Below are 54,082 nucleotides of genomic sequence, written 5' to 3' on the forward strand. Positions count from 1 at the left end.
CACCAGCAACACCGAACGTGCCGCCGCACTTGCCCCTTGGCTCGAGCACTACAACACTGAACGATGCCACAGCGCACTCGGAGGCAAACCACCGATCAGCCGGCTACCAACCTGATGGCCGGGTACAGCTAGCGCCCGTTTGATCGAGGCGTCGTCGGCATAGGTGGTCAGCACCAGGATCCGGGTCGTCGGATGCCGCTGCAGGATCTGCTGGGTGGCGGCCACTCCGTCCACCCGGGGCATCCGCAGATCCATCAGCACCACGTCGGGGGTCGTCTGGTGCACCAGGCGTACCGCCTCCGCACCGTCGCCGGCCTGGCCGACCACCTCGATCCCGGGGGTCAGCGAGAGCACCGCCACGATGCCCTCCCGCACCAACGCCTGGTCGTCGGCCACCACAACACGCATCATGCCTCCAGCGGTAGGGAGCAGGTCACCGTGAACTCATCATCGGGGGTACGCCCGGCACTCAGCCGCCCGCCCAGGGCCCGGCAGCGCTCGCCGATCCCGCGCAGCCCCTGGCCCAGGCCCCCGGCATAACCGCGCTCGGGACCGAGCGGGTTGGTCGCCGAGATGGTCAGCGAACCGGTGGACCAGGACACCTCCAGGTCCACCGGCTGATCCGGGGCGTGCTTGCGGGCGTTGGTGAGCAGTTCCTGCACCACCCGGCGGGCTGCCTGGTCGGCCTGCTCGGGCAGGGATCGCGGCGCGCCCGTGACCTCCAACTGCACGGTCCCGCCGGAGTCCCGGTGCACCCGGACCAGCTCGGCCATTGACTCGCCGAATCCGGTCGGCGCGCGCAACGCCGCCACGGCCCTCCGCGACTCGGCCAGCCCGTCGGCGGTCAGCCTGCGAGCACTGGAGATCTTGTCCTCGGCCTGCTCCCAGCGGCCGCTGCGCGACGACCAGCGCGGCGGTCGCCCGATTCATCGCCACCATGACCAGGATCAACCCGAACAGGGAGGTCAACTGGTCGCCGACCAGTTGGTGGGCGAGCAGCGTTTCGCCCGCACGGACGGCGATCAGGCCGACCCACAGGCCGCGCCGCCACGGGATTCGGTGACCCCATCCGGCCTGGTCCGGATCGCGGTCAGCCGACCCATCACCACCCCGAAGGCGACCCCGGTGGCGAGTTCGACGCCGATCCCGGCCCAGGCAAGCAGGGGGAGCGTTCCAACGGCCAGCATGCCCTGGGCGGTCGCCGCGATCCCCAACCCGGCGAGGATCATCGGGAGCCGGAACTGACCGAATCCGGTACGCCGCCAGGTGAGCTGGCGGTAACAGATCAGGGCGACCACGGCCAGGATCAGAAGCAGGTAGTACAGCGAGGTGACGGTGAGCATTTCGAGTCCTTTCTCGGTTCGACACCATCAGCCTCCCGCCGCGACCCGGACACCCTGAACCGCCCGCGGGTGGAGTTCTGGGTGGAGATCGGGCCGACGCTGCTCGGTCAGGGGTGGGTCGGGCTTCCCCAGGACCCGAGGCCGTCCGCCGCTTGTCGGGCAACCCTCGTAGAGTGGTCGGCAGGACAGCAGCGAGGGGGTAGGCGGTGAGTCGGTGGAGGAAACTCCGGGGTGCAGACGATCGGTCGTCACGGGGCTCGGCTGGGCGGGCTGAGTCGGTGCCGCCGTCCTTCGAGCTCTTCGAGACGTGGCTGGAGGACATGGACGCCAAACTGACGGGGTTCAGGATGGCCGGTCTGCCGCAGGAGTGGTCGGCGAAGCACTACACGCGCGACGCGTTGGTGGAGTTGCAGGACGTGGTGCGCGACTGGTTGACGAGCCCCGAACAGGTGACCGATGGCAGCGAGGTCGGCTTCGTCGACGGGGCGATCCGATATGTGGGCGAGACGTTGATCCGGCAGATCGGGGGGCGATGGATCTTCCGGGGTCGTCCGTACCTGGTGCTCGACGTGCCGGGGGTGTCGGAGGATGACCCGATCGACGTGCGGGGGGTGCTGGAGAACGTGGTGCGGCACCCCGACTCGGACGCCCTGGTGACGTTGCACGACATGCATCGAGCGGCGGTGCCGGGGGCGGGTGCGCAGATTTCCGCGGCCTCGACCCGGCGGCGACGCGAGGTGGATCCCGCCTCGCGTCTTGGGCAGTGGCTGGCGACGATGGAGGCGGGGATCGAGGCGTGGCGGTCCGGCCCGGCCGCTCCGGCTGAGCGGTGGGATGGGAGCGTGGCATCCTTGGAGCTGTTGGGCCCATGGGTGCTGGAGGCGTTCGGGACCACCGACCCGGACACGCTCCACGACGGCATACCGCCGGACGAGGCGTTCCTCGGGGCCTGCCGCTACCTCGGTGAGACCCTGAGGCGGCACGGGGGCGGGGAGTGGGTCTACCCCGAGGGTGCCGCCGACCGCTACGACCCCTATGCCGGCCGCCCCTACCTCATGCGGGACGACCCCGAGAACGGCGAGTTGGACGGCGAGGTGTCGGTAACGGTGACCGTGGGCGGGGTGGTGCGAAAGCAGGACCCCACGCCCGTGGTCCGTCAGGTGCAGCGGTACCTGCGCAACGCACGCCCCGGGCAGTGATCCGCGGGGCGGCGGTCGCGCGCGTCCGTCACGGCCTCTCCGCCGCCTGACGATTTCGTTTCCTCGAGGCCGATGGGGTACGCTTGCACGGTTGTTCAGGACTGAGCCCTTGGATCAACACCGCCAGCGAAGCTGGACCGGTGCCGTAGGGGACCTTTCCTGAGCGATCGACACATGTCCGTCCCACCAGGCCCGGATGTCGTTCAACGCTCTTCAGGCAATCCGGCTTGTCGTGCGCTGTGCGCCGACCGGGAACCGGTGCGACAAACAGGAGAAATAGATGATCCAGCAGGAGTCGCGACTCAAGGTCGCCGACAACACGGGTGCCAAGGAGATCCTCTGCATCCGCGTTCTCGGTGGCTCGGGTCGACGTTACGCCGGCATTGGGGACACCATCGTCGCCACTGTCAAGGACGCGATCCCCGGCGGCAACGTCAAGAAGGGTGACGTCGTCAAGGCGGTCGTCGTCCGCACCGTGAAGGAGCGCCGTCGCGCCGACGGTTCCTACATCAAGTTCGACGAGAACGCCGCCGTCATCCTCAGGGCCGACGGCGAGCCGCGCGGAACCCGCATCTTCGGCCCGGTCGGCCGTGAGCTGCGCGAGAAGAAGTTCATGCGCATCGTCTCGCTGGCCCCGGAGGTGATCTGAGATGGCAGGGAATCTGCACGTGAAGAAGGGTGACCGCGTCAAGGTCATCACCGGCAAGGACAAGGGCACCGTCGGCGAGATCATCGCCGTCGACGTCGAGCGCAACCGCGTCATCGTCCAGGGCGTGAACATCGTCAAGCGCCACGTCCGCGAGACCCCGACCGCCACCGGCAAGACCGAGGGCGGGATCATCAGCCGCGAGGCCCCGATCCACGCCTCCAACGTCCAGCTGGTGGTCAAGGACGGCGGCAAGGAGGTCGTCACCCGTGTCGGCTTCAAGCGCGAGGAAGTGACCAAGCGCCGTCCCGACGGCACCGAGTACAAGGCCTTCCGCAGCGTTCGCATCGCGCGGCGCACGGGGGAGGAGATCTGAGATGACTGAGACCGCAACCGCTACCCGCGAGATGCCGCGGCTGCAGCAGCGCTACCGCAGCGAGATCAAGCCGGCGCTGCTCGAGCAGTTCAAGTATGCCAACGTGATGCAGGTCCCCGGCCTGGTCAAGATCGTGGTGAACATGGGTGTCGGCGACGCCGCCCGTGACTCCAAGGTCATCGACGGGGCGATCAAGGACCTCACCGCGATCACCGGCCAGAAGCCGTCGGTCACCAAGGCCCGCAAGTCCATCGCCCAGTTCAAGCTGCGCGAGGGTCAGGCCATTGGCTGCCACGTCACCCTGCGGGGCGACCGGATGTGGGAGTTCGCCGACCGGCTGCTCAGCCTGGCGCTGCCGCGGATCCGCGACTTCCGCGGCCTGAACCAGTGGCAGTTCGACGGCCAGGGCAACTACACCTTCGGCCTCACCGAGCAGGTCATGTTCCACGAGATCGACCAGGACCGGATCGACCGCGTCCGGGGCATGGACATCACCTTCGTGACCACCGCCACCAACGACGACGAGGGGCGGGCCCTGCTGAAGCAGCTCGGGTTCCCGTTCAACGACAACCCGAAGCCGGCCAGGGCCAAGGCCAAGGGCCCGGCCTACCAGCGCAGGAAGAAGTGAGTGACCCATGGCCAAGACAGCACTGAAGGTCAAGCAGTCCCGCAAGCCCAAGTTCGGCGTCCGGGCGTACACCCGTTGCCAGCGTTGCGGCCGGCCCAAGGCCGTGTTCCGCAAGTTCGGCCTCTGCCGTGTGTGCCTGCGTGAGCTCGCCCACCGCGGTGAGCTGCCCGGCGTGACCAAGTCGTCCTGGTGACCGACCCGACCTACTCCTGAATCAACTCGACCCGCAGCAGGTCCCCAGCGGAAACCGTTGCGAGAAAGAGGCCGCAAGCCATGACCATGACTGACCCGATCGCAGACATGCTGACGCGTCTGCGCAACGCCAACCAGGCGTACCACGACGAGACCTCGATGCCGCACTCCAAGATCAAGGTGGGCATCGCCGAAATCCTCAAGTCCGAGGGCTACATCTCCGACTTCGAGGTCGCCGACCCCAACGAGGGCGAAGTGGGCCGCACCCTGAAGATCACCCTGAAGTACGGGCAGAACCGTGAGCGCTCGATCGCCGGCGTACGCCGCATCAGCAAGCCGGGTCTGCGCGTGTACGCCAAGTCGAACGCCCTGCCCAAGGTCCTCGGTGGCCTGGGCATCGCGATCATTTCGACCTCGCAGGGTCTGCTGACCGACCGAGATGCCAATTCCAAGAGCGTGGGTGGGGAAGTCCTCGCCTACGTCTGGTGACGACTGAAGACGAGAGGAGAGACACATGTCCCGCATTGGCAGGCTGCCGATCGCGATCCCGTCCGGTGTCGATGTCACCCTTGACGGTCAGCTGGTGGAGGTGAAGGGTCCCAAGGGCACCCTGAACCACACCGTCCCGCAGCCCATCACCATCACCCGCAACGACGACGGCCAGATCGAGGTCGCTCGCCCCAACGACGAGCGCGAGTCGCGTTCGCTGCACGGCCTGACCCGGACCCTGGTGTCCAACATGGTCACCGGCGTGACCCAGGGCTACGAGAAGAAGCTCGAGATCGTCGGCGTCGGTTACCGCGTGATCAGCAAGGGCCCACAGCAGCTCGAGTTCAACCTCGGCTTTTCCCACCCGGTCGTGGTGAACGCTCCCGAGGGGATCTCGTTCACCGTCGAGGGCCCGACCAAGTTCACCGTCCTGGGGATCGACAAGCAGGCCGTGGGCGAGGTCGCCGCAAACATCCGCAAGATCCGCAAGCCCGAGCCCTACAAGGGCAAGGGTGTGCGTTACGCCGGCGAGCAGGTACGCCGCAAGGTCGGAAAGGCTGGTAAGTGACCATGGGCATCTCGTTGTCCAACAACAAGGGCATGTCGGCCAAGGCTGCCTCGCGGACCCGTCGCCAGGTGCGCGGCCGCAAGAAGGTCTTCGGCGCCACCGAGCGTCCCCGACTGGTCGTGTCCCGTTCGGCGAAGCACGTCTTCGCGCAGGTGATCGACGACACCGTCGGCAAGACCCTGGTCTCCGCCTCCACCATGGAGGCCGACCTGCGTGGGGCCGAGTCCGACAAGTCGGAGAAGGCCAAGAAGGTCGGCGGGCTGCTCGCGGAGCGGGCCAGGGCCGCCGGCATCGAACGCGTGGTCTTCGACCGCGCTGGCAACAAGTATCACGGTCGCATCGCGGCGCTGGCTGACGGCGCTCGCGAAGGCGGCCTGGACTTCTGAGAACGACGGAAGACAAGGAGAAAGCGATGAGCCAGACTGCTACCCAGTCCTCCCAGCGCGGGGGACAGCGGGGCGAGCGTCGCGGCCGTGACGACCGTCGTGGTGGCCAGCAGCGCGAAGAGAAGAGCATGTACCTGGAGCGCGTGGTTGCGATCAACCGCGTCGCCAAGGTCGTGAAGGGTGGTCGACGCTTCAGCTTCACCGCCCTGGTCGTCGTCGGTGACGGCGAAGGCATGGTCGGTGTGGGCTACGGCAAGGCCAAGGAGGTGCCCGCGGCGATCGCCAAGGGTGTCGAGGAGGCAAAGAAGCACTTCTTCACCGTGCCGCGGATCCAGGGCACCATCCCGCACCCGGTCCAGGGTGAGAAGGCGGCCGGCGTGGTCATGCTGCGCCCGGCCTCCCCGGGTACCGGTGTGATCGCCGGCGGCTCCTGCCGCGCGGTGCTGGAGTGCGCGGGCATCCACGACGTGCTGGCCAAGTCCCTGGGCTCGGCCAACGCGATCAACGTGGTGCACGCCACGGTGGCCGCCCTGCAGATGCTGGAGCAGCCCGAGGAGGTGGCCCGTCGGCGCAGCAAGCCGGTCGAGGACGTCGCCCCGGCCGCCCTGCTGAAGGCCGCCAAGGCCAAGCCCGAGGCCGAGGGGGGTGCGCACTGATGGCACGTCTCAAGGTCACCCAGACCCGCTCCGAGATCGGCTGCAAGCAGAACCAGCGCGACACCCTGCGTACCATCGGGTTGAAGCGCATCGGGGACGTCGCCGTCAAGGAGGACCGTCCCGAGATCCGTGGGATGCTGAACACCGTGACCCACCTGATCCGTGTCGAGGAGGTCGACTGACATGGCACTGAAGGTCCATCACCTTCGCCCCGCCCCGGGCGCCAAGACCGCCAAGACCCGCGTGGGTCGCGGCGAGGGCTCCAAGGGCAAGACCGCCGGCCGTGGCACCAAGGGCACCGGCGCACGCAAGAACACCCCCGAGAACTTCGAGGGTGGTCAGATGCCGCTGCACATGCGGGTGCCGAAGCTGCGCGGCTTCAAGAACCCGTTCCGGGTCGAGTACCAGACCGTCAACGTCGCCAAGCTCGGGGACCTGTTCCCCGAGGGCGGCACCGTCGAGGTCGCTGACCTGGTCGCCAAGGGCGCGGTGCGCGCCGGCCACCCGGTCAAGGTGCTCGGCAACGGCGAGCTCTCCGTCGCGGTCAAGGTGACCGCCGACAAGTTCTCGGCCAGCGCCAAGGAGAAGATCGAGAAGGCGGGCGGCTCGGCCACCGAGCTCTGAGCCCGACCTGACCTGTACGCCGCGAGGGCGGCCCCGGACTCTCCGGGGCCGCCCTCGCGGCGTTTGATCTGCCACGTAGTCGGACCGGCAGTGTCGGATTCCCGGCCTCGCGGAACCCAGTCCCACTGGGCTTGCGAAGCGCGGTTTTCGGAGACTGCCGGTCCGGTCACGAGCGGCCGACGTCAGCGGGCGTTCATCGCGCGCCCCCCGGAGCCGGTGGTGCTCGCGCCTGTGGGCGAGGTGGCTGTGGGGCTGGAGGACATCGTCTTCGAGGAAGTGGGGAGTTGGAAGTCCACGAAGGCCGGCACGTGGTCGGAGGCCGTGGCGCTGCTGATGATGGACCCAGACGTCGGGGTTGCGCCGCGGGCGAAGAGGTGATCGATCTGCGCCGTGCCGCAGGTACCGCGGTTCTCGCCCAGCGCCGGCAGCGAGTCGGTGAAACCTGCCTTCTTCAGTGGGGACATCGTGCCCTTCTCGCTGGCTGTGGCGTTGAAATCTCCGGCCGCGATGGCCGGGCCGTTCGTGCTGCCCAGCATCAAGGCCAGGGAGGTCGCCTGACGCCCGCGGAGCGCGGCGTGCTCATCGCCGACCGTCAGGTGGGTGGAAGCGACAGTGACGCTCTGTCCGCCGGGTGTGGTGATGGTGGCCACCGCGGCGCCGCGCGGCTCCTCATCCGCGGGCACCGGGAGCGCACGGTTCTGGCAACTGGTGATCGGGTGGGCCGAGATCACCGCGTTGCCCATCCTGCCGCCCTGGTGCGGGGTTGCCGGTCCCTTGCAGGCGTAGGACCACCCCAGACGCGCGAGCAGTTCGTCGGTCTGGACGTGATCGCAGCTGCGGTCGACCCCATAGTCGACCTCCTGCAGCGCGGCGACCCGGGCGTCGGTCGACTTGATCACCTTGGCGATCTGCGACATCGCCCCCGCACACCCCTTGCCGGCCTCACGCCCGATCTGGCCCTGTTTGATGTTGTAGGTGAGTACCCGCAATGAGGCGTCGGAGCCGCTCCCTGGCGACTGGGTCGGCGTGGCCTGCGGGCTGGATGTGGTGCCCGCCGATGCCGCCGCTGCTCCTTTGGTGCTGGCCAGCCGGACTCCGGCCTGGGCGTCGAGACTCGCTCCGCCGACGGCGACGGTGGCCAGGACGCCGGTGACGACAAGGGTTCGTTTCGTGGACTTCCTCATGCCCGGCGACGTTAGGTCGGCGGGGGAGCGTACGCCGAACCTCGGCCGGTGGAAGGTTCCCCGATCGGAGTGAAGTTTTCAGGTATCGCCACTCTGCTTGGTAGGCTGCCACGGTTGCCAGCAGGTGATCGTGCCTCGGCATGCCCACGATCGATCAACAGGAAGAGGGCTCGGTGCTTTCCGCCTTCGCCAACGCGTTCAAGACGCCGGATCTTCGCCGGAAGATGCTGTTCACGCTGCTGATTCTGGTGGTCTTCCGGATCGGCTCCACAGTCCCGGTGCCGTACGTGAACGTGCAGCAGGTCGACGTCTGCCGCAAGGCGGCCGAGACCGGCGCCCAGGCCGGGTTGTACTCGCTGATCAACCTGTTCTCCGGTGGTGCGCTGCTGCAGCTGGCCATCTTCGCGCTGGGCATCATGCCCTACATCACCGCCAGCATCATCCTGCAGCTGCTCACCGTCGTGGTGCCCCGGCTCGAGGCGTTGAAGAAGGAGGGCGCCTCGGGACAGAACAAGATCACCCAGTACACCCGCTATCTCACCTTGGTCCTGGCGATCCTCAACTCCACCGCCTTCGTCACCCTGGCCGCCAACGACCGGCTGTTCCCCGGCTGTTCCGGAGTGGTACGCCTTAGCCCGGACTTCTCGATGTCCCCGGTCGCCGAGGACTACGTGATCCTGGCCATGATGGTGCTCATCATGACCGCCGGCACCGGGCTGGTGATGTGGCTCGGCGAGCTGATCACCGAGCGCGGCATCGGCAACGGCATGTCGCTGCTGATCTTCACCCAGATCGCCGCCACCTTCCCGACCGCCATGTGGGGGATCAAGCAGGCCAAGGGCTGGGTGCCGTTCATCCTGGTCATGGTGGTCGGCCTGCTGGTGATGGCCGGCGTCATCTTCATGGAGCTCGGCCAGCGCCGGATCCCGGTGCAGTACGCCAAACGGATGGTCGGGCGCCGGATGTTCGGCGGCACCACCACCTACATCCCGTTGAAGGTCAACCAGGCTGGCGTGATCCCGGTCATCTTCGCCTCCTCCATGCTCTACATCCCGACGCTCTATTCGCAGTTCCGGCCCGAGGATCCGGCCTCGCAGTGGATCGCCGCCAACTTCGTCAAGGGCGATCACCCGATCTACATGGCGGTCTTCTTCCTGCTGATCGTCGGCTTCACCTACTTCTACGTCGCGATCACCTTCGACCCGGTCGAGGTCGCCGACAACATGAAGAAGTACGGCGGCTTCATCCCCGGCATCCGCGCCGGCAAACCCACCGAGAAATACCTGGGCTTCGTGCTGTCGCGGCTGACCCTGCCCGGCTCGCTCTATCTGGGCCTGATCTCGCTGCTGCCGTCGATCGCGTTCATCCTGTTCCAGGCCAACCAGAACTTCCCCTTCGGCGGAACCTCGCTGCTGATCATCGTCGGGGTCGGCCTCGACACCGTGAAGCAGATCGAGTCGAAGCTCCAGCAGCGCAACTACGAGGGATTCCTCAGGTAAGGAAGGACCGTCAATGAGACTGCTCATCATGGGCCCGCCCGGTGCGGGCAAGGGCACCCAGGCCAGGGGGGTCGCCGAGGCGTACTCCATCCCGGCCATCTCCACCGGCGACATCTTCCGGGGGATCTCGAAGGCCGATGAGGCGACCGCCTCCGAGCTGGCGCTGCAGGTCAAGGAGATCATGAGCTCCGGCGGCTACGTGTCGGATGAGATCACCAACAGGATCGTCGCCGAGCGGCTGGCCGAGCCGGACGCCGCAAACGGCTTCCTGCTCGACGGCTACCCGCGTACCCAGGGCCAGGTGACCGCGCTGGACGAGATCCTCGCCAAGGATGGGCACAGCCTGGACGCGGTGATCTCGCTGGAGGCCGACCAGGAGCAGCTCGTCGAGCGCCTGCTGAAGCGCGCCAAGGTCGACGGGCGTGACGACGACAACGAGGAGACCATCCGCAAGCGTCAGCAGGTCTACGTCGAGCAGACCGCCGACCTGCTGCAGACCTATGCCGAGCGGGGACTGCTGGTCACCGTCGACGGGCTGGGCAGCATCGACGAGGTGTCCGAACGGATCACCGACGCGCTCGAGGCGCACCTCAACAGCGAGTGATCTTCGCCAGCCGCGGAATCGAGCTGAAGACCCCGGAGCAGCTGAAGCTGATGCGCCGGGCCGGGCTGGTCGTCGCCCGCGCGCTGTCGGCGACCTGTTCCGAGGTACGCCCCGGCATCACCACCGGTGAGCTGGACGCCCTCGCCGCCGGGGTGATCGAGTCCGCCGGCGCGATCCCCTCCTTCCTCGGCTATGGCGCCGACGCCGACGGCTCGGGCGGCTTTCCCGGGGTGGTCTGCATCTCGGTGAACGAGGAGGTCGTGCACGGCATCCCCGGCCAGCGGGTGCTGCACCCCGGCGACGTGGTCTCGATCGACTGCGGAGCCATCGTCGACGGCTGGCACGGCGACTCGGCCCGCACGATCCTCGTCGGCGAGGCGAACCCGGAGCACCAGCGGCTCAGCGAGGTCACCCGGCAGGCGCTGTGGCGGGGGATCGCGGCCGCCCGGCTGGGGGGCCGGGTCAGCGACATCGGTGCCGCGATCGACGACCACGTCGAGGACCAGCCCGAGGGCTTCGGCATCGTCACCGAATATGTCGGCCACGGCATCGGCTCGGCCATGCACCAGCCGCCGGACGTCCCCAACTATCGCCACCACGGCCGCAGCCCCCGGATCGTCCCGGGGATGGCGCTGGCCATCGAGCCCATGCTCACCCTCGGTGACCCGGACAGCGACACGCTCGGCGACGGGTGGACCGTGGTCACCCGCGACGGTCAGGTCGCCGCGCACTGGGAGCACACCATCACCGTCACCCGGCAGGGGTTGTGGGTGCTCACCGCCGAGGACGGCGGCGAGCAGCTGCTGGGTGAGCTCGGTGTGCCGTTCGGCCCCCTCTCCGACTGATTTTCCGTACGCCCCAGCGGGCGCCCTCGGCGCCCGTCGGCGGCGTACCTTAATCCCGTCGTCACTGGCGAACACCCTGGGTCAGGACTGGGCACTTGCCCGGGGCGCCCAAGGGTGCCGAAATGCCTTGTGACGCCCTGAAGACGATCGAGCCAGAACCGTTATACAAGTTCCATTGACGGGGGGTGGCCCGAACGTGTCGACTCGGATGACGGCCCTCGACGTGGAGGGTCTGGGACCGGGGAGGGACTCCAACATGAAGACTTTTGCTGCTCGATTGCGCCGAGGACTGGCCGTGCCGGTGATGGCCGGCGTCCTGTTGCTCAGCGCGTGCGGCGGAGGCAGCCTCGGCGGCGGCACCAGCGGCGGCGGCAGCTCCTCAGGCCCGGTGAAGATCGGCCTGTCGGTGCCGAAGTCGGGTGTGTACGCCTCGCTGGGCAAGGACATGGAGCAGGGCTTCAAGCTCTATCTGAAGCAGCACGGCAACAAGCTCGGCGGCAAGGACGTCCAGCTCATCGAGACCGACGAGGGCTCCGGCCCGCAGACCGGCGTACCCGCGACCGAGAAGCTGATCACCCAGGACCAGGTCTCGGCCGTGGTCGGCATCGTGAACTCCGCGACCGCCGCCGGCCTGAAGAAGACCTTCGTCGAGTCCAAGGTGCCGCTCGTGGTCGCCAACGCCGGCTCGGACAGCCTGACCACCCCCGTCTCCGACTACATCTGGCGGGCCAGCTTCACCAACGGTGACACCGCCCGGGCGTACGGCAAGAAGGCCAAGCAGGATCTGGGCGACGGCTCGGTCTATCTGATGGCCGCCGACTATGCCGCCGGCAAGGAGCACCTGGCCGGCTTCAAGGAGGTGTTCACCAAGGAGGGCGGCAAGATCGCCGGTGAGGACTACACCCCCTTCGGCACCACGACCGACTGGCAGCCCTACCTGAACAAGGTGCGCGCCTCCGGCGCCAAGGCCGTGTTCGTTTTCTACGCCGGTGCCGAGGCCGTGAACTTCGTCAAGCAGTACAAGCAGTTCATGGGCAACGACGGCATCAAGCTGATCTCCACCGGTGACCTCACGGAGGGTTCGGTGTTGGAGGCCCAGGGTGCCGCGGCCGACGGGCTGGAGACCTCGCTCCACTACTCCGACCAGATCGATACCCCCAAGAACAAGGAGTTCGTCAAGGCCTACGGCGAGGCCTACGGGGGCGCCGTCCCGACCTCCTACTCGGTCCAGGCCTACGACTCCGCGGCCGCGCTGGACAAGGCGCTGGCCAAGGCCGAGGGCACCTCGGGCGAGGCGATCGGCAAGGCGCTCGGCGGGATCGGCGAGATCGACAGCCCACGCGGCAGCTGGAAGTTCGACTCCAAGCACGATCCGGACCAGACGTACTACCTGCGCAAGGTGGTCATGAAGGACGGCAAGTACGTCAACTCCGTGACCGGCTCGGTCAAGCTCTCCTGACGGCGATGGACCTGATCTCCGGCTATGCCGTGACCGCGGTGAACGGCCTCGCGCTCGGCGCGGTGCTGTTCATCGTGGCCATCGGCCTGTCCCTGGTGTTCGGCACCATGGACGTGCTCAACCTCGCGCACGGCTCGGTGTCGCTGATCGGCGCCTACGTCGGCGTGGCGCTGCTGTCCGGACGCCCCAGCGGGCCGATGTCGCTCGTGGCCATCCTGGTCGCGGCGGTGATCGGCCTGCTGGCCGGCATCCTGCTGGCGGTGCTCACCCAGTCGCTCACCGACCACCTCAGGCAGGCGATGCTCACCCTGGGCGTGTCGATGATCGTCGCCGACGTGCTGCACATCGTCTTCGGAGCCGACGTGAAGTCGGTCCCGCCGCCGCCCTTCCTGGACGGCGAGGTGACCATCCTCGGGGCGCCCTACCCGGTCTATCGGCTGGTGATGGTGCTGATCGGCCTGGGCGTCGGCGTGGTGCTGTGGGTGCTGCTGGAGAAGACCCGGATCGGTGCGGTGATCCGCGCGACCGTGGCCGACCGGGCCATGGTCGAGGCGATCGGCATCCGCACCCGGCTGGTGCTGGCCGGGGTGTTCGGCGGCGGCGCGGCACTGGCGGCGGTCGGCGGCCTGATCGCCGCCCCGCTGCTGGGCGCCCAGCCCGGCAACGACGACCTGGTGCTGTTGTACGCCCTGGTGATCGTCGTGATCGGCGGCCTCGGTTCCTTCAAGGGGGCCGCGGTCGGTGCGCTGCTGGTCGGTCAGGTGCAGACCGTGGGCGTGTCGCTGCTGGCCAGCTATGCCTCCTTCCTGATGTTCGCGGTGATGGCGCTGGTGCTGCTGCTCAAGCCGGCCGGTCTGCTGCCCAACAAGCACGGAGGAGGACACTGATGGCCACCGCAACCACGGCCCCCGACACGCAACGTCGGCGGCGACCGGTGTGGCTCGGACCAGTGCTCCTGCTGGTCGGCCTCATCGTGCTGATCTCGGTGCCGTTCTGGCTGGCCCCCTATCCGGTGCAGGTGCTCTCCAAGATCCTCTGCTTCGCGCTGGTCGTGGTCAGTGTGGACCTGCTCACCGGCTACACCGGGCTGCCCACCCTGGGGCAGGTCGCCTACTTCGGGGCCGGGGCGTACACCGCCGGATTGGTCGGCATCCACCTCACCACCAACGTGTTCATCCAGCTGATCGCCGGCACTCTGGTGGCGGCGGTGATGGCCCTGGTCACCGGGGCGGTGGCCGTGCGCACCACCGGCTTCGTGTTCCTGATGGTCACCCTGGCCATCACCGAACTGGCGCACAAGCAGGCGGACGCCGCCAAGGACCTGACCGGCGGCTCCAACGGCCTCTCGGGAATCCCAGCGTTCACCTTCCTCCCCGGCGGCGACCCGATCCGGCTGCCCGGTCTGGTCTATTTCTGGGTGCTGGTCGTGTTCCTGATCGGGATCGGCCTGTCGGTGCTGCTGGTGCGTTCCCCGATGGGTCGCTCGATGCGCGGTGTACGCGACGGTGAGGGCCGGATGCGGGCGATCGGTCGGCGCACCTATGTGGTGAAGCTGGTCGCGTTCACCTTCGCCGGGTCGCTGGCCGGGATGGCCGGCACCGCCTGGACCGCACAGACCCGCTTCGTCTCACCGGGCGACATGGCGTTCTCGTTGTCCGCGATCGCGCTGCTGGCGGCGATCCTCGGCGGTCAGGGCACCATCTGGGGTCCGATCATCGGGGCGGCGATCGTGATGTTCGTCCGCGACTACATCGGCCCGATGGCCGACGGGCGTACCTATCTGATCCTCGGTCTGCTCTTCGTGATCGCGGTCTTCGCGCTGCCCAGGGGGATCGCCGGGCTGGTGCGACGGCGTACGCCTGCCCCCAAGGTCGCCGGAGAGGGGGACCCGACATGAGCCAGCCGCTGCTCGAGCTCGAGGGCATCAGCCTGCACTACGGCTCGCTGAAGGCCGTCGACGACGTGACGCTGTCGGTCCCGGCCGGGGCCCGGCACGCGCTGATCGGGCCCAACGGTGCCGGAAAGTCGACGCTGTTCTCGGTGATCGGCGGCGCCCAGAAGGCGACCGCGGGCCGGATCACCTTCAACGGCGAGGACATCACCCACCACAACGAGTCCACCCGCGCCCGCTCCGGTCTGGTCCGCACCTTCCAGCATTCGGCGCTGTTCCTCGGGATGAGCGTGCTGGACAACGTGGCCCTGGCGGTGGAGGGGGTGCACGGTACGCCGTGGCGGTTCTTCCCCAGCCGGGGCGGCGACCGGCGGATCCGGGAGCGGACGCTGGAGGTGCTCTCCCGGGTCGGCCTGGCCGACCGGGCCAACGAGTACGCCGGCAACCTCTCCCACGGTGAGCGGCGCCAGCTCGAGGTCGGGCTGGTGCTCGCCTGCGACCCGACGATGGTGCTCTTCGACGAGCCGGCGGCCGGCATGTCCGCGGCCGAGACGCACCGGTTCATGGAACTGATCGAATCGCTGCCGGCGGAGGTCACGGTGCTGATCGTCGAGCACGACCTCGACCTGGTCTTTCGGCTCGCGAAGTCGGTCAGCGTGCTGGCCGCCGGCCGGCTGATCGCCCACGGCACCCCGTCCGAGGTCCGGGAGAACGAGGACGTCAAGGTGGCCTATCTCGGTGAGCGCGAGGGCGCGGAGCCGCTGTTCTTCTCTGGAGGCGACCATGTTGCTTGAGGTCGAGGACCTGGTCGCGGGCTATGACGGCTCGCGGGTGCTCAACGGGGTGAGCCTGTCGGTGGACGCCGGTGAATCGGTGGCCATCCTGGGCCGCAACGGCGTCGGCAAGACCACCCTGATCGAGTCGATCATGGGGCTGGTCCGGCCGAGCTCGGGCAAGGTGCTGGTCAACGGCACCGACCTGGCCCGCAGGCTGCCGCACGCGATGGCGCGGGCCGGGGTGTGCATCGTGCCGCAGGGGCGTCGGGTGTTCTCCTCGCTGACGGTGGAGGAGCACCTGGAGATCTCCGCCCGCAAGGGGGAGTGGACCCCGAAGTCGGTGATGGAGCTGATGCCGCGGCTGGCCGAGCGCCGCAACAACCTCGGCTCGCAGCTCTCCGGCGGTGAGCAGGAGATGCTGGCGATCGGCCGCGCGCTGGTCGGCAACCCACGCCTGCTGCTGCTCGACGAGCCCTCCGACGGCCTGGCCCCGGCCGTGGTCAGCCAGGTCGGCGAGGTGCTCGGCCAACTGACCCGCACCGGCGTCGCCGTGCTGCTCGTCGAACAGGACCTCCGCCTGGCCTTCAACGTCGCCGAACGCGTGCTGGTGATGCAGAAGGGCGAGATCGTGTACGCCGGTTCGGTCCAGGAGTTCCGCTCCGACGGCGACCGCGCCCACACCCTCCTCGGCGTCGGCTGACCGGGCGTACCTTGCTCGTCTCGCGCGCAGCGCGCTGGTGCGAGCCGATCTGGAGAATCGGCGAGCGTCGGCAAGCGCGTCCCCGCAATGCAGGCCCATCAAGGAGAAATCCCGCGTCGCAAATCGTGCCCGAATCGGGGCCGTCGCGTGGATTTCGACGACTGGGCCGAAGAGCGGGGTCATAGCGCGGGCGCGAGCCGATAAAATAGGGGAGTGAGCAATCTGCCGATCTCCTCCAAGTACCGCAGCACTCCCAACGAGCCGGTGTCCGAGCAGGAGCGCTCGCAGCTGTCCACGCAGTTGAACCAGGCGTTCACCGAAGGGCGGATCGACCAGGAGACCTACGACTCCCTGCTCGATGAGATCTTCTCCGCCCAGCGGCTCGGCGACCTGGCCAACGCCGTCGAGGTGCTCGGCAAGCCCCCGACGCACAACGCCCCGGCGATCGTCCAGCAGACCCCCAGCGGCCGCCCCGGCGAGTTGGCCGAGGCCCGCGGCCCGAGCACGAAGCTGACCCTGGCCCTCGTCGGCGGGGTGGTCGGCGCGATGGCACTGCTGGCGATCCTGCTCGTGCTGCTCCTGCTCTGACCACGCGGTCGTCCACGCGTCGACCTGGCGTTCCGCACGGCCGAACCGCCCTGCGGGCAAACGTGGCTACTTGGTAGTATTCGACCGTGCCCAAGGACCTGATCACCGCACAGAAGATCCATGATCATGTGCAGCGACTGCAGGACCTGCACCCGCCGGTCCGGCTGGAGTCCGTCGACCGCGAGGTACGCCGACCCGTAGTCGTCCGGGAACGCTACGGCCACGTGATCAAATATCTCGCCCGGGTCGAGCTCGAGGTCGACCGCAACGTGCTGGAACTGCTCACCCTGCTGCCGCACACCCGCGAGCTGGACCGCTTCTTCTACGAGGACGTCTGGCAGCCGCAGGAGATTCAGCACGGCCTGATCATCGACCAGCTCGGCCAGGACATCGGCCTCGAACCCTCCGAGCCCGAGCTCGAGCTGGAGCTGTCGATGAAGCTCCTCGGCGCCATCTCGCACCTGCCGGTGATCGGCGAGGTCACCCGCTTCCTGTACTACCTGACCGGGGCCAGTACCGAGCGGCAGGCCGTCCTGGCGTACAACACCCTGAACAAGGCGATGCTCGACCTGGGCGAGGACGCCATCGCCAAGACGGTGATCGCACCGATCAAGCAGCAGGAGCCCGGGCACTTCGCCTTCTATCAGATGAGCTCCACCGAGATGGTGCAGTCCGGCCGGCTCAGGCAGTGGCAGCTGTGGCTGGCCCGCCAGCTCCGCTCGCTCTCCTACGGGCTGGTCGGCACCAACGGCCAGAAGCGCTACACCGCCGACATGGGCGGGGTGATGGAGCGGCTCGGCATCACCCGCGACCTGGAGGGGTACGCCCGGGAGATCGGTCGGCTCGAGGCGCGCCTGCTCTGGGCCGACCAGCAGGGGCTGGATTTCCCGCCGTACGTGCTGCGCGCGCTGCGGGAGAGCCTGGATCTGCACCGGCAGCGGGAACAGGCCATCGCCGCCTGAGGGCGCAGTTGTGTTGCGACAGGGCCCGGTCGCGGTGGTCGCATCCACTGACACCCGGTGCCATGATGGGGCGGTGAAATCTCGGTCCGGTGGCGCCACCCGCGTGGGCGTACTCGTCGTAGGCCGAGACTTCCCCCGCTGGTTGTCCGAGCTGTTGGGGCTGTGCTTCGTCGCCCTCGGCTGCGTGTACGCCGCCCACCAGGGCTGGTTCGAGGAGTTCACCTCGCCGCCGTTCCCGCAGTGGCAGGGCATGCAGGCGATCGCCGAGCGGCTGCTGCACGACAGGACCGTCTTCGCCTTCGGGTACGCGTTCTCGCCGGTCAAGGCGCTGCTGTCGATCCCGCTGCTGGTGGTCCCGCCCGAGATCACCGGCTTCGTGATGGCGTTCATCACCGGCCTCGCCCTGTGGCTGCTGGTCCGCCGCCTGGGCCTGGCGCCGTGGGCCAGCGGGCTGATCACCGGGTTCCTGCTGACCCTGAACATCTTCCGGATCACCATCAGCTACGGCGACGTGATGCCGGCGCTGGCGATGCTGCTCTTCCTCGGTTGGATCCGCGAGTTCGAACGCGACCGCTCCTGCTGGTGGTTCGCCGCGCTGGCCGGAATCGGGGCTGCCATCCACCCGGTGCTGCTGGTCTTCCCCGCGGTGCTGGTGCTCGCCCGGCGCTGGCGTACCGCCGTGATCGCCGTGGGCACCTGGCTGCTGCTCACCCTGATCGCCGCCGCGATGGCCCCCCGGGACACCCTCCGGTTCTGGACCATCATCTATTTCCGTCGCTTCTATCGCGGCAACTGGGCGAGCAACGAGCAGCCGCTGATCAGCCTGCTGCACCCCTTCGGCCTGCCGGGTCTGCTGCTGATCGCGCTGGTCGCGGTGTTCGCGGCCGGGGGAGTGGTGGCCGCTGCCCTCGCGCTGCGACGGGGCCGCTGGTGGACCGCCCTGTGCTGCACCGTCGCGGCGGCCGCCCCGGTGCTCACCTTTCCGACCGAGCAGGTGCTGCTGTTCCCGCTGATCGTGCTGGCGTTCCAGCGCGGCCAGCGGCTGTTCGGGCGCACGCTCAGCATGACGATCTGGCTGATCGCGATCGTCGCCCCCGCCTTCCTGCTCGCCCGCCCGCTGCTGCCCACCTCCAAGGAGGCCAGCATGCTGCAGAGCCTGCTCGGGCTTCTGCTGATGGCGACCCTGGCGCTGTGGGGACTGCACCACCTGGTGCTCGAACTGCGCGCCCGCCGCGGTCCGGTTCCGGCGGAGGGGCGCACCTTCACCGTCTGGTGGACCCGCTTGGTGATGTTCGGTCTGCCGCTGGCGATCGTGATCTGGCTGACCGGAACCTTCTTCTTCGAACCCGACCCCAGCCGACCGGGCTCCCGGTTGATCCCCTGGTACGGCTACATGCCCGACTTCATGGTCTATTATCGCGCGGCCCGGGCGCTGGTGCACGGCAACAGCATCTACGAGATCCAGATCATCGACGGCAAGCCCGCCTGGCCGTTCCTCTACCCACCGTTCGCGGCGCTGCTGGCGCTCCCGGCGGCGTACGCCCTGGTGCTCAGCAAGGCCGCCTTCACTGCAGCCAAGGTGTGGGCGCTGAGCCACCTGCTGCACCGCTCCGGGCTGCACGGCTGGCGCGCCCCGATGGTGCTGGCCGCGGGACTGCTGCTGTTCAGCGTGCTCTCCAACGACATCCAGATGGGCAACATCCAGGGCCTGATGGTGGCGCTGATCTTCCTCGACCTGGCCCCCGGTTCCGGACTGCTGCGCCGGATCATCCCGTTCCGCCGGCTGGGGTTGGCCAGGCTGGATCGGGATCGGATCCTGCCCACCGGCGTGATCACCGGCATCCTGGCTGCGATCAAGATCATCCCGCTGCTCTTCGTCGTCTATCTGGTGCTGACCAAGCGCTTCCGGGCCGCCATCACCGCGCTGATCACAACGGCCGCCTGCACCCTGATCGGGCTGATCGTGCTGCCCGGTCAGACCTGGACCTTCACCACCATGCTGCTGGAGGGGCGGATCAATGAGAAGGTCGTCGGGCCGCTGGTCCACTACGTCTCCCTGGTCAGCGCGCTGCAGCGGTTCCTGGGCTATGACGACACCCTGAAGACCGTGCTCACGGCGCTGTCGATGATGGTCGGCCTGCTCGCGGTGTGGGGGGCGGTGCGCTGGCACCGGGCCGGGCAGGAGTGGTTGGCGCTGAGCCTGATCGGGATCGCCACGATCTTCTTCTCCCCGCTCGCCTGGAACTACTACTACACCTGGCTGGTCCCGCTGCTGATCGTCTTCGGCAGCCAGCTCGCGGGCCTCGGTACGCCCGGGGTGGACCGTCGCGCCGAATCCTTCTCGCCGCGGCTGCGCTTCGGGGACGACCTGATGCTGATCTTCGGGCTGGCGCTGGTCTTCTGCGCCGTCCAGTTCCAGCTGCACGTGCCCGGCGGAGACGGCGGCGAGGGGGAGTGGGTCACCTGGCAGCGACTGATCGCCGGCGGGATGCCGTTCCTCACCACGATCGCCGTGCTGGCGGCCTGGTGGACCGGCCGACAGGCGGTGCGCCTGGTGAACGGCGTACGCCCGGAGGTCGCCGGGTCCGCGGACGGGTCGACCGCAGACGCCGAGGGGGCGGAGTCGGAGTCGGAGCCGGCAACCGGTGCCACCGGACGTCCGCGGACGACCGGCTCCGCGACCTCCTGACCCGACCGACCGCGCTGCTAGGCGATCGATCGCGCCACCCCGCTGAACGGTTACTTCTTCGACTTCGACGAACACCCCGACGTGCTGCGGCGCTATCGGAGCCTGCGGGAACGACCCCAGGTGCGGCTCCCGAACCCCAATGCGACGTCTGGCCGGCGACCGCCCGAGCAGCTCGACGACGGCGTGCTCGCGCAACTGCAGACGGTCTTCGACGAGGCGGCGGCTCTGGACGATCGAGAGGACCACCTCGGGGCGCTGCGGGTGTGGGAGCGGGTGTGGGACCTGCTTCCCGAGCCGACTCGGGAGTGGGCGTGGTCCGCGACCATCTACGGCGGCATCGGCGAGTCCCTCTCCTGGCTCGGTGACCACGCGATGGCTGAACTGGCCTTCCGGTTCGCGCTGCGGTGCCCGGGCGGTGAGCAGCCGGTGACCCTGGCCAGGATCGCCCAGTGCGTGGAGCGGCGGGGCGACGACGAGACCGCCGCCCGGTTCTGGGAGAGGGCAGAGGCCGCTCAGTCGGGCATCACCGAACTGGCCCGCCAGGAGGACTGAGCGATTCAGCCGGGAATCTCCACCTCGTGGATCGCATATCGCCCAAACTGAGGGTAACCCTCCGGTGAGAACCGCACCCCCTCCGGATACTGCTTGGCCAACTCGGGATACTCGTCGGCCAGCGGGAACTCCTTGCCCGCGTGCTTGGAGTTGATCGGGGGCCGCCCCTCTTCGCCGCGGCTTCGCCAGCCTCCTTGCCGCCCCTCTTCGTCCCCTGTTCTGCGGCCTCCTTGGCCCCCTTCGTGGCGCCGGCCCCCGCGACGTCATCGACCGAGCGCAGCAGCGGATCCAGCAACGGCTTCACGAACCCTTTGAGCGCGGTTCCTTTATCCAGGGACGGTCTCCTCGAACGGAGGGGTGGCCAGGGTGAGTGCCCAGAAATGGTCCCAGCTGCCGGCGAGCGGCGTCAGCACCCCGAGGGCGTCCGGTCCCAGCTCATCGGCGACTTTGCAGATCGGCCCCTCCGACCTCAGCCAACCAACGCAGGTAGTCCTCGGGCAGGGCCGCCCCCGCCGCCTGGGTCAGGGCCGCCACGTGCTGTGGGGAACTCGGCCCGGCCGCAATGAAACGCATTCCCCAACGATAGGGTCAGGCCGGCGCAGGCACTCGCCGCCGCGTACCGAACGTTTCCGCTTCCGGGCCGATCGCCGCGATTTGGGGTACCGCCCAGAGGTGGCGTAGTATTGCACGTCGGTCACCCGTGCCGGGTGATCGGTCGTGCGATTCGTCCAACATTCCCGGACAGATTGAGAGTACATGTCGAAGAAAGAGGGTTTCCTCGAGATGGAGGGCACCGTGGTCGAGGCCCTGCCCAACGCGATGTTCCGCGTTGAGTTGGCCAACGGACACAAGGTGCTCGCCCAGATCAGTGGCAAGATGCGGCAGCACTACATCCGCATCCTCCCCAGCGACCGTGTGGTCGTGGAGATCTCCGCCTACGACCTCAACCGCGGCCGCATCGTCTACCGGCACAAGTGACCACAGTCCGGCCGACCCTCGGGTCGGTCAATCACCCATCACAGGTACGCCCCTGCGGGCGCGCCCACAACCACGAAGGAAGCTCGCGATGAAGGTCAAGCCGAGCGTCAAGAAGATGTGCGACAAGTGCAAGGTGATTCGCCGGCACGGTCGCGTGATGGTGATCTGCGACAACCCGCGGCACAAGCAGCGCCAGGGCTGAGCATCTGGCGTCGGACCGACAGGTTCGCGCTCGCGCTGGGGGCGGACGGCCCGCAGAGCACCCTTGACAACTCAATAACAACAAACGTGCTAGCCAATCCCGGCCACACTGCTCCGTCGAGCAGCGCAACCGGGGCTCACGTCCGGTCGGAGGCCGGGCCCGGAGAACTCTCCGGATGCAGCACGTCAGACACCTCCGCGGATCGTGGAACACCGTCGAGTGGAACCGACGCCACGAACCGGATCCGAAGGGAACTGCTGAGATGGCACGCCTCATCGGGGTCGACCTGCCGCGCGAGAAGCGCCTCGAGGTCGCACTCACCTACATCTTCGGCGTGGGACGCACCCGCGCGCTGGAGACCCTCGACGCCACGGGGATCAGTGGCGACACCCGCGTCCGCGACCTGACCGATGACCAGCTCGTCGCGCTGCGTGACCACATCGAAGCGAACTACCAGACCGAGGGTGACCTCCGTCGTGAGGTCGCTGCCGACATCCGCCGCAAGATCGAGATCGGCTCCTACCAGGGCCGTCGTCACCGCGCCGGGCTTCCTGTGCACGGCCAGCGCACGCGTACCAACGCGCGTCAGCGCAAGGGCAAGCGCAAGGCCGTTGCCGGCAAGAAGAAGAAGTAACCGGACGCACAGGGAGATCTGAACAGATATGGCTACCGCAGGACGCGGCGCCGCCAAGAAGGTGCGCCGCAAGGAGAAGAAGAACGTCGTGGCCGGACAGGCCCACATCAAGTCGACGTTCAACAACACGATCATCTCGATCACCGACCCGACCGGTCACGTGATCGCATGGGCCTCCGCCGGCACCGTCGGCTTCAAGGGCTCGCGCAAGTCGACCCCCTTCGCCGCCCAGATGGCCGCCGAGGCCGCTGGCCGTCGTGCCATGGATCACGGCATGAAGAAGGTCGACGTGTTCGTCAAGGGTCCCGGCTCCGGCCGTGAGACCGCCATCCGCTCGCTCGGCGCGATCGGCCTCGAGGTCGGTGCCATCTCCGATGTCACCCCCGTGCCGCACAACGGCTGCCGTCCGCCCAAGCGCCGTCGCGTCTGAGCTGAGAAGGAGAAACCACCATGGCTCGTTACACCGGTCCTCTGACCAAGAAGTCGCGTCGTCTCGGCTCCGACCTCGTCGGCAACGACAAGGCCTTCGAGCGCCGCCCCTACCCGCCCGGCATGCACGGTCGCGGTCGCACCAAGGATTCCGAGTACGCCCTGCAGCTGCGTGAGAAGCAGAAGGCGCGCTACACCTACGGCGTCCTGGAGAAGCAGTTCCGTCGCTACTACGAGGAGGCCCACCGAGTCTCCGGCAAGACCGGCGACACGCTGCTGCAGATCCTCGAGTCCCGCCTGGACAACGTGATCTACCGCGCTGGCTTCGCCTCCACCCGCCGCCAGGCCCGTCAGCTGGTCGTGCACGGCCACTTCCTGGTCAACGGCAAGAAGGTCAACATCCCCTCCTATCGGGTCTCGGCCCACGACGTCATCGACGTCAAGGAGAAGTCGCTGAACCTGCACCCGCTGGTGGTCGCTCGGGAGACCCACGGCGAGCGCGAGGTTCCGGCCTGGATGGACGCCCGCCCCAACCAGATGCGGATCCTGATCCACCAGCTGCCCACCCGGCAGCAGATCACCGTCGACGTGACCGAGCAGCTGATCGTCGAGCTCTACTCGAAGTAACCCAACGGGGCTCTGCCCCGTTGACCCCCGTTGGGGCTCCGCCCCTTCACCCCGCTGGGGGCTCCGCCCCCCGACCCCCGGGCCTGCGGCGCCGTCGTTGGCAGGCCCGGGGATCGGAACACCTCTTGCCTTCAAATAGTGGTTGGCATGAAAGGAAAGAAGAAGAATGCTCATTGCTCAGCGGCCGCAGCTCTCCGAAGAGGTTGTTGACGACCACCGTTCGCGGTTCGTCATCGAGCCCCTGGAGCCCGGTTTCGGCTACACCCTTGGCAACTCGCTGCGGCGTACCCTGATGTCCTCCATCCCGGGTGCCGCGGTGACCAGCATCAAGATCGACGGGAACCTGCACGAGTTCTCCACGATCGACGGCGTGGTCGAGGACGTCACCGACATCATCCTCAACCTCAAGGAGCTCGTCGTCTCCTCCGAGGAGGACGAGCCCGTGGTGATGTACCTGCGCAAGGCCGGCGCCGGCGCGGTGACCGCCGCCGACATCGCCCCGCCCGCGGGCGTCGAGGTGCACAACCCCGACCTGCACATCGCCACCCTCAACGACAACGGCAAGCTCGAGATGGAGCTCGTCGTCGAGCGCGGCCGCGGCTATGTCTCCTCGGTGCAGAACAAGTCCGGAGACCACGAGATCGGCCGGATCCCTGTCGACTCGATCTATTCCCCGGTGCTGAAGGTGGCCTACAAGGTCGAGGCCACCCGGGTCGAGCAGCGCACCGACTTCGACAAGCTGGTCATCGACGTGCAGACCAAGCCGTCGATGCGGCCCAAGGACGCCGTCGCGAGCGCCGGGCGTACCCTGGTCGAGATCTTCGGCCTGGCCCGCGAGCTCAACCTCGAGGCCGAGGGCATCGAGATCGGCCCGTCGCCGGTCGACGAGCAGCTCGCCGCCGATCTGGCCCTGCCGGTGGAGGACCTGAACCTGACCGTCCGGTCCTACAACTGCCTCAAGCGTGAGGGCATCCACACCGTCTCCGAGCTGGTCTCCCGCTCCGAGCAGGACCTCCTCGACATCCGCAACTTCGGTTCCAAGTCCATCGACGAGGTCAAGCTGAAGCTGCACGAGATGGGCCTGTCGCTGAAGGACTCGGCTCCCGGTTTCGACCCGCTCGGTGCGGTGGGTCGTTACGACGAGGACGGCGAGGACGACGACCAGGATTTCGTGGAGACCGAGCAGTACTAACCCGAACGGGGCTCCGCCCCGTTGACCCCGATAGGGGCTCCGCCCCTTTCACCCCGCTGGGGGCTCCGCCCCCAGACCCCCGGGCCTGCGGCGCAGCAGGTCCCACAGATTTGGAGAAGAGACAATGCCGAAGCCAACCAAGGGTCCCCGGCTGGGCGGTTCGCCCGCGCACGAGCGGATCATCCTCGACAACCTGGCCAGCCAGCTGTTCGAGCACGGTCGGATCACCACCACCGAGACCCGCGCCAAGCGCGTCCGTCCGCTGGCGGAGAAGCTGATCACCAAGGCCAAGCGGGGCGACCTGCACGCCCGCCGTCTGGCCGCGACCCACATCCGGGACAAGGGTGTGCTGCACATCCTGTTCACCGAGATCGCCCCGGCCGTGGCCGAGCGCGAGGGTGGCTACACCCGGATCACCAAGGTCGGCCCGCGCAAGGGTGACAACGCCCCGATGGCCATCATCGAGGTGCTGACCGAGGCCGTCACCAGCAAGGCCGCCCCGAAGAAGGCCGCCGCCAAGAAGGCCGAGCCGAAGGCGCAGGCCGTCGCCGCCGTCGAGGGCGCCGACGCCGAGGCCGCCCAGAGCGCCGAGAGCGATGCCACCGAGGCACCGTACGGCGAGGGGTCCTACCGGGGCGAGAACCCGCCGTCCGGCTTCGACATCAAGGGCAACGAGGACTCGATGAAGTTCCACACCCCCGAGTCGCAGTGGTACGAGCAGACTGTCGCCGAGGTCTGGTTCAACTCCGCCGACGCCGCCGAGAAGGCCGGCTTCGTCGACGTGCTGGCCGGCAAGGACGACGACCAGGACGAGGCCAAGGACTCCGACAAGTCCTGATCTCGGTCCCACACGTGAACAGCGCCCGCTCCCGGACTCCGGGGGCGGGCGCTGTTCGCTTCGGATGACTCAGCGGATCGGCAGGTGCAGCTCGGTCAGCCGGTCCTCCTCGGCCACCTGGGGCGGGGCGTTCAGGTACACGTTGTAGTGCTTCCCGACCACCCCCTCAGCGGTTCGCGCGGCCGGCCGTAATCCGTTCTGCTGCAGGTGTTCCGCGATTCGGGCGTGCACGTCGCCGAGGCGGTGGTACGCCCCCCGCAGGGTGCCCACCACGACCTCCTGGGCTGGCAGGTCGAACACCTCGAGCGGTGCCTGGGCGGTGACGCCCGCGGCAACCGGGACGAACACCGACTCGTCGACGTCGGCCTCCTTGTATTCCTCGTCGTGCTCGATGCAGCCACCGGGCCCGATCGGGCTGATGCCCTGCTGGCCGAGCAGCGGCATGAACCGCTGCCACAGCTCACCCTCGGCGGCATAGTTGGCGACCACCCCACGCAGGGTGATGAACGTCTGGGCGGGGTCGGTGCGTCGTTCGATGCTGATGTCATTCATGGCGAGTCCTTGATCCTCGGTGATGAGTTGGGAGAGGTTGTCGAGCCGTTGCCGGGCGGCGGCGTACTCCTGGGTGAGCGTCTGGCGCTGCATCCGCAGCGCCTCGGCGTACGCGTCAGAGCCGCGGGCCGCGAGCAGTGGCCCCATGCTGGACACGCCGAACCCGCAGTCGCGCAAGCGGCGAATGGCCAGCGCCCGCGGCAGCTGGCTCATCGCATAGCGGCGATGACCGGTGAGTTCGTCCACCGCTGCCGGCACCAGGACGCCGTGGCTTTCGTGGTGCCGCACCATGCGGATGCTGATCCGGGTCAGTGCCGAGAACTCACCGATGGACATCAGGTCGGAGGTGTCGAGCATGGCTCAACTCTGCTGGCTGACACGGTGTCAGGGTCAATCGGCTCCCGGAGCCTGCCTGCGCGCGGCCGCGAGTGCCTCGCAAAAGCCGGCCCAGTATTCCTCGCGGGTCTGTTCGGCGAGGCTCTCCCACGACTCGGCCGGCAGGCTCTGCGGGGTGTGCGGTACGCCGGGATCCAGCGTCTTCTGCATCGCCGCCATCCCGTGCAGGTTGATCCAGCGGTGGTCATAGTCGTGCGGGGTCGCCCGGTCCCACGCCAGGACGCGAGGCACCACCTCGGCCAACTCCTCCAGGTGGGCGAAGGCGTACCGGTTGATCGGTTCGCCGAACCGGTCGTTGAGCACCGACACCGCCTGCCGTGCGGTGAAGTCGGCGCACCGGTTGGCGTCGAAGCGGGCGCGCAGCTGCCCCGCATAGAACCAGAACATCGCCTCCTGCGGGCGGCCCTCGGCGAGCAGGGCGTGGGACAGCAGATAGAACACCGGCGGCGCGAACAACTGCGGACTGCCGATCACCTCGGCGATCGCCTCCGGCCGTGACGACTCGGCGGACAAGCGGCGGATCGCCTCGGTAGTGCGAGCGGTGTCGATCTCGGGCATGGGCACCTCCGGAGCCCCACACGCTATCCCCAGGCGGGCTCGTCTATATGAACATAGAAGTTAGATCAGTTAGCGAATAGAGTGCCCCCATGGATCGAGTCCAAACCGCCCGGGAGCACGTCTTCGCCCAGTTCGGGTTCAGCACCCGGCGCGAGGGTGACGGGCTGACCGGGAGCGCGGACGCCGGTCCCGAGCTCTGGGTGCCCGGCACCGAGGTGCTGCGGACCTCCGTGCTCGCCATCTGGGCCGACAGCATCACTGGGATGATCGCGGCCGATCACGTGGGCGGCCGGGTGCCGGTGACCCTGCAACTCGAAGTCAACCTGTATGCCCCGCCGACCCGGGTCAGTCACGTCGAGGTGGTGGGCCGGCTGGTCAAGGTGGGCCGCTCGGTCGTCGTCTCGACCGCCGAGTTCCTGGATCAGGACGGGCGTGCCTTCGGTACGGCCACCGGTGTCTTCGCGATCGCCCACGACCCCGCGCTGCGGATGCCCGACGACTACGACCCGGTCGGCCCCGCCGGTGCCGGCGGCTACATCGACGGGTTGGCGCGTCCGGTGTGGGCGGCCAGCGATCCGCTGCTGCGCGCCTACTACGAGACCACCGCCGGTGACGTCGAGGTCGTCAAGACCCGAGACAGCACGTTCCACGGCACCCGCAACCCGGACAGGGGCAGCAGGTCGGCGCCGTACGCCGATCGGCACCTCGCGCAAGGGCTCGCTGAGCGAGACCACCGCCGAGCAGCTGGCCACCCACATTGTCGCCCGCACCGTTGAGCGCGCCGGGCTGGATCCGCAGCGGCTCGACGACATCATCCTGGCCGAGTCGATGTACGGCGGGGGAGACCTGGCCCGCTACGCGGCGGTCGCCAACGGCTGGACCGCCATCCCGGGACAGGCGGTCAACCGGCACTGCGCCGGCAGCCTGACCACCGTCGCCGATGCCGCCGCCCAGGTGATCGCCGGGATGGACCGCTACATCGTCGCCGGCGGTGTGCAGTCGTTCTCCACCTCCCCGGTCAACCTGTGGGCGACCCCCGGGCAGACCGATTACAAGCCCGGGCTGCGCCCCACCTTTCCCCACACCGAGGACGCCAACGACGAGGTGTCGTTGTCGGTCGGCTGGAACCTCGCCCAGAAATACGGGCTCTCCCGCGCGGAGATGGACGCCTGGGCGCTGCGCTCGCACCAGCGTGCGGTGGCCGCGATCGACGCCGGCACCTTCGACGACGAGATCGCCCCGCTCGAGGTCACCAAGGAGGGCAACACCTTCCGCTTTGACACCGACGAGCACCCGCGCCGCAGCTCCACCGCCGAGAAGCTCGCCTCGCTCAACCCGCTCAAGCCAGAGATCGACGGATTTTCCATCACCGCGGGAAACGCGGCCGGCGTGAACGACGCTGCGGCCGCCCTGCTGGTGACCACCGTCGAGGGTGCCCAGGCCGAGGGTCTGGAGCCGCTGGCCCGCGTCGCCGGCTGGGCGTTCGTCGGCGTGGACCCCAGATACACCGGAGACGGGGCGATCGTGGCCGCCCAGAAGCTGCTCGACCGCACCGGCCTGTCCGCCGATCAGATCGACGTGTGGGAGATCAACGAGGCGTTCGCCTCGGTTCCGGTGGCCGCCTGCCGGGTGCTCGGCCTGGACGAGGAAAAGGTGAACCTCCACGGCAGCGGCTGCAGCCTCGGCCACCCCGTTGCGGCCAGCGGTGCCCGAATGCTGACCACGCTGGTGCACGAGCTGCGCCGGCGCGGTGGTGGCCGTGCGGTCGCCACCATGTGCGCCGGCGCCGGTCAGGGCGGGGCGGTCCTGATCGAGGCCTGAGCCCGATCACTTCAGCACGGCGGCTCAGCGGCGCCGGAACCCGGCGGTGACGGCGGTCGCCACCAGGGTGAGCGCCGCACCCACCACCGTCATCAACCGCAACTGACTGCCCGGCGCCGGCAGCAGCCAGTCCAGTGCGACCGAGCCGACGATCTGTCCGGCGATGGTAGCCATCGCCAGGGTGAGCACGCCGACGATCCGGACCAGGTGTGCGGCCATCGCGATGTACGCCACCCCGATCACCCCGCCCAGATAGAGCAGCGGGTTGGCCGGCAGTCGCGCCGGTCCCTGCCCGATGACCACGGCGTGCACCACCGCCGCCAGCAGCAGCGCCGCGGTGCCGACGACGAAGTTGGTCAGCGTCGCCACCATGAAGTGTCCGGAGTGTTCGCTGACCCGGCCATTGACCGCCTGCTGCAACCCCATCGCCAGCCCGGCGACGACGGGTAGCGCCAGCAGATACCACGGCGCATGACCGCTCACCCCGCCCGACATGGCCAGCGCGACCGAGCCGACCATCAGCGCCGCCCCGAGGGCGCGCGCCGGGCTGAGCGGCCGCGGTCCGCCGGGGCCGAGCCCGATCCGGTCCACGGCCAGCCCGGTCACCGTCTGACCCGCGACCACGCAGACGATGAACAGCGCCACCCCGATCAGCGCCACCGACAACCCCTGACCCAGCACGAACGTGGCCCCGCCGAGCCCACCCAAGGCGAGCACCCACGGGAAGGCCCCGCTGCGCAGGTCGCGGGCGAAGTCGGCCACCTGCCGGCGCAACCCCGGGCGTACCCCGATCAGCACCATCAACAACAACATTCCGACGCCGAACGACACCGCCGCCGCAGAGAAGCCGTCGTGCAGCTCGGTGGCCAACCGGGAGGTGATCCGCGACTGCACCGCGCCCATCGCCCCGGCGAACAGGGACACCGGCATCGCCCACGCCGGCCGGTGCGCGGCCTGGGTCGGCGGCGCGGGGTGGAGAGGGTCGGCCGTGGTCACGATGGACCACGTTACCCCCGCCGAGCCTGGCCTCAGTCCAGCAGCACCTCGGCCGCCCCCTTCGCCAACGGGCGCCCTGCCTGGTCCTCGGTCCACACGTCGAGGCTGACCCGGCGCCCGTCACCGGAGTCGTCGACCGCGGTCACCGCACCCCGGGCCGTGACGGTCATCCCTCGGGTGTTCGGGCTGCGGAATTGGCAACTCAGCTTGAGAATCCGGCCGGATCCGCCGAGCCAGCGGCGCAGCACGTTGTGCAGATAGGACCACTGCAGGTTGCCCATCCCGAAGGCGCTGTCGAAGCCGGCCTCACAGCCCGCCTCGTCGTCCATGTGGATCGGCACGAACTCGTCGTTCACCGCGGCGTACCGGTTCCAGTTCGCCAACCCGGTCTGCCACGACATCGGCGTCAGCTCATCGCCGACCTTCACGGTGCTGGTGTTCATCGCAAACCCCTTCTCAGTAACGGATCAGCGTCATCGCCGAGCGCTTCACCAGTTCGTGGCGCTGGTTGGTCCAGGTGTCCACGGTGCGGCTGAACAGCATCAGCCCCAGCCGCCCCTCCCGCTCGCTGTACCCGCCCAGGGTGCGCACGCTGGTGATCACGTCTCCCGCGCGGATCGGCACGCCGTACTCGACCTCCAGCCCGTCGTTCAGCATGTGGCTGAGCCCCGGTCCGGGTACGCCGGCGCTCAGCTCGGTGTTGTCCGGCTCGTTCGGGTCGCTGGGTGCCGGGTGCCGGGTGGTCCGGGAGGCCGCGCTCCAGGCGAACACGTTCAGCTCCTGCGGCTTGCAACCGGACCAGCCGCGCCGACAGCCCGTCGGCCAGCGCGTTGGCGAGGGCGGTCTTACCGGTACCGGCCGGGCGGGCCGTGGTTGCGGGGCCGGCCGACGACCCGTGGGCGGCACTCGAAGCGTGGGCGGGCCGACTGGGCACCGCGGAGGTGGCCGACCGGCTGGCCCTGCTCGACCTCCCGGCCGGCGCCATCCCGCTCGACCACCCGCCCGTGACGCCGGGGGTACGCCGGCACGTCCTGGGCGAGGCTTCGACTCGCTCCGCACCCTTCGGTTGGCTGAGCGAGCGCAGCGAGTTGAAGCCGGAGGATGCGCCGCCCCCGCTGGTGCTCGACCTGTCCGCGCTGTGGGCAGGGCCCCTGTGCGCCGACCTGTTGCACCGGGCCGGAGCGCGGGTGATCGCGGTCGAGTCGGCCGCCCGGCCCGACCCCTCGCGACTCGGCAATCCGGTTCTGCACCGGTTGCTGCGCGGTGGGGTCGAGTCGGTCCGGCTCGACTTCGACGATCCGGCCGACCGACACCGGCTGCGCCGGCTGATCCGGTGTGCCGACATGGTGATCGAGGCCAGCCGCCCTCGCGCTGGAGCGGCTCGGTATCACCCCCGAGCAGGATCTGGCCGCCGGCGCGGTCTGGGTCAGCATCACCGCGCACGGCCGCGCCGACCCCCGGGTCGGCTTCGGCGACGACGTGGCGGCCGTCGCCGGAGCCTGGGTACGCCCCAGCGCCGACGCCGCACCCGTCCCCGCGGGGGACGCCCTGGCCGACCCGCTGACCGGGCTCACCGCCGCGGTCGAGGCGCTCCGCCCCCGCGAGGCGGACCGGGTGCTGGTCGAGGTCGCCATGGCCGGCGTCATCGCCGACGCCCTGCGCGCCGGTGGGGGAGCGGCCACCCCGATCGTCCCCCTGGCCAGCCATCCCACCCCAGGCCCCCACCGCCAGCGACCCGTGCTCGGCCCGGTAGCCGCGCTCGGTGAGCACACCGCACGCGTCCTGGCGGAGCTGACATGACGCGCTGGCTTCTGCTCGACGCCGAGCTGGGCCAGCGTCGGGTCGACGTGCTGATCGACGGCGACCGGGTCGCCGCGGTGCGCCCGCATCGCGACCATGATCATCACGCAGATCACGATCAGGAGGGCTGGACGGCGACCGTCGTCGACGCCGGCGGCGGCTGCCTGCTGCCCGGACTCGCCGATCACCACCTGCACCTGCTCGCCACCGCCCGATTCCGCGAGTCCGTGGACGTCTCCGCCGGCCTGTCCGCGCTCCAGCAGGCGCCCGGTGACGGGTGGATCCGCGGCGTGGGTGCCGCCAACGAGCTGACCCGGGCCGACCTTGATCAACTCAACCTCGATCGGCCGATCCGGGTCCAGCACCGCAGCGGCGCGCTGTGGACGCTGTCGTCGAAGGCGTTGGAGCAGCTGCGCGCGCACCCGGCGTACCCCGAACCGGTCAGCGACACCGAACGCCGGACCGGGCAGTTCCACCGCGCCGAGGACCGGCTGCGCGCCCTGCTGCCCGATCAGGCGCTGCCCGACCTCAGCGCGCTGTCCCGGGAGCTCGCCGCCCGCGGGGTGACCACGATCATGGACGCCACCCCCGGCCTGCACCGCCACCTGATCTCCGGGCAGCGGCTGAGCCAGCGGGTGCACACCATGGGCCCCGACGGCGAAGGTCCGGTCAAGTTGGTGCTGTCGGAGCATGACCTGCCCGACCCGGCCGCCTTCACCGCCCGCGTCGCCGCCGCCCACGCCGACGGACGTCCGGTGGCCGTGCACCGCGTCACCCTGGACGCCCTGGTGATCGCCCGGCAGGCCTTCGAGACCGCCGGCATCGTGCCCGGCGACCGGGTCGAGCACGCCGCCATCTGCGACGACGACACCGCGGCCTGGCTCGGATCGAACGGGATCGTGGTGTCCACCCAGCCGACGCTGCTGGCCCGCCGTGGCGATGACTACCTGGTCCGGGTGGAGCCGTTCGCCCAGCCCTGGCTCTGGCGGTACGCCGGGCTGGTGGTCGCCGGCGTGGTGGTGCTGCCCAGCAGCGACGCGCCCCACGGAGACCCGGACCCGTGTCAGACGGTCACCGCGGCCGCCCTGCGGCGTGCCCCTTCGGGCGCGGTGCTCAACCCCGGCGAAAGGGTCCCGGTGAGCGAGGTGCTGGCCGGGTTTGCCCGGAATCCGTTGCGTCCTTGGGAATCACCGCGACGGGTCGCTGCCGGGGAGGCGGCCGACCTGTGCCTGCTCGACCGATCGTGGGCCGAGGCCGTGGCCGACCCGGCCGCGGTCGGCGTGCGCGGCAGCTGGCTCGCCGGGCGACGGATCCACCCGTCACCACCGGCCGCAGCTCAGATCGACTGACCGGGTTCGACCACCCGCATCAGGCCCTCCTGGGCGACCGAGGCGACGAGGTGTCCCTCGAGATCCCAGATCCGCCCGAAGTTCAGGCCGCGCCCGTCCTGCGAGCTCGGCGAGGTCTGCTCATACAGCAGCCACTCGTCCACCCGGAACGGCCGAAGGAACCACAGCGCGTGATCCAGCGAGGCCAGCCCCGCCGGCGTCTCCGGGTTGGGCAGGAAGGCGGCACTGAGCAGCCCGAGATCGCTGATGTAGGCGAGCGCTTTCTGGTGGAATCGCGCGTCCTCGGGCAGCGCGTCGGTGCAGCGCATCCACAGCATCCGGGTTTCCACGCCACCCTCGGGGTGCACCAGATAGGGCCGCAGCTGCCAGTTCGGGAACTGCTGCTCGATCATCCCGCCGCCGCGCAGGGTGCCGCCCCACTCGACCTTCACCTCGTCGGGTCCCGGTCCCACCGGTCGACCGATCTCGTGCGAGGGCCCCCGGTCTCCGCGGTGGAAGGAGGCCGACAGGGTCAGGATCGGCTTCCCGTCCTGCGAGGCGGTGACCAGCCGGTTGCAGAATCCGCGGCCGTCGCGCACCCGATCGACGTCATAGCGGATCGGTACATCCACAGCTCCACCGCGCAGGAAATAGGCGTGCAGGGAGTGCGGGGCGTACGCCTCGTCGACGGTCAGCTGGGCGGCGGCGAGCGCCTGCCTGACCGCCTGGCCGCCGAACACCCGCTCGATCGGGGAGGGCAGACTGCGACCCACGAGGAATTGTCGCCATCCGCCGCCAGCGTCAGGCAGTCGACGAACGACCGCGCGCGGCCCACGCCTGGTTGGGCGGTCACCGTCGGATCACTGCTGGGTGGTCATGTCGACCAGGGTTTTGTCGCCGTGGCGGCCGTGCACCTGGCCGGCGACGTGCACCAACTGGTGGCGCCAATAGTCGGCGGCCCCGTCCTCGTCGCCGGCACGGACCCGGTCCAGGGCGCGGCCCAGCGAGCGGTGCGGCTCGTTGGACTTGCCGCGGTCGCGGCCCCCGTCGAAGGCGTTGGCCAGTTCTTGGCGCAGCACCTCGGAGAGGGCCCCATAGACCAGGGCCAGCGTCTTGTTCCGCGAGCTCCGGAACAGCTCCTCGAAGAAGCTGACATAGATCCGCGACTGGTCCTCCTGGGCCAACTCGGGGGTGAGCTCGGCGAGCAGCGCCTCCAGCCGGTCGGCGGTCTCCGCCCGGTCGGGCTGGCGGGCCAGCAGCCGGAAGCCGAGCGGTTCCAGCAGCGTTCGCGCGTCGTAGACGTCTCTCAGTTCGACGGCGTCCAGCTGCATCAGCAGGCCCAGATAGCGGGCGGCCACGGAGACGTCAGGATGGGTGACCAGGGCGCCGCCGCGGGAGCCGCGGCGCACCTCGATCAGTCGCTCTGACTCGAGGATCCGGAACGCCTCGCGCAGCGAGGGCCGGGACACCCCGAACTGGGTCATCAACTCGGACTCACTCGGCAACGACTCGCCCTCGCGCAGCTCGCCGCGCAGGATCTGCGTGCGGATTGCGCGGGCGACCACCTCGGCTGTCTTGGGGATCCGGACGCGGTCGGGCACTTGACTCAGGGTCACGGCTCCTCCTCGGGGTGACGGGCGGCGCGGCCATGGTGGGGTCGAGTCGCTTTCGATTTGCTCCAAATCATTCATCTTATTATACGCATGCGGAGGATACTGAGATGTTCATCAATGGTAGGTGGAAGACTCGGATCTTCGCTTCGACTCGCTCGAGCCGGCCACCGGTGATCTGGTCGGCACCGCCGTCGACGGCACCCGCGCCGACGCGGTCCGCGCGATCGAGGCCGCGCACGCCGCCTTCCCCGCCTGGGCCGCCACCACGGCGTACGAACGCTCGGAGATCCTGCGCCGCGCCTGGCAGCTGATGCTGGAGCGGCGCGAGGAGCTTGCCCAGCTGATGACCCGCGAGCAGGGCAAGCCGCTGCGGATGGCGCGCACCGAGATCACCTATGCCGCGGATTTCCTGCTCTGGTTCGCCGAGGAGGCGAAGCGGGTCTATGGCGAGACCATCCCGTCCGCGCGCCCGAACCACCGTTTCCTGGTGATGCACCAGCCGGTGGGCGTGGCCGCCGCGATCACCCCGTGGAACTATCCGGTGTCGATGCTCACCCGCAAGATCGGTCCGGCCCTTGCCGCCGGCTGCACCATCGTGGTCAAACCGGTCGAACAGACCCCGCTCTGCGCGGTCGCGACGGTCAAGGTGCTGGAGGACGCCGGGGTGCCGGCCGGGGTGGTGAACCTGGTCACCTCCAGCAAGGCCGGCGAGGTCGGCGAGGAACTCGTCAGCAACCCCCTGGTCCGCAAGATCAGCTTCACCGGCTCCACCGAGGTCGGTCGGATCATCGGACGCGGAGCGGGCGCGGCGTTGAAGCGGGTGTCGATGGAGCTGGGCGGGCACGCCCCGTTCATCGTGTTCGCCGACGCCGATCCGGAGTACGCCGCCAAGGGCGCGGCGGCGCTGAAGTCGCTGAACACCGGGAGCGACGGAGCTTGCCCATGACGGTCGTTCTCGGGTCGTGAACGCTACCGGCGTAGCTGCTACATCACCGACCCGTCGGGTCTGATGCTGCGCGAACGGATCGGCACCGACATCATCCGCCTGGGAGTGCGACCATCCGCACACCGACACCACCTGGCCGGAGTCGCCGGAGTTCGCCTGGAAGGAGTTCACCGACGCCGGCTGCAGCGACGAGGACATCCACAGGATCACCTGGCAGAACGCCGCCCGCTTCTTCGACTGGGATCCCTTCCAGCACAACAAGAAGGAGGAGTCCACCGTGGGTGCGCTGCGCTCGAGGGCGACCGACGTGGACACGACCCGGATGTCACGTGCGGAGTGGAAGTCCAAGAACGAGGCCGAGGGGGTCGGCGTCTTCGCCTGATCGGTTCTCGCTTCACCTGAGTCAGTTCGACAGGTCGGCGCCGCCGGGGTTCTCCCGGCGGTGCCGTTCCCGTCCTGAGCAGAGGTGCCGACTAGGCTTACGGGGTGATCGAGCCCCCCGAGCGCCTGCGCATCGCCCAGCTGGCGAACTTCGTGGGGCCCGTCTCGGGCGGGATGCGGCAGGCGATCGAGAGCCTCGGCACCGGCTATGTGGCGGCTGGCCACGAGCGGGTTCTGGTGGTCCCCGGTGAACGGGATCGCACCACCGAGACCGCACACGGGATCCTGGTCGAGGTGGACTCCCCGCACCTGCCCAACTCGGCGTACCGGATGATCGCGCAACCCTGGCGGGCGCTGGCCGCCCTGGACCGGTTCCGCCCGACCACCGTCGAGGTCTCCGACAAGTGGACGCTGTCCCCGGTGGCCGCCTGGGCGCGGCGTCGCGAGATCGGCTCGGTGCTGTTCAGCCACGAACGCCTCGACGCGATGCTGGGGCTGTGGCTGCGCCGCCAGTTCGGCGTGGAGACCGCGGTGGGCGCGCTGAACCGGCGATTGGCCCAGTCCTTCGATGCGGTGGTGGTCACCAGCCAGTACGCCGCCGACGAGTTCCACAACACCGGCGCCAACCTGGTCAAGGTCCCGCTCGGGGTGGACCTGCGCACCTTCACCCCCGGCGCCGGGTCCCCGACCGACGACGGCGTGCTCAAGCTCTGTTACGTCGGGCGGCTGAGCCGGGAGAAGTCGCCGCACCTGGCGGTCGCCGGGGCCGTCGAGTTGCACCGCCGCGGCGTACCCCTGCGTCTCGACGTCTATGGCGAGGGCCCGCACAAGGACGAGCTGGTGGCGATCGCTGGCAACGCCCCGGTCTTCTTCCACGGTTACCTTTCCGGGCGGGCGGCCGTGGCCGAGGCGTACGCCGCCGCCGACGCCTCGCTGTCGGTCTGTCCCGCCGAGACCTTCGGGTTGGCGGTGCTGGAGGCGCTGGCCTGCGGTACGCCCGTGGTCACCTCCAACCGGGGTGGCGCCCGCGAGCTGGTCGACGCGACGTGTGGAGAGTGGGGGAGTCCCGATGCGATCGGCATCGCCGACGCGATCGAGCGGATGGCCGCCCGGCCGGCGGCGTTGACCAGGCGCGCGGCGCGGGTGCGGGCCGAGCAGTACGACTGGTCGCGTTCGGTGCAGCGGATGCTGGAGCTGCACCAGCGACTGGGGCGCGCGGTGCCCTATCGATCCCTGTGGCGTGACCGGGTGCGCGGACGGCTGGCGAGCGGTGACCAAGGAGGTCAACGATGAGGTGGAGGACGATCGGTTCGGCGGCTGGCCTGACGGCGGTCGCACTGGCCCCGGTGGTGCTGCGCGCACCTCGCCCGCAACGGGCGTACCCGGAGGGGGTGCGCAGCGTCAGCGACGCGATCGCCGCCTGTCGCGCCAGCGGACTCGAGGGTTGGGAGTTGGTCGACTTCGCCCGCCGCCTGGTGCACCACAAGTTCACCCGCTATTCGATCCTCAACCTTTGGGAGTCGCCGGCGATGGCGTTCGCCAATTCCCGCGGCTACTGCAACCAGTACAACTCGGCGCTGTGGGAGATCCTTGTGGCACTGGGTTTCCGGGCCGAGCGGGTGTTCGCCACCCGGGTCCGTCAGGACATCAACCCGTGGTGGCGGATGGGGCACATGTGGGTCAGGGTCACCGTCGACGGGCGCACCCTGGACGTCTGCGCCTCCCGCGCCGACGCAGGTCCCGGTGCCGTGGAGTTCGTGCCCGTCACCGAGGTGCTGCCGTTCGGCCCATTCACCTATCTGAACACGAACAACGGCATGATCGTGTTCACCGCGTTCGCGTGCTGGAAGTCCCTGCTCACCGGAGAACCCCTGCCCCGGTGGATGAACCGCGAGTTCGGCAGCCGGGTCGATCAGGACTGATCGAGCAGGGTGACGGTGCCCTTCTCGCCGTCCAGGGCGATCCGGTCACCGGTGCGGATCCGGGCGGTGGCCACGGTGGTGCCGAGCACGGCCGGGATCCCGTACTCCCGCGCGACGATGGAGGAGTGGCTGAGCGGGCCGCCCACATCGGTGACCACGCCGGCGGCCAGCGCGAACAGCGGCGTCCAGGCCGGGGTGGTGATCGCGGCGACCAGGATCTCCCCCGGCTGCATCCCCGAGAAGTCCTCCGGGCCGCGCACCACCCGCGCCGTGCCGGTCACCTGACCGCCGCTCGCCCCGGTGCCGCGCAGCTGGTCGCCGCTCTGATCTCCCATCACGGTGGGCATCCAGCGGTCCCACACGTGCCAGCGGGAGCGCTCGGGAATGATGGCCGGGGGTGTCACGAGACGGCGTCCGCGCCACTCGGCCAGCCGTCGGTGCACCTGATCCCTGGCCGGTGCCGGCGTCCGCCCGTCGTCCAGTTCCGCGGCCGCCGCCCTCAGCTCGCCCAGCCTGAGCCAGTAGACGTGCTCGGGTTCGGCCAGCGCACCGCTGGCGACCAGCCGCCGGCCGAGCTCTGCGGCGTACGCCCGGGCCGTCGGCCAGCCCAGCCCGATGTCGGCCAGGGCGTCCTCGCGGACCGGACCCATGCTGTTGGCGCTGCGCAGCAGTCGGGTGAACAGCGCCCGCCGGGGCCCGCGCAGGCGCGCGAGGATCCGCTCGCGGGCGGCGATCCGGCGCTGGTTCAACTTTTCCCGGCGGGCCGCCGGGTCGACGGACGGGTCGGCCAGATAGAACCGCAACGCGTCCAGCACCGGCGTCGGGTCGTCGGCCGCCACCGGGTTGACCAGATCCAGGTTGTAGACCGCGTGCCCGAATCGCTCCAGGTGCTCGGCGAAGCGATCACGCCACTGCTGCCACAGCACCGCGTCCACCCCGTCGGGGACCGACGCGTCGGCGGCGGCTCCGGCGCGCTGCAGGGCCGCGGCCAACTCGGGGTGGGTGCGGCACCACTGCGCCAGCCGGTGCACCGACTCGTCGGCGCGGATCGGTGCGGATTCGAGGCCCAGCAGGAAATCCTCGGCCCGAGGGTCCCCGCTCCGCTTCACCAGCCGATCATAGAAGTGGGTGAATCCGAGCTCGCTGGTGACCGCCTCGGGGATGATCGTCTGCACCGAGGTGTAGTACGCGAACCCCGCCCGGACCAGCTCCTGCACCCCGTCGAGCAGCTCGACCGCCGCCAGGGCGCGCGGTTCTTGGCCCCGCCAACGCTGCACCACCGCCCGATAGCGCGGATGGAACACCTGCTGCCACTTCCGCCGGCCCAGCTCGGTGGTCATCACCCGGATCGCCCAGGGGGCGATCAGCACGGCCTTCAGGAACAGGGCATTGCGGTAGCCGTAATAGCCGAAACCGTTGATGGTGACGAACGAGATGTCCCTGTCGGAGAAGAGTCGTTGCGGGCCGAAGTAGCTGTTGACCGTGTCCATCATCCCGGGGATGACGAGCTGCTCGGCCAGGTCGGCGAACAGCGTGGACAGCGGGTCCGGCAGCTGTTCGGTGATGCTGGCCCGCATGAACACGTCGTGCCGCTTTGGGGCCGGCCACTCGGTGGGCGCCGGTCCGGTCTCGGCGGGCAGGGCGGTGATCGGTCGCGATTGCACCAGCCAGCGGTCACCACCGAGATCGATCGCCCACTCCAGGTCCTGCGGAGCGCCGAAGTGGGCCGCCGCCCTGGCACCCAGCCCGGCGAGCGCCACCGCTTCGGCGTCGCTCAGCACGGCGCGGGCACGCTGCTGCGGGCTGGTCGGTCGCGTGGCCACCCCGTCCTCGGTCCGGGCGGTGAGGCTCGTCTGCTCGACCTCCGTGCGCTCGACCACCCGGCCCGACCGCAGCACGACGTTCTCGGTGTCCACCGTCCCTGCCACCACCGACTCACCCAACCCCCAGGCGGCCGACAGCACCGTCTCGTCGCGGCGGCCGTTGGTCGGGTTGGCGGTGAACATCACCCCGGCGCAGCGGGCGTCCACCAGCCGTTGCACCACCACCGCCAGCGCCAGCTCACCCGGCACCTCGTGCGCCGCGCGATAGCTGATCGCGCGGGTGCTCCACAGCGAGGCCCAGCAGTCGCGGACCGCGCGGGTCAGCGCGGAACCCCCGCGTACGTTGAGAAAGGTCTCCTGCTGACCGGCGAAGGACGCGTCCGCCAGGTCCTCGGCGGTGGCCGAGGAGCGGACCGCCACCGCGGCCTGCTCGCCGAGCCGGGCGTACGCCTCGGTGAGCATCGAGCCCACCTCCGAGGGGAGCTCGCCCTCGCCGAACAGACGGGCGATCTCGGCTGCGGCGCGTTCGGGTGCGTGCGAGGTGACCAGCTCGCGGATCCGGTCGGCGAAGTCGTTCGCGTGGATGAAGTGGCGATAGGCGTCGGTGGTCAGGACGAACCCGTCCGGCACCGGAAGCCCGGCGGCGACCAGTTCCGCGAGGTTCGCGCCCTTGCCGTCGGCGAGCGGCAGATCCGAGCTGCGGAGCGCCGCCAGCTCCCGGATGCACTCCATTCCTCCACGGTAGACCCGTCGGGCCGTCCGGGGCAGCAAAAAGGCCGGCCCAGGGGGGCCGGCCAGTTCGCTGTGCTTCAGACGTTGCTCAGAAGACCTTGGCGGCCTTCGCGGCGGCGAGACGCTTGCTGGCGTCGTCCCAGTTGACGACGTTCCACCACGCCTTGACGAAGTCGGGCTTCACGTTCTTGTACTGCAGATAGAACGCGTGCTCCCACATGTCGAGCAGCAGCACCGGCACCTGGCCCGCGGGCAGGTTGCCCTGGTGGTCGAACACCTGGAGCAGGTTGAGCCGCTGACCCAGGGTGTCGTAGGCGAGCACGCTCCAGCCGGAGCCCTGGACGCCCAGCGCGTTGGCGGTGAACATCTTCTGGAAGGTCTCGTAGCCGCCGAAGTCGGCGCCGATCGCCTCGCCGACCTCACCGGTCGGCTCGCCGCCACCCTCGGGGGACATGTTGGTCCAGAACACCGAGTGGTTGATATGGCCGCCCAGGTTGAACGCGAGGTCCTTCTCGAGCTTGTTGATGGTGGCGAAGTCACCCTTGTCGACCGCCTCGGCGATCTGTTCGACAGCGGTGTTGGCGCCCTTCACATAGGTCGCGTGGTGCTTGTCGTGGTGCAGCTCCATGATCTCCGGCGCGATGTGCGGAGCCAGTGCGCTGTAGTCGTAGGGCAGATCAGGAAGTGTGTAGGTCATGATGCTCCTTGGTGCTAGTCATCAGGGCTGACCCGCCCACTCTATGGGGCCGGCCTCGGTGAGACAGCGGGGGGGGGGTACGCCCGGTGTCGGTCGGGTGGCTTCGACAGGCTCCGCCACCGTGACGACCGGGCGTACCCCTCACCGGGTTGTCAGCGAGTGACGTCCTTGCCGGCGTCCTTGATGTTCTCGCCGGCCTGCTTCATGCCGCCCTTAGCCTGATCACCCTTGCCCTCGGCCTCGAGGCGCTCGTTGCCGGTCGCCTTGCCGGCGGCTTCCTTGACCTTGCCGCCAAGCTTGTCGCCGGTGTTCTCCATCTTGTCGCCCACTCCCATGCCCGTACCTCCTTGTTCGGCCAGCGGCGGGGGTCGCCGTGGTGACTTCGAACCTAGCCCCCGGTGTCGACAAAACCAAGGGTTTTCAACTTGGTCAGCGCATCAGTCGGTCGATGTAGTCGGCGCCGATGCCGACCTTCTCGTAGTGCTCCTTGCACAGCTCCACATGGTCGAACACGTCGAACAGCCCGGGGTTTCGTAGACGAAGTCACCCGGCCCGGCCACCCAGTCATGTTCCAGATAGCCCCACCTGCCCGAGATCGTGTACGCGAACACCTGGGCGGGGTGGTAGTGCCGGTTCGCCAGGCCGGGCTTTGCGGCGTACTACTCGTCGCACCAGCGGTTCTGCTGGATCGAGATCCACAACGGCCGCGACTCACCGTCTCGGTGAACGGGACATCGAAGCGCTCGTCATCGGTCGCCGCGTCCGCCAGATAGGACTCTGGCAGGGAACCCTTGCGCATCGAGTCCTCGATCGGCTTGATATCTCGCCAGAATTCGTTGCCCTGCTGCTTTTCCTTGGGTTGCGGTTCGTCCACCGACATCATTGTCCTTTCGTGGAAGCGTACGCCGACCCTAACCAGTGACGGTGAAGACCCGGAACCCCTTCGCCGAGGCGACCCGGTGACAGGCCCAGCCCTGTTCGTCGAGCCAGCGCTGCAGGGAATCCGCACCTAGGTTGCGACCGACCACCAGCCGGGCCACCCCGTGCTCGGTCAGCCGGTCCAACCACGTGAGCAGCAACGCGTGCAGCGCCTCCTTGCCGATCCGAATCGGCGGATTGGACCAGATCTCGTCATAGCGAGCCTCGGGATCGGCCTGATCGGGGAGCAGGGTGCGGACCCGGTCGGCCACCCCGGCGGTGGCCGCGTTTTCCGCACACAGGGACAATGCGCGCTCGTTGGTGTCCACCGCATCCACCACGGCGCCCGGGCACTGGTCGGCCAGGGCCACCGCGATCGGCCCCCAGCCGCAGCCCAGGTCGAGCAGCCGGTGGGCCTCGGTCGGCGCGGCAAAGGTGCGCAGCAGCACCTGCGTGCCGAGGTCGAGCCCGTCGCTGGAGAACACCCCGTTGGCGGTGGCGAACCGATAGTCGGTGTCGAAGATCGTCGCCGTCACCTCGCGGCGCCGCAGCGGCCCCTCGGGGGTGTGGAAATAGTGCTCACTCATCGCTCGTCTCCCGCTTCGACCGGGCCCGGTCGGCCCGGGCCGCCAGCTGATCGTCGGCCGGATAGCCGACCTCCTCCAGGCACAGCCCGTGCGCCGGCAGCACCGGCACCGTGTTCGCCCGGTGTGGGGTGGCCAGCACCGAACGCAACCACTCGGCGTCCCGGCGACCGCCACCAACGGTCGTCATCGCCCCCATCAGCGAGCGCACCATCGAGTGGCAGAACGCGTCCGCGCGCACGGTGAACTCCACCCGCCCCTGGTGGCGTACCGCCCGCAGCTCCAGCAGGGTGCGGATGGTGGTGGCCCCCTCACGCCGTTTGCAGAAGGCGGCGAAGTCGTGCAGGCCGATCAGGGGCTCGGCGGCGGCGTTCATCGCCTCCACGTCGAGCGGGTGCCGCACGGCGAGCACGTGGTCGGCGAGCAGCGGGTCCGGGGCCCCGGAATCGTCGAACCGGTAGACATAGCGTCGCCACACCGCGCCGAACCGGGCGTCGAAATCGGCCGGGGCGACCGCGACCCGGCGTACCACCACATCGCGCGGCAGCACCCGCGACAGTCGCCGCTGCAACTGGTCCACCTCGGGCCAGTCGGTCGGCAGGTCCAGGTGGGCGACCTGCCCACGAGCGTGCACTCCGGCGTCGGTGCGCCCGGCACACACCAGAGCGGCCGGCTCGTCCAGCCGCAGCACCTGGGTGATCCAGTGCTCCAGCACCCCCTGCACGGTACGCCGACCCCGCTGGGCCGCCCAGCCGGAGAATTCCCTGCCGTGATAGGAGATGTCGAGTCGCCAGCGGGTGCTCACGCCACCCTCCGATAGACCAGATCGACCACCTGGCGGCCGGCCTGCAGACCGCGGCGCTCATATTTCGTGACCGGCCGCTGCGCGGGTCGCGGTGCTGGACCGGCGTGCTCGTTGACCAGGCCGGGGTGCTCGTCGAGCACCGCGCGGCAGTGCTCGGCGTATTCGGCCCAGTCGGTGGCGATCCGCCACCGACCGCCCACAACCAGACGGCTGCGGACCAGCTCGGCGAACTCGGTGGAGACCAGCCGTCGCTTGTGGTGGCGCGCCTTGTGCCACGGGTCGGGGAAGAAGGTCCACAGCTCGCTGAGCTGCCCGTCGCCGAACAGCTCCCGCAGTCCGTCCACCCCGTCGGCGTCGACCAGGCGTACGTTGTCGATCCCGGCCTGCTCAATCTTGATCATGGTCGCGGCGATCGCCGGGCGGAACACCTCGAAGGCGACGTGATCATGGTTGGGGGCGGTCGCGGCCATCGCCACCAGCGAGTCTCCGGTGCCCGATCCGATCTCCACCACCAGCGGGGCCACGCGACCGAACTCCGCCGCCCAGTCCACCGCGGCGGTGTGGGCCACCGAGGTGGAGGTCTCCCGCCGCGGCACCTCGACCAGCCAACGCTCGCGGTTGTCCCACGCCCGCTGCTGGCTCGGGTTCATCCGGGTGCTGCGCCGCACGAACGACACCACCTCGCGGCGGGTCCTGGGCTCGGCGTCGGTCATGATCGCCGACTCTAGCGGCCCGGCCGCACCTCGCCGGCCAGCGTTTTCGGGCATCGGGGACAATGAGGGCACAGCCCCGAGGGCTGGAGGAACCGCGATGAAGACCCTGTTGAACGTCATCTGGCTGATCACCGGCGGCATCTGGCTGTCGCTCAGCCATTTCCTGTTCGGGCTGATCGCCTGCGTCTTCATCATCACCATCCCGATGGGGATCGCGGCCACCCACGTGACCACCGCGGTGGCGCAGGCGTTGACCATCGTCGGCATCCCGCTGGCGATCGCGAACATCAAGATGATCCCGATCACCTGCTTTCCGTTCGGTAAGGAGATCGTCGACTCGCGCAGCGTCCCGCCGGGCAGTGTGCCGCCGATCCCGATCTGAGCCCGCGTCTGCTGCACCACGCCCGGCGGGCGCGGCGTGGCGGTGCGTCGAGGAGTGCTCGGACTGGTTCCCTCCCACGGCCCCGATGCCGTTAGGGTGGGCCCCGAAGCTACGAATCAAGGGAGAAAAATGTCGAACGACGATGTTGCGGTGCTCCAGGCCGGGGACAAGAGGGTTGAACTGCCGCTCACGGAGGCCACGGAGGGCAACAGCGGTTACGGCATCAGCTCGCTGATGAAGGAGACCGGGAACACCACGCTGGACCCGGGCTTCACGAACACCGCGAGCTGCGTCTCCCGGATCACCTTCATCGACGGTGACCAGGGCATTCTGCGCTACCGCGGCTATCCGATCGACGACCTCGCCGAGAACTCCCACTTTCTGGAGGTCTGCTACCTGGTCATCCACGGCGAGCTCCCCAGCTCCGCCGAGCTCGAGGAGTTCGAGCAGCGCATCCTCGCCGAGCGCAAGGTGCACGAGGACGTGAAGAACCTCTTCTCGGCCTTCCCGCGCAGCACCCACCCGATGGCCATCCTGTCCGCGGGGATCATGGTGCTCGAGTCCTACGCCCAGGACACGGTGGCGGTGCGCGACGAGAAGCAGGTCGAGGCGGCCACGGTGCGAATGCTGGCGCAGGTGCCGACCCTGGCGGCGTACATCTTCCGCCACGTGACCGGCCAGGAGTTCATCGAGCCCGACCTGGAGCTCGGCTACGTGGAGAACTTCCTGCGCATGTGCTTCGGTGACTCGGTCGAGGAGAGCCAGGTCAAGGCGATGGACACCCTGTTCGTGCTGCACGCCGAGCACGAGCAGAACTGCTCCACCTCGACCGTGCGCCTGGTCGGCTCCGCGGACACAAACCTGTACGCCTCGGTGGCGGCCGGTGTGAACGCCCTGTGGGGCCCCCGCCACGGCGGCGCCAACCAGGCGGTGCTGGAGATGCTGAACGCAATCAAGGACTCCGACAACGACACCGCCACCTTCATGGAGAAGGTGAAGAAGAAGGAGGACGGGGTCAAGCTGATGGGCTTCGGTCACCGGGTCTACAAGAACTACGACCCGCGCGCCACGATCGTGAAGAAGCACACCGACGAGATCCTGGCCAGCACCGACAACGAACTGCTCGACATCGCCAAGGGGCTGGAGGAGGTCGCGCTCAACGACGACTACTTCAAGTCGCGCAAGCTGTATCCGAACGTCGACTTCTACACCGGCCTGATCTATGAGGCCTTCGGCTTCCCGATGAACTACTTCACCGTGCTGTTCGCGCTGGGCCGGCTGCCCGGCTGGATCGCCCAGTGGCGCGAGATGATGACCGATCCCGACAACAAGATCGGTCGCCCGCGTCAGGTGTACATCGGCGAGACCGAGCGGAAGTACCAGAAGCAGGCCTGACCTTCGCTGCTCCAGCAGGGCCGTCTCCGTCCGGGGGCGGCCCTGTTGCTTCTGCGGCGTGCGCCACTCGATTTGCCGCTGGCCGCCCCTGGGGCGTACAGTTTCTCGCTGTTGCGCTCGGTCGCAAACGGGGGTGGTTCACCGCGAACCGCCTCGCCTGTCCGAAACCTTCGGTTTCGAGAAGCGGTGCCGGATCCGGCGCGTCTCTCGTGCCGTGGAGCCAGGGCACCGGGTGCTGAACTGCCAGCCTGCTGAGAGATCAGCTTCGAGATGAAGAAGGTTTGCGTGTCCACGTACAGCCCGAAGCCCGGCGAGATCGACCGCAACTGGGTCGTCATCGACGCCTCTGACGTGGTGCTGGGTCGCCTTGCCACCACCGCCGCCACGCTGCTGCGCGGCAAGCACAAGCCGACCTTTGCCCCGCACGTCGACGGCGGTGACTTCGTGGTCATCGTCAACGCCTCCAAGATCGCCCTGTCCGGTCAGAAGCGGACCGACAAGATGGCCTACCGGCACTCCGGTCGGCCCGGCGGCCTGCGCCAGACCCCCTATGGCGAACTGCTCGACAACGACCCGCGGAAGGCCGTGGAGCTCGCGGTCTGGGGCATGATGCCGAAGAACCGGCTGAGCCGGAAGCTGATGAAGAAGCTCAAGGTGTACGCCGGGCCCGAGCACCCGCACACCGCCCAGCAGCCGCAGCCGTACCAGATCACCCAGATCGCCCAGACCGCCCAGAACGCTCAGTGAAGCCGGGAGAACAGCAGATGTCTGAGAACACCACCGAGAACGACGCCCTCGAGGGCGCGACCCCGTTCACCGAGGGCGAGCGTGAGATCGCCTACCGCTCCGAGGCCGGCGCGCCCTCCGGTCAGGCCCAGTCCACCAGCCGTCCGGCCGTGGTCGCCCCGGGGCAGGCCACCGGCCGTCGCAAGGAGGCCATCGCCCGCGTCCGCATCGTGCCGGGCTCCGGCCAGTGGAACATCAACGGCCGCGCCCTGGACGACTACTTCCCGAACAAGGTGCACCAGCAGATCGTCTCCGAGCCCTTCGCGACCGCCCAGGTCGAGGGTTCCTATGACGTGATCGCGCGCCTGCACGGCGGTGGCGTGACCGGTCAGGCCGGCGCCCTGCGCCTGGGCGTGGCCCGCGCGCTGAACGCCGTCGACGCCGAGGCCTCGCGCCCGTCGCTGAAGAAGGCCGGCATGCTGACCCGGGACGCCCGGATCAAGGAACGCAAGAAGGCCGGTCTCAAGAAGGCCCGCAAGGCTCCGCAGTACAGCAAGCGCTGATCATCGCCACCGCCGCCCCCAATCCGCTCGGTTCCCGGGTGTTGGGGGCGGCGTGTGGTTTCATCCTTCTGCACCGATTCAGCGAGGAGAAGTTCTTTGGGCCGCCTCTTTGGGACCGACGGCGTACGCGGTCGGGCAAACGTTGACCTGACCGCCGAGCTCGCCCTGGACCTGTCCGTGGCCGCGGCACACGTGCTGGGCGAGGCCGGGGCCTTCCGGGCCGCTCGGCCGACCGCTCTGGTCGGCCGCGATCCGCGGGCATCCGGGGAGTTCCTCGAGGCCGCGGTGATCGCCGGACTGGCCAGCGCAGGGGTGGACGTCGTGCACGTCGGGGTGCTGCCCACCCCTGGCGTGGCCTACCTGGTGAACAGCACCCGCGCCGAGCTCGGCGTGATGCTCTCGGCCAGCCACAACCCGATGCCCGACAACGGGATCAAGTTCTTCTCCCGCGGCGGCTCCAAGCTGGACGACGCGGTCGAGGACGCCATCGAGGCGCGGATGCGCGAGCCCTGGCAGCGTCCGGTCGGCGTCGGTGTGGGTCGGGTACGGACCGGCCATGAACTGGTCGACAAGTACGTCGACCACCTGGCGGCCAGCCTCGCCGGCGTACGCCTGGACGGCATCCACGTGGTCGTGGACTGCGCCAACGGGGCCGCACACCACACCGCCGTTGCCGCGTTCGAGCAGGTCGGCGCCCGGGTCACCGCGATCCACGCCGAGCCCGACGGCACCAACATCAACGACAACTGCGGTTCCACCCACATGGCCGACCTGCAGGCCGCGGTGGTCGAGCACGGGGCCGACCTCGGTATCGCCCTGGACGGGGACGCCGACCGCTGCCTGGCGGTCGACGCCAGCGGGACGCTCGTCGACGGCGACCAGGTGCTGGCGGTGCTGGCGCTCGCCATGCAGCAGGCCGGGAAGCTGGTCAACGACACCGTGGTCGCCACCGTGATGAGCAACCTCGGCTTCGTCCGCGCCATGCGCGAGAACGGGATCACCGTCGACCAGACGAAGGTCGGCGACCGGTATGTCCTGGAGTCGATGCGGGCCAACGGGTTCACCCTGGGCGGTGAGCAGTCCGGTCACGTGGTGATGAGCGAGTTCGCCACCACCGGCGACGGGGTGCTCACCGGCCTGCACCTGATGGGCCGGATGGCCTCCACCGGCAAGCCGCTGGCCGAGCTGGCCGGGGTGATGACCCGGATGCCGCAGGTGCTGGTGAACGTGTCCGGGGTGGACAAGTCCCGCGCCGGGATCGACCCGGAGCTGGTGCAGGCGGTGCAGGCCGCCTCCCGCGAGCTCGGGGAGGCCGGCCGGGTGCTGCTGCGCCCCTCGGGCACCGAGCAGCTGGTCCGGGTGATGGTCGAGGCCGACAGCCACGACCGGGCGCAGCGCGTCGCCGACCGGCTCGCCGACAAGGTCCGCGAGACCCTCACCCTCTGAGGTTCAGGCGGGCACAACCCGCGGTTGATGGCGCAGCGCCAGGCACATCACGGTGGCCAGCACGCACAGCATGCCCGAGCCCAGCCACGCCCAGTGGTAGTCGCCCATCCGGTCCCGGAGCAGCCCGGCGGCGCTGGCCACGATCGCCGCACCGATCTGGTGCGAGGCGAACACCCAGCCGAACACGATCGCCCCGTCGCTGGCGAACGCGCGGCGGCACATCATCACCGTCGGCGGCACCGTGGCCACCCAGTCCAGGCCATAGAACACCACGAATGCCCACATCGGCGGGGTGGTGGTCGGCCCGAGCAGGCTGGGCAGGGCGAGCAGGGAGAGCCCGCGCAACAGATAGTAGGTGGCCAGCAGCCAGCGCGGGTCGACGTGGTCGGTCAGCCAGCCCGAGGCGACGGTGCCGGCGATGTCGAAGATGCCGATCAGCGCCAGCAGTCCGGCGGCCAGCTCCATCGGCATCCCGTTGTCGTGCGCGGCCGGCACGAAGTGGGTGCCCACCAGCCCGTTGGTGGACGCCCCGCAGATCGCGAACGAGCCGGCCAGCAGCCAGAACGTCGGGTGCCGGGCGGCCTCGCGCAGGGTGCTCAGCGCGCGCCCGGCCGAGCTGCCCACCCGCGGCGGCGCCGGCGCGGGGGAGTTCGGGTCGGCCCCCCAGGGCACGGTACCCACGTCGGCCGGGTTCTCCCGCAGCCCGAACAGCGCCAACGGCACCACCGCCAGGGCGGCCAGCGCGATCAACCCTGAGGCGGTACGCCACCCGTGGTTGGTGGCGAGCCAGGCCATCAACGGTAGGAACACCAGCTGGCCGGCCGCGCCGCCGGCGGTGAGCACACCGCTGACCAGCCCCGCGTGCCTGACGAACCAGCGCGAGGTCACGGTGGCGACGAAGGTGAGGGCCATCGAGCCGGTGCCCACCCCGACGGCGACCCCCCACAGCAGCATCAGCTGCCAGGCGTACGCCATCCAGAGCGTGAGCCCGCTGCCGAGCGACACCATCACCAGCGCGAAGCAGACCACCTTGCGCATCCCGAAGCGCTCCATCAGCGCCGCGGCGAAGGGGGAGAACAGCCCGTAGAGCATCAGGTTGATTGCGACCGCGGTGCCGATGGTGGCCCGCGACCAGCCGAACTCCTCCTCCAGCGGCTGCATCAGCACCCCGGGCGCCGCCCGGAACCCGGCCGCCCCCATCAGCGCCACCAGCGAGACGGCGGCGACCACCCACGGCCAGGCCGACGCCCGCCGGGGGTTCCCGACCGGCCGCACGGCGGTGTCGATCTCATCACTCACCCGAGAATTCTCCCGCGTCCCCGAGCCGGCGTCGAGTGGCCGGATTGACACAATGAGAAAGGATCTGGCCATGGCGGAGGCGAATCGGCTGCACCACGTCGTGATCCTCGGGGTGAGCCCGGTGGTCGGTTATGACCTGACCATCCCCGCGCAGATCTTCCGGCTCGCCGCCGACGCCGAGCAGGGCCCGCTCTAGCGGGTCTCGGTCACCGCTCCGACCCCCGGTCCGTTGACCGGTGCGCGGGTGCGCGGAGTTCTGCCGCTCAGGAGATCAGGCCGCGGCGGCGCAGGAACGCCAGGTATTTCGGGTCCTCGTCGGCGAAGATTTCCTCGCCCTCCGACATGTACGCCCCGATCAGCCCGTTGGCGGCGGCCTCCTCGTTGCCCAGCTCGAGCTCGCTCTCCCCGAGCCGGAGCTGGATGTAGGGGTTGCCCAGGCCGCCGGGGCACTGGGTGGCCTCATAGAACGCGTCGCGGGCGTCGGCGTACCGCTCGGCGAAGAAGTGCGCGTCGCCGATCGAGGCGTTGAACCAGGTGGCGGCCTCCCAGTGCCGTTTTGGCTCGGGCACCAGGGCCAGCCCGGCCCGGAAGCGGGCGAGGGCGGCGTCCCACTCTCCCTCCTCGAGCAGCTCGGTACCGGCCTCGGCCAGCTCGTCGATCTCGTCGGCGAGGTGCTGGGGCAGGACCGCCGGGGTCTCGGTCACGACAGCTGCCCGCCCTTGGCGACCCGCAGATACTCGGTGTTGCCCTCAAAGGCACTCGGGCCGAAGTCGGCCAGCACCCCGGCCAGAATCTCCTGGGCCTTGGCCCGGTCGCCGTCGTGGTAGGCCGAGATGCCCGTCAGCACCCGCGTCGACGGGTCGTCATCGCCGTACTGCTCGGCGTAGCGGGGAACCCACTTCTGCAACGCGGTCCAGTTGCCGAGGTCTTGCAGCGAGTTGGTGCACCAACCCACCAGCGCCTGGAGGTCGTGTTCTGTCCGTGGAGTGGGCATCCGGTCCCAGATCTGTTCCGTGGCCGCGGCGAGGGCCGTCCCATCGCCAGCCCCGATCGCCTGTTCAGCCTGCTCGTCGAACGGTGCGATGGCGTCGATGAAGTCATCAGTGAGGGGTTTGCGCGTCATGTTCCTCTCCCATCGGTCGGGGTCAAACTCTAGGGTCAAGGGACGTCGGCGCCACCGGTGGGGCTGGCGTTGCCGTACCGGTTGGGGTTGGCGCGGCCCTTGGCCCAATTGTCGGGGCCGTATTCGAATTCGTAATTCTTTGGGTCGTTCATCCAATCCGTGTTCTGCTGCGGTGTTCGGCGGTGACCGGTCTCGGTCCAGTAGTCGACCGCGTCCTTGGGGTTGTGCCCCATGTCGCACTTGCTGAGTGGTCGCGGTTTCCCGGTTGAGTCGCGGACGTGCAGCTTGTTGAGGTCTGACTTGGTGATCCCGTTGGGATAGTCGGCCGGATTGATCGGGCGTCCATACTTGTCCAAGATCTTGCCCTCGTCGGCCATCCGCTTGAACACCCTCTGGCCGGTGTCGGAGAGCTTGCCGGGGGTCTTGCCGAGAAACTTGTTCCGCAGTTTGCTGGCCTTGGCCAATTTGGACGTGTCGGCGCCACTCTTGGCGATCCGCTGGGCCACCTCGTCGGCGCTCTTGGCCCCCTTGGTGAACTGCTTGGGGATGCGCAGGAACTCGTCGGCATATTTGAGGATGAAGCCGCCCGCGCCCTTGACGACCTTGCCCTTGCCGCTCATCCGGCCCGCCTCACCTGATCCACCTCACGGGGACCCACGGTAGGTCCCCGCGGGTTCGCCGCCCGGCGTGCGCGGCCCGGAAGTTGCCGCTCAGACCTTGCGGATGCGCACCCACTTCACCTCGTGGTTCTCGCCCTTGCGCAGGATCGCGGTCGCCCGCGAGCGGGTGGGGCGGATGTTGCGGGCCAGGTTCGGGCCGTTGATGGTGTCCCAGATGTCGCCCGCCAGGTGGACCGCCTGCTCGTCGGTCAGTTCGGCGTACCGGCGGAAATAGGAGCGCGGATCACGGAAGGCGGTCTCGCGCAGGCTCATGAACCGCTGCATGTACCACTTCTTGATGTCGGCGTCCGAGGCGTCGACATAGACCGAGAAGTCGAAGAAGTCGTTCACCGAGAGCCCGGTGGTGCCGTCCTGGCGTACCCGCGCCGGCTGCAGCACGTTGAGTCCCTCGACGATCAGGATGTCGGGAGAACGGACGACCACCAACTCGTCGGGGACGATGTCATAGACCAGGTGCGAATAGACCGGGGCGGACACCTCGGACCGGCCCGACTTCACGTCCATCACGAACCGCTGCAGCGCGCGTCGGTCATAGGACTCCGGGAAGCCCTTGCGGTTCATCAGCCCACGCCGTTGCAGCTCGGCGTTGGGGTGCAGGAACCCGTCGGTGGTGATCAGCTCGACCCGCGGGTGCGCCGGCCAGCGGGAGAGCAGCGCCTGCAGCAGTCGGGCGGTGGTCGACTTGCCGACCGCGACCGAGCCGGCGACCCCGATCACGAACGGGGTACGCCGGCTCCGCTGCCCCAGGAACTCGTTCGTGGAGCGGAACAGTTCGCCGGTGTGCTGCTCATAGAGCGACAACAGCCGGGTCAGCGGCAGATAGACCTCGGCCACCTCCTGCAGGCTGATCGGGTCCCCGAGGCCGCGCAGGGCGTCCAGGATGCCCTGATCCACCGTCATCGGCACCCGGGGCGCCATCGCCGTCCAGTCCTCGCGCGTGTACTGGGCATAGGGGCCGGAGGCGTCGCGCCACTCACCGTTGTTGCCTGCCTCGTCGGAAGCCATGAGTGGCATTCTGCCGCACGCGGTCGGGCCCAGTACGCTCGACGCCATGTGTGGAATCGTGGGGTACGTCGGGGCGAAACCAGCCACCGGAGTGGTCGTCGAGGGGTTGCGCCGGCTGGAGTACCGGGGTTACGACTCGGCCGGGATCGCGCTGGTGGCTGACGGGGAGATCGTCTCGATGAAGAAGGCGGGCAAGCTGGCCAATCTCGAGGGTCTGCTCGCCGCGGAGCCGCTGCCGGAGGCGACCACCGGGATCGGGCACACCCGCTGGGCCACCCACGGCGCCCCCAACGACCTGAACGCCCACCCGCACCTGTCCGCCTCCGGACGGGTGGCGCTGATCCACAACGGCATCATCGAGAACTTCGCCACGCTGCGTGCCGAGCTGCTCGCCGAGGGGGTCGAGCTATTGTCGGAGACCGACACCGAGGTGGCGGCCCAGCTGATCGGCCGGGAGGTGGACGGCGGGGCCGACCTGCCGACCGCGATGCGTACCGTCTGCCAGCGCCTGGAGGGCGCGTTCACCCTGGTCGCGGTCGACGCCGCGGAAGACTCGCGGGTGGTCGCGGCCCGCCGCAACTCGCCGCTGGTGCTCGGGGTCGGTGAGGGGGAGAACTTCGTCGCCTCCGACGTGGCCGCGTTCATCGAGCACACCCGCGAGGCCGTCGAGCTGGGGCAGGACCAGATGGTCGAGATCACCGCCGACTCGTGGACGGTGACCGACTTCGACGGTCACCCCGCCGAGGTGCGCCCCTACCACGTCGACTGGGACCTGTCGGCCGCGCAGAAGGACGGCTTCGACTGGTTCATGCGCAAGGAGATCCACGAGCAGCCCAAGGCGATCGCGGACACCCTGCTCGGCCGCTACGCCACCGACGGCTCGCTCACCCTGGACGAGATCCGCATCTCGGCCTCCGAACTGCGCAGCATCCAGCGGATCGTGATCATCGGCTGCGGCACCGCGCACTATGCCGGCATGGTGGCGAAATATGCGATCGAGCACTGGACGCGGGTGCCCTGTGAGGTCGAGCTGGCCAGCGAATTCCGTTACCGGGATCCGATCGTCGGCGCGCAGACCCTGGTGGTGGCGATCTCCCAGTCCGGGGAGACCGCGGACACGCT

The 54,082-nt window shown here is 69.1% G+C and carries 66 protein-coding genes and 2 pseudogenes (1 of these 68 cut by a window edge); 46 read left to right on the top strand and 22 right to left on the bottom strand.

The window, feature by feature from the left end; genetic code table 11:
* On the top strand, positions 1-115 hold a 115-nt coding region (locus CGZ93_RS19285; RefSeq protein WP_141211006.1), incomplete at its 5' end, for an integrase core domain-containing protein.
* 20 nt (positions 116-135) lie between these two features.
* On the opposite strand, the pseudogene CGZ93_RS19290 reads toward CGZ93_RS19285, so the two are convergent.
* The 3 genes and pseudogenes from CGZ93_RS19290 to CGZ93_RS05050 form a co-directional block, all read right to left on the bottom strand.
* Positions 136-411 (bottom strand): annotated as a pseudogene (locus CGZ93_RS19290) (response regulator); the annotation flags it as partial.
* Positions 408-812 (bottom strand): sensor histidine kinase, encoded by a 405-nt coding sequence (locus tag CGZ93_RS05045; protein ID WP_094363070.1) that lies wholly within the window; start codon positions 810-812, stop codon positions 408-410. The pseudogene CGZ93_RS19290 and the gene CGZ93_RS05045, both read right to left, overlap by 4 nt.
* 210 nt (positions 813-1,022) lie before the next feature.
* Entirely contained in the window at positions 1,023-1,343 is a 321-nt protein-coding gene (locus tag CGZ93_RS05050) for a hypothetical protein (protein WP_094363071.1), read from the bottom strand.
* A 278-nt stretch (positions 1,344-1,621) separates the two neighbouring features.
* Between CGZ93_RS05050 and CGZ93_RS05055 the strand changes: the two genes are divergently transcribed.
* The 11 genes from CGZ93_RS05055 to rplO all read left to right on the top strand — a co-directional run bounded on the left by CGZ93_RS05055 (position 1,622) and on the right by rplO (position 7,107).
* Positions 1,622-2,542 (top strand): hypothetical protein, encoded by a 921-nt coding sequence (locus CGZ93_RS05055; RefSeq protein WP_094363072.1) that lies wholly within the window; start codon positions 1,622-1,624, stop codon positions 2,540-2,542.
* A 280-nt stretch (positions 2,543-2,822) separates the two neighbouring features.
* Positions 2,823-3,191, top strand: a complete 369-nt coding sequence (rplN, locus tag CGZ93_RS05060; protein WP_094363073.1) for a 50S ribosomal protein L14 — start codon at positions 2,823-2,825, stop codon at positions 3,189-3,191.
* Between the two features lies 1 nt (position 3,192).
* On the top strand, positions 3,193-3,564 hold the full coding sequence (gene rplX / locus CGZ93_RS05065; RefSeq protein WP_094363074.1) for a 50S ribosomal protein L24: 372 nt from the start codon (positions 3,193-3,195) through the stop codon (positions 3,562-3,564).
* A 1-nt stretch (position 3,565) separates the two neighbouring features.
* Positions 3,566-4,192: a 50S ribosomal protein L5 gene (gene rplE, locus CGZ93_RS05070; protein ID WP_094363075.1), complete on the top strand. Its 627-nt coding sequence runs from the start codon at positions 3,566-3,568 to the stop codon at positions 4,190-4,192.
* A gap of 7 nt (positions 4,193-4,199) precedes the next feature.
* Positions 4,200-4,385, top strand: coding sequence for a type Z 30S ribosomal protein S14 (locus tag CGZ93_RS05075; protein WP_094359742.1), 186 nt, complete (start codon positions 4,200-4,202; stop codon positions 4,383-4,385).
* Positions 4,386-4,465: 80 nt separating this feature from the next.
* A complete protein-coding gene (rpsH, locus tag CGZ93_RS05080) occupies positions 4,466-4,873 on the top strand; it encodes a 30S ribosomal protein S8 (RefSeq protein WP_094363076.1) in 408 nt (135 codons plus the stop codon).
* 25 nt (positions 4,874-4,898) lie between these two features.
* Positions 4,899-5,441 carry a 50S ribosomal protein L6 gene (gene rplF / locus CGZ93_RS05085; RefSeq protein WP_094363077.1) on the top strand — a complete coding sequence of 181 codons (543 nt, stop codon included), beginning with the start codon at positions 4,899-4,901 and terminating at the stop codon, positions 5,439-5,441.
* A 2-nt stretch (positions 5,442-5,443) separates the two neighbouring features.
* Positions 5,444-5,827: a 50S ribosomal protein L18 gene (gene rplR, locus CGZ93_RS05090; RefSeq protein ID WP_094363078.1), complete on the top strand. Its 384-nt coding sequence runs from the start codon at positions 5,444-5,446 to the stop codon at positions 5,825-5,827.
* A gap of 26 nt (positions 5,828-5,853) precedes the next feature.
* Complete coding sequence (gene rpsE / locus CGZ93_RS05095; protein WP_094363079.1) at positions 5,854-6,483, top strand: 30S ribosomal protein S5; 630 nt, start codon at positions 5,854-5,856, stop codon at positions 6,481-6,483.
* Complete coding sequence (gene rpmD / locus CGZ93_RS05100; RefSeq protein WP_094363080.1) at positions 6,483-6,665, top strand: 50S ribosomal protein L30; 183 nt, start codon at positions 6,483-6,485, stop codon at positions 6,663-6,665. The genes rpsE and rpmD overlap by 1 nt, the downstream gene beginning before the upstream one ends.
* A 1-nt stretch (position 6,666) precedes the next feature.
* Complete coding sequence (gene rplO, locus CGZ93_RS05105) at positions 6,667-7,107, top strand: 50S ribosomal protein L15 (RefSeq protein WP_094363081.1); 441 nt, start codon at positions 6,667-6,669, stop codon at positions 7,105-7,107.
* Positions 7,108-7,289: 182 nt separating this feature from the next.
* Here the strand turns inward: rplO and CGZ93_RS05110 are convergent, their stop codons facing one another.
* A complete protein-coding gene (locus CGZ93_RS05110) occupies positions 7,290-8,291 on the bottom strand; it encodes an endonuclease/exonuclease/phosphatase family protein (RefSeq protein WP_094363082.1) in 1,002 nt (333 codons plus the stop codon).
* A 173-nt stretch (positions 8,292-8,464) separates the two neighbouring features.
* Here CGZ93_RS05110 and secY point away from each other — a divergent pair, with 173 nt between their 5' ends.
* From secY to rplQ, 19 genes are all read left to right on the top strand, one after another.
* On the top strand, positions 8,465-9,790 hold the full coding sequence (secY, locus tag CGZ93_RS05115) for a preprotein translocase subunit SecY (protein WP_094363177.1): 1,326 nt from the start codon (positions 8,465-8,467) through the stop codon (positions 9,788-9,790).
* 13 nt (positions 9,791-9,803) lie between these two features.
* Positions 9,804-10,394, top strand: coding sequence for an adenylate kinase (locus CGZ93_RS05120; protein WP_094363083.1), 591 nt, complete (start codon positions 9,804-9,806; stop codon positions 10,392-10,394).
* Positions 10,394-11,239 carry a type I methionyl aminopeptidase gene (gene map / locus CGZ93_RS05125; protein ID WP_407643928.1) on the top strand — a complete coding sequence of 282 codons (846 nt, stop codon included), beginning with the start codon at positions 10,394-10,396 and terminating at the stop codon, positions 11,237-11,239. The genes CGZ93_RS05120 and map overlap by 1 nt, the downstream gene beginning before the upstream one ends.
* A 256-nt stretch (positions 11,240-11,495) precedes the next feature.
* Positions 11,496-12,698 carry an ABC transporter substrate-binding protein gene (locus tag CGZ93_RS05130; RefSeq protein WP_171194967.1) on the top strand — a complete coding sequence of 401 codons (1,203 nt, stop codon included), beginning with the start codon at positions 11,496-11,498 and terminating at the stop codon, positions 12,696-12,698.
* A 5-nt stretch (positions 12,699-12,703) separates the two neighbouring features.
* Positions 12,704-13,585, top strand: a complete 882-nt coding sequence (locus tag CGZ93_RS05135) for a branched-chain amino acid ABC transporter permease (RefSeq protein WP_094363086.1) — start codon at positions 12,704-12,706, stop codon at positions 13,583-13,585.
* Positions 13,585-14,595 carry a branched-chain amino acid ABC transporter permease gene (locus CGZ93_RS05140; protein ID WP_094363087.1) on the top strand — a complete coding sequence of 337 codons (1,011 nt, stop codon included), beginning with the start codon at positions 13,585-13,587 and terminating at the stop codon, positions 14,593-14,595. The genes CGZ93_RS05135 and CGZ93_RS05140 overlap by 1 nt, the downstream gene beginning before the upstream one ends.
* On the top strand, positions 14,592-15,383 hold the full coding sequence (locus CGZ93_RS05145; RefSeq protein ID WP_094363088.1) for an ABC transporter ATP-binding protein: 792 nt from the start codon (positions 14,592-14,594) through the stop codon (positions 15,381-15,383). The genes CGZ93_RS05140 and CGZ93_RS05145 overlap by 4 nt, the downstream gene beginning before the upstream one ends.
* Positions 15,373-16,065, top strand: coding sequence for an ABC transporter ATP-binding protein (locus tag CGZ93_RS05150; protein WP_212753100.1), 693 nt, complete (start codon positions 15,373-15,375; stop codon positions 16,063-16,065). Before CGZ93_RS05145 ends, CGZ93_RS05150 begins: the two co-directional genes overlap by 11 nt.
* A 213-nt stretch (positions 16,066-16,278) precedes the next feature.
* Entirely contained in the window at positions 16,279-16,653 is a 375-nt protein-coding gene (locus CGZ93_RS05155) for a DUF1707 SHOCT-like domain-containing protein (protein ID WP_094363089.1), read from the top strand.
* Between the two features lie 86 nt (positions 16,654-16,739).
* A complete protein-coding gene (locus CGZ93_RS05160) occupies positions 16,740-17,615 on the top strand; it encodes a GTP-binding protein LepA (RefSeq protein ID WP_094363090.1) in 876 nt (291 codons plus the stop codon).
* Between the two features lie 73 nt (positions 17,616-17,688).
* On the top strand, positions 17,689-20,304 hold the full coding sequence (locus CGZ93_RS05165) for a glycosyltransferase family 87 protein (protein ID WP_141211085.1): 2,616 nt from the start codon (positions 17,689-17,691) through the stop codon (positions 20,302-20,304).
* Between the two features lie 120 nt (positions 20,305-20,424).
* On the top strand, positions 20,425-20,856 hold the full coding sequence (locus CGZ93_RS05170) for a hypothetical protein (protein ID WP_141211086.1): 432 nt from the start codon (positions 20,425-20,427) through the stop codon (positions 20,854-20,856).
* A 756-nt stretch (positions 20,857-21,612) separates the two neighbouring features.
* Entirely contained in the window at positions 21,613-21,834 is a 222-nt protein-coding gene (gene infA / locus CGZ93_RS05175; RefSeq protein ID WP_094359779.1) for a translation initiation factor IF-1, read from the top strand.
* 88 nt (positions 21,835-21,922) lie between these two features.
* On the top strand, positions 21,923-22,036 hold the full coding sequence (gene rpmJ / locus CGZ93_RS05180) for a 50S ribosomal protein L36 (RefSeq protein WP_094363093.1): 114 nt from the start codon (positions 21,923-21,925) through the stop codon (positions 22,034-22,036).
* A gap of 262 nt (positions 22,037-22,298) precedes the next feature.
* Positions 22,299-22,670, top strand: coding sequence for a 30S ribosomal protein S13 (gene rpsM / locus CGZ93_RS05185; RefSeq protein WP_094363179.1), 372 nt, complete (start codon positions 22,299-22,301; stop codon positions 22,668-22,670).
* Positions 22,671-22,698: 28 nt separating this feature from the next.
* Entirely contained in the window at positions 22,699-23,100 is a 402-nt protein-coding gene (gene rpsK, locus CGZ93_RS05190; RefSeq protein WP_094363094.1) for a 30S ribosomal protein S11, read from the top strand.
* A gap of 20 nt (positions 23,101-23,120) precedes the next feature.
* On the top strand, positions 23,121-23,726 hold the full coding sequence (gene rpsD, locus CGZ93_RS05195; protein ID WP_094363095.1) for a 30S ribosomal protein S4: 606 nt from the start codon (positions 23,121-23,123) through the stop codon (positions 23,724-23,726).
* Between the two features lie 166 nt (positions 23,727-23,892).
* Positions 23,893-24,918, top strand: coding sequence for a DNA-directed RNA polymerase subunit alpha (locus CGZ93_RS05200; protein WP_094363096.1), 1,026 nt, complete (start codon positions 23,893-23,895; stop codon positions 24,916-24,918).
* A 124-nt stretch (positions 24,919-25,042) separates the two neighbouring features.
* Positions 25,043-25,756 carry a 50S ribosomal protein L17, sunset domain variant gene (rplQ, locus tag CGZ93_RS19860; protein ID WP_094363097.1) on the top strand — a complete coding sequence of 238 codons (714 nt, stop codon included), beginning with the start codon at positions 25,043-25,045 and terminating at the stop codon, positions 25,754-25,756.
* A 69-nt stretch (positions 25,757-25,825) separates the two neighbouring features.
* Here rplQ and CGZ93_RS05210 read toward each other — a convergent pair whose 3' ends face one another.
* On the bottom strand, positions 25,826-26,665 hold the full coding sequence (locus CGZ93_RS05210) for a MerR family transcriptional regulator (protein WP_094363098.1): 840 nt from the start codon (positions 26,663-26,665) through the stop codon (positions 25,826-25,828).
* A 33-nt stretch (positions 26,666-26,698) separates the two neighbouring features.
* A complete protein-coding gene (locus CGZ93_RS05215) occupies positions 26,699-27,262 on the bottom strand; it encodes a hypothetical protein (protein ID WP_094363099.1) in 564 nt (187 codons plus the stop codon).
* 89 nt (positions 27,263-27,351) lie between these two features.
* On the opposite strand from CGZ93_RS05215, the gene CGZ93_RS19295 reads away from it, so the two are divergent.
* Positions 27,352-28,038, top strand: coding sequence for a PaaI family thioesterase (locus CGZ93_RS19295; protein WP_094363100.1), 687 nt, complete (start codon positions 27,352-27,354; stop codon positions 28,036-28,038).
* Entirely contained in the window at positions 27,959-29,083 is a 1,125-nt protein-coding gene (locus CGZ93_RS05225; RefSeq protein ID WP_229117226.1) for a thiolase family protein, read from the top strand. The genes CGZ93_RS19295 and CGZ93_RS05225 overlap by 80 nt, the downstream gene beginning before the upstream one ends.
* 24 nt (positions 29,084-29,107) lie before the next feature.
* On the opposite strand, the gene CGZ93_RS05230 is transcribed toward CGZ93_RS05225, so the two are convergent.
* Genes CGZ93_RS05230 through CGZ93_RS05240 form a run of 3 tightly spaced genes read right to left on the bottom strand, consistent with a single transcriptional unit; the run spans position 29,108 to position 30,850 of the window.
* The gene (locus CGZ93_RS05230; protein ID WP_229117211.1) at positions 29,108-30,079 is read right to left on the bottom strand and encodes a DMT family transporter; all 972 of its coding nucleotides are present in this window, start codon (positions 30,077-30,079) and stop codon (positions 29,108-29,110) included.
* Between the two features lie 32 nt (positions 30,080-30,111).
* A complete protein-coding gene (locus CGZ93_RS05235; protein ID WP_094363102.1) occupies positions 30,112-30,522 on the bottom strand; it encodes a MaoC/PaaZ C-terminal domain-containing protein in 411 nt (136 codons plus the stop codon).
* A gap of 13 nt (positions 30,523-30,535) precedes the next feature.
* Positions 30,536-30,850 (bottom strand): FAS1-like dehydratase domain-containing protein, encoded by a 315-nt coding sequence (locus CGZ93_RS05240; RefSeq protein WP_229117212.1) that lies wholly within the window; start codon positions 30,848-30,850, stop codon positions 30,536-30,538.
* 347 nt (positions 30,851-31,197) lie between these two features.
* Here CGZ93_RS05240 and CGZ93_RS20025 point away from each other — a divergent pair.
* The 3 genes and pseudogenes from CGZ93_RS20025 to CGZ93_RS05250 form a co-directional block, all read left to right on the top strand.
* Positions 31,198-31,440 (top strand): annotated as a pseudogene (locus CGZ93_RS20025) (CoA transferase); the annotation flags it as partial.
* A 118-nt stretch (positions 31,441-31,558) separates the two neighbouring features.
* Positions 31,559-31,879: a hypothetical protein gene (locus CGZ93_RS19300; RefSeq protein ID WP_229117213.1), complete on the top strand. Its 321-nt coding sequence runs from the start codon at positions 31,559-31,561 to the stop codon at positions 31,877-31,879.
* The gene (locus tag CGZ93_RS05250) at positions 31,876-33,228 is read left to right on the top strand and encodes an amidohydrolase family protein (RefSeq protein WP_094363104.1); all 1,353 of its coding nucleotides are present in this window, start codon (positions 31,876-31,878) and stop codon (positions 33,226-33,228) included. The genes CGZ93_RS19300 and CGZ93_RS05250 overlap by 4 nt, the downstream gene beginning before the upstream one ends.
* Here CGZ93_RS05250 and CGZ93_RS05255 read toward each other — a convergent pair.
* A complete protein-coding gene (locus tag CGZ93_RS05255) occupies positions 33,216-33,980 on the bottom strand; it encodes an acyl-CoA thioesterase (protein ID WP_176451638.1) in 765 nt (254 codons plus the stop codon). The genes CGZ93_RS05250 and CGZ93_RS05255 overlap by 13 nt on opposite strands.
* Positions 33,981-34,067: 87 nt before the next feature.
* The gene (locus CGZ93_RS05260) at positions 34,068-34,823 is read right to left on the bottom strand and encodes a FadR/GntR family transcriptional regulator (protein ID WP_176451639.1); all 756 of its coding nucleotides are present in this window, start codon (positions 34,821-34,823) and stop codon (positions 34,068-34,070) included.
* A 121-nt stretch (positions 34,824-34,944) separates the two neighbouring features.
* Here CGZ93_RS05260 and CGZ93_RS05265 point away from each other — a divergent pair, with 121 nt between their 5' ends.
* From CGZ93_RS05265 to CGZ93_RS05280, 3 genes are all read left to right on the top strand, one after another.
* Positions 34,945-35,766 (top strand): aldehyde dehydrogenase family protein, encoded by an 822-nt coding sequence (locus CGZ93_RS05265; RefSeq protein WP_094363107.1) that lies wholly within the window; start codon positions 34,945-34,947, stop codon positions 35,764-35,766.
* Positions 35,767-36,255: 489 nt separating this feature from the next.
* Positions 36,256-37,440: a glycosyltransferase gene (locus tag CGZ93_RS05275; RefSeq protein WP_324252433.1), complete on the top strand. Its 1,185-nt coding sequence runs from the start codon at positions 36,256-36,258 to the stop codon at positions 37,438-37,440.
* On the top strand, positions 37,437-38,069 hold the full coding sequence (locus tag CGZ93_RS05280) for an arylamine N-acetyltransferase family protein (protein WP_094363108.1): 633 nt from the start codon (positions 37,437-37,439) through the stop codon (positions 38,067-38,069). Before CGZ93_RS05275 ends, CGZ93_RS05280 begins: the two co-directional genes overlap by 4 nt.
* On the opposite strand, the gene CGZ93_RS05285 is transcribed toward CGZ93_RS05280, so the two are convergent.
* From CGZ93_RS05285 to trmB, 6 genes are all read right to left on the bottom strand, one after another.
* Positions 38,060-40,624 (bottom strand): PEP/pyruvate-binding domain-containing protein, encoded by a 2,565-nt coding sequence (locus CGZ93_RS05285; RefSeq protein WP_094363109.1) that lies wholly within the window; start codon positions 40,622-40,624, stop codon positions 38,060-38,062. The two genes, CGZ93_RS05280 and CGZ93_RS05285, sit on opposite strands and share 10 nt — an antisense overlap.
* A gap of 88 nt (positions 40,625-40,712) precedes the next feature.
* Positions 40,713-41,324: a superoxide dismutase gene (locus tag CGZ93_RS05290; protein ID WP_094363110.1), complete on the bottom strand. Its 612-nt coding sequence runs from the start codon at positions 41,322-41,324 to the stop codon at positions 40,713-40,715.
* 149 nt (positions 41,325-41,473) lie between these two features.
* Positions 41,474-41,656 (bottom strand): CsbD family protein, encoded by a 183-nt coding sequence (locus tag CGZ93_RS05295; RefSeq protein WP_094363111.1) that lies wholly within the window; start codon positions 41,654-41,656, stop codon positions 41,474-41,476.
* Between the two features lie 576 nt (positions 41,657-42,232).
* Positions 42,233-42,826 (bottom strand): class I SAM-dependent methyltransferase, encoded by a 594-nt coding sequence (locus CGZ93_RS05305; protein WP_094363112.1) that lies wholly within the window; start codon positions 42,824-42,826, stop codon positions 42,233-42,235.
* Positions 42,819-43,628 (bottom strand): tRNA pseudouridine(38-40) synthase TruA, encoded by an 810-nt coding sequence (truA, locus tag CGZ93_RS05310; protein WP_094363113.1) that lies wholly within the window; start codon positions 43,626-43,628, stop codon positions 42,819-42,821. Before truA ends, CGZ93_RS05305 begins: the two co-directional genes overlap by 8 nt.
* The gene (trmB, locus tag CGZ93_RS05315; RefSeq protein WP_094363114.1) at positions 43,625-44,341 is read right to left on the bottom strand and encodes a tRNA (guanosine(46)-N7)-methyltransferase TrmB; all 717 of its coding nucleotides are present in this window, start codon (positions 44,339-44,341) and stop codon (positions 43,625-43,627) included. Before trmB ends, truA begins: the two co-directional genes overlap by 4 nt.
* A gap of 97 nt (positions 44,342-44,438) precedes the next feature.
* Here trmB and CGZ93_RS05320 point away from each other — a divergent pair, with 97 nt between their 5' ends.
* From CGZ93_RS05320 to glmM, 5 genes are all read left to right on the top strand, one after another.
* Complete coding sequence (locus CGZ93_RS05320) at positions 44,439-44,723, top strand: YccF domain-containing protein (RefSeq protein WP_094363115.1); 285 nt, start codon at positions 44,439-44,441, stop codon at positions 44,721-44,723.
* A 129-nt stretch (positions 44,724-44,852) separates the two neighbouring features.
* Positions 44,853-46,118, top strand: coding sequence for a citrate synthase (locus CGZ93_RS05325; RefSeq protein WP_094363116.1), 1,266 nt, complete (start codon positions 44,853-44,855; stop codon positions 46,116-46,118).
* A gap of 285 nt (positions 46,119-46,403) precedes the next feature.
* Entirely contained in the window at positions 46,404-46,865 is a 462-nt protein-coding gene (gene rplM / locus CGZ93_RS05330; RefSeq protein WP_094363117.1) for a 50S ribosomal protein L13, read from the top strand.
* 17 nt (positions 46,866-46,882) lie between these two features.
* Positions 46,883-47,407: a 30S ribosomal protein S9 gene (gene rpsI / locus CGZ93_RS05335; RefSeq protein WP_094363183.1), complete on the top strand. Its 525-nt coding sequence runs from the start codon at positions 46,883-46,885 to the stop codon at positions 47,405-47,407.
* Between the two features lie 96 nt (positions 47,408-47,503).
* The gene (gene glmM, locus CGZ93_RS05340) at positions 47,504-48,853 is read left to right on the top strand and encodes a phosphoglucosamine mutase (RefSeq protein WP_094363118.1); all 1,350 of its coding nucleotides are present in this window, start codon (positions 47,504-47,506) and stop codon (positions 48,851-48,853) included.
* A 3-nt stretch (positions 48,854-48,856) separates the two neighbouring features.
* Here glmM and CGZ93_RS05345 read toward each other — a convergent pair whose 3' ends face one another.
* Positions 48,857-50,152, bottom strand: coding sequence for an MFS transporter (locus CGZ93_RS05345; RefSeq protein WP_229117214.1), 1,296 nt, complete (start codon positions 50,150-50,152; stop codon positions 48,857-48,859).
* A 70-nt stretch (positions 50,153-50,222) separates the two neighbouring features.
* Between CGZ93_RS05345 and CGZ93_RS19710 the strand changes: the two genes are divergently transcribed.
* Positions 50,223-50,348, top strand: a complete 126-nt coding sequence (locus tag CGZ93_RS19710; RefSeq protein ID WP_267489714.1) for a hypothetical protein — start codon at positions 50,223-50,225, stop codon at positions 50,346-50,348.
* Positions 50,349-50,415: 67 nt separating this feature from the next.
* Here CGZ93_RS19710 and CGZ93_RS05350 read toward each other — a convergent pair whose 3' ends face one another.
* The 4 genes from CGZ93_RS05350 to coaA form a co-directional block, all read right to left on the bottom strand.
* Complete coding sequence (locus CGZ93_RS05350; protein WP_229117215.1) at positions 50,416-50,856, bottom strand: tetratricopeptide repeat protein; 441 nt, start codon at positions 50,854-50,856, stop codon at positions 50,416-50,418.
* Positions 50,853-51,275, bottom strand: coding sequence for a hypothetical protein (locus CGZ93_RS05355; protein ID WP_094363120.1), 423 nt, complete (start codon positions 51,273-51,275; stop codon positions 50,853-50,855). The genes CGZ93_RS05350 and CGZ93_RS05355 overlap by 4 nt, the downstream gene beginning before the upstream one ends.
* 35 nt (positions 51,276-51,310) lie before the next feature.
* Complete coding sequence (locus CGZ93_RS05360) at positions 51,311-51,895, bottom strand: GH-E family nuclease (protein WP_094363121.1); 585 nt, start codon at positions 51,893-51,895, stop codon at positions 51,311-51,313.
* Between the two features lie 90 nt (positions 51,896-51,985).
* A complete protein-coding gene (gene coaA / locus CGZ93_RS05365) occupies positions 51,986-52,960 on the bottom strand; it encodes a type I pantothenate kinase (RefSeq protein ID WP_171194994.1) in 975 nt (324 codons plus the stop codon).
* 46 nt (positions 52,961-53,006) lie between these two features.
* Here coaA and glmS point away from each other — a divergent pair, with 46 nt between their 5' ends.
* A protein-coding gene (gene glmS, locus CGZ93_RS05370; RefSeq protein WP_094363123.1) for a glutamine--fructose-6-phosphate transaminase (isomerizing) crosses the window boundary here: on the top strand, positions 53,007-54,082 show its 5' portion. It continues 769 nt past the right edge of the window; the window shows 1,076 of its 1,845 coding nt (coding positions 1-1,076); the start codon lies at positions 53,007-53,009; its stop codon lies beyond the right edge, outside the window.

It is taken from the genome of Enemella dayhoffiae, assembly GCF_002250625.1.
In the GTDB taxonomy this organism is placed as follows: Bacteria; Actinomycetota; Actinomycetes; order Propionibacteriales; family Propionibacteriaceae; genus Enemella; species Enemella dayhoffiae.

Bases quoted from the DNA above. Each gene is read 5' to 3' on its own strand.
- infA (WP_094359779.1), top strand. From the start codon at position 21,613: ATGTCGAAGAAAGAGGGTTTCCTCGAGATGGAGGGCACCGTGGTCGAG.
- CGZ93_RS05355 (WP_094363120.1), bottom strand. From the start codon at position 51,275: ATGACGCGCAAACCCCTCACTGATGACTTCATCGACGCCATCGCACCG.
- CGZ93_RS05135 (WP_094363086.1), top strand. From the start codon at position 12,704: ATGGACCTGATCTCCGGCTATGCCGTGACCGCGGTGAACGGCCTCGCG.
- CGZ93_RS05325 (WP_094363116.1), top strand. From the start codon at position 44,853: ATGTCGAACGACGATGTTGCGGTGCTCCAGGCCGGGGACAAGAGGGTT.
- CGZ93_RS05075 (WP_094359742.1), top strand. From the start codon at position 4,200: ATGGCCAAGACAGCACTGAAGGTCAAGCAGTCCCGCAAGCCCAAGTTC.
- CGZ93_RS05235 (WP_094363102.1), bottom strand. From the start codon at position 30,522: ATGAACACCAGCACCGTGAAGGTCGGCGATGAGCTGACGCCGATGTCG.
- rplX (WP_094363074.1), top strand. From the start codon at position 3,193: ATGGCAGGGAATCTGCACGTGAAGAAGGGTGACCGCGTCAAGGTCATC.
- CGZ93_RS05210 (WP_094363098.1), bottom strand. From the start codon at position 26,665: ATGCTCGACACCTCCGACCTGATGTCCATCGGTGAGTTCTCGGCACTG.
- CGZ93_RS05215 (WP_094363099.1), bottom strand. From the start codon at position 27,262: ATGCCCGAGATCGACACCGCTCGCACTACCGAGGCGATCCGCCGCTTG.
- CGZ93_RS19710 (WP_267489714.1), top strand. From the start codon at position 50,223: ATGGCGGAGGCGAATCGGCTGCACCACGTCGTGATCCTCGGGGTGAGC.
- CGZ93_RS05150 (WP_212753100.1), top strand. From the start codon at position 15,373: ATGTTGCTTGAGGTCGAGGACCTGGTCGCGGGCTATGACGGCTCGCGG.
- rplN (WP_094363073.1), top strand. From the start codon at position 2,823: ATGATCCAGCAGGAGTCGCGACTCAAGGTCGCCGACAACACGGGTGCC.
- rpsK (WP_094363094.1), top strand. From the start codon at position 22,699: ATGGCTACCGCAGGACGCGGCGCCGCCAAGAAGGTGCGCCGCAAGGAG.
- CGZ93_RS05200 (WP_094363096.1), top strand. From the start codon at position 23,893: ATGCTCATTGCTCAGCGGCCGCAGCTCTCCGAAGAGGTTGTTGACGAC.
- rplF (WP_094363077.1), top strand. From the start codon at position 4,899: ATGTCCCGCATTGGCAGGCTGCCGATCGCGATCCCGTCCGGTGTCGAT.
- rpsD (WP_094363095.1), top strand. From the start codon at position 23,121: ATGGCTCGTTACACCGGTCCTCTGACCAAGAAGTCGCGTCGTCTCGGC.
- CGZ93_RS19295 (WP_094363100.1), top strand. From the start codon at position 27,352: ATGGATCGAGTCCAAACCGCCCGGGAGCACGTCTTCGCCCAGTTCGGG.
- CGZ93_RS05145 (WP_094363088.1), top strand. From the start codon at position 14,592: ATGAGCCAGCCGCTGCTCGAGCTCGAGGGCATCAGCCTGCACTACGGC.
- CGZ93_RS05305 (WP_094363112.1), bottom strand. From the start codon at position 42,826: ATGAGTGAGCACTATTTCCACACCCCCGAGGGGCCGCTGCGGCGCCGC.
- trmB (WP_094363114.1), bottom strand. From the start codon at position 44,341: ATGACCGACGCCGAGCCCAGGACCCGCCGCGAGGTGGTGTCGTTCGTG.
- CGZ93_RS05110 (WP_094363082.1), bottom strand. From the start codon at position 8,291: ATGAGGAAGTCCACGAAACGAACCCTTGTCGTCACCGGCGTCCTGGCC.
- CGZ93_RS05295 (WP_094363111.1), bottom strand. From the start codon at position 41,656: ATGGGAGTGGGCGACAAGATGGAGAACACCGGCGACAAGCTTGGCGGC.
- rpmD (WP_094363080.1), top strand. From the start codon at position 6,483: ATGGCACGTCTCAAGGTCACCCAGACCCGCTCCGAGATCGGCTGCAAG.
- CGZ93_RS05320 (WP_094363115.1), top strand. From the start codon at position 44,439: ATGAAGACCCTGTTGAACGTCATCTGGCTGATCACCGGCGGCATCTGG.
- CGZ93_RS05050 (WP_094363071.1), bottom strand. From the start codon at position 1,343: ATGCTCACCGTCACCTCGCTGTACTACCTGCTTCTGATCCTGGCCGTG.
- rpmJ (WP_094363093.1), top strand. From the start codon at position 21,923: ATGAAGGTCAAGCCGAGCGTCAAGAAGATGTGCGACAAGTGCAAGGTG.
- coaA (WP_171194994.1), bottom strand. From the start codon at position 52,960: ATGGCTTCCGACGAGGCAGGCAACAACGGTGAGTGGCGCGACGCCTCC.
- rplE (WP_094363075.1), top strand. From the start codon at position 3,566: ATGACTGAGACCGCAACCGCTACCCGCGAGATGCCGCGGCTGCAGCAG.
- CGZ93_RS05140 (WP_094363087.1), top strand. From the start codon at position 13,585: ATGGCCACCGCAACCACGGCCCCCGACACGCAACGTCGGCGGCGACCG.
- rplQ (WP_094363097.1), top strand. From the start codon at position 25,043: ATGCCGAAGCCAACCAAGGGTCCCCGGCTGGGCGGTTCGCCCGCGCAC.
- CGZ93_RS05285 (WP_094363109.1), bottom strand. From the start codon at position 40,624: ATGGAGTGCATCCGGGAGCTGGCGGCGCTCCGCAGCTCGGATCTGCCG.
- CGZ93_RS05280 (WP_094363108.1), top strand. From the start codon at position 37,437: ATGAGGTGGAGGACGATCGGTTCGGCGGCTGGCCTGACGGCGGTCGCA.
- rplR (WP_094363078.1), top strand. From the start codon at position 5,444: ATGGGCATCTCGTTGTCCAACAACAAGGGCATGTCGGCCAAGGCTGCC.
- rpsM (WP_094363179.1), top strand. From the start codon at position 22,299: ATGGCACGCCTCATCGGGGTCGACCTGCCGCGCGAGAAGCGCCTCGAG.
- CGZ93_RS05130 (WP_171194967.1), top strand. From the start codon at position 11,496: ATGAAGACTTTTGCTGCTCGATTGCGCCGAGGACTGGCCGTGCCGGTG.
- rpsE (WP_094363079.1), top strand. From the start codon at position 5,854: ATGAGCCAGACTGCTACCCAGTCCTCCCAGCGCGGGGGACAGCGGGGC.
- CGZ93_RS05120 (WP_094363083.1), top strand. From the start codon at position 9,804: ATGAGACTGCTCATCATGGGCCCGCCCGGTGCGGGCAAGGGCACCCAG.
- CGZ93_RS05360 (WP_094363121.1), bottom strand. From the start codon at position 51,895: ATGAGCGGCAAGGGCAAGGTCGTCAAGGGCGCGGGCGGCTTCATCCTC.
- rpsI (WP_094363183.1), top strand. From the start codon at position 46,883: ATGTCTGAGAACACCACCGAGAACGACGCCCTCGAGGGCGCGACCCCG.
- rplO (WP_094363081.1), top strand. From the start codon at position 6,667: ATGGCACTGAAGGTCCATCACCTTCGCCCCGCCCCGGGCGCCAAGACC.
- CGZ93_RS05250 (WP_094363104.1), top strand. From the start codon at position 31,876: ATGACGCGCTGGCTTCTGCTCGACGCCGAGCTGGGCCAGCGTCGGGTC.
- rpsH (WP_094363076.1), top strand. From the start codon at position 4,466: ATGACCATGACTGACCCGATCGCAGACATGCTGACGCGTCTGCGCAAC.